This is a genomic window from Psychrobacter coccoides, assembly GCF_017498085.1.
Classification (GTDB): domain Bacteria; phylum Pseudomonadota; class Gammaproteobacteria; order Pseudomonadales; family Moraxellaceae; genus Psychrobacter; species Psychrobacter coccoides.
The window spans coordinates 1-54021 of record NZ_JAGBKM010000022.1 but is presented as its reverse complement, the minus strand read 5'-3'; the positions used below and the strand labels follow the sequence as shown (position 1 = coordinate 54021).

The following is a 54021-nucleotide window of genomic DNA, read 5'->3' as shown; positions in this document are numbered from 1 at the left end:
AATAAGAGGATGGAGGTGTGCTGAGTGTGGCACATGGCATGATAGAGATATCAATGCCGCTAAGAACATCCTTGCGGTCGGGCTTGACCGTCTAGTTGTAGGAATCCCCTCGGTTTAGCGAGGGGAGGAAGTCAAATAATGCTTTCAGTCATATTTGGCAGGTTCCAATGAGAGGGGAGTTTTGTAGTTCTTTGTGAAAAACTTATATTATCCGCTATAATAGTTAAGTTATATTAAAAAATAAAGTTAGCTAAAAATAGCTTGGGTGAAAATATGCTAGATAATTTACGTGGTATGGCTGTGTTTGCCAGTGTGGTAGGGCACGGGTCCTTCAGTGGGTCGGCTCGTGAGCTTGGGATTACCACCAGTGCAGTCAGCCAACAGATTCGATCATTGGAAAATGAGCTGGGTGTGGTGCTGCTGCATCGTTCTACACGTAAGCTCAGTTTGACCGAAGCGGGCGAAAGCTTTTATGAAGCGGCAAGAGATATGGTCAGCGCTGCTGAGCAAGGCCGGATCAAGGTCAATCAATTGCGTGATGAGTTGGCGGGCAGTCTGCGTATAGCCACTACCCCTGAGTTAGGGGTGCATCATATTTTACCCGCCTTATCCACATGGATGGCAGCACATAATGATTTAAGCATTACTTTTTTGGCAGACAATCATTATGTCGACTTGATTGATGAGCGCATCGATATCGCCATTCGTATGAGCCCAAGCATCGATGATTTGACATTAAGTAACCATCCGTTATCTGATGTGCGGCAAGTTCTGGTGGCCTCTCCTCAGTATTTGCGACATCACAAAAAGATTGAATCGCCTAAAGATTTAAATGAGCATCAGCTCATTTGTATCGATATCATGAAGGACGCCAGTCAGCTGGACTTTGTACAGACCGAAACAGGTAAAAAAACACGGCTAAAGATGTCATCACGCATTCACACCAATAATGTCTTTATGGCACTAACCTTGGCAAAAGAGGGTCATGGTGTGGTGAGAATGATGGAGATGGATGCCAAAAACGACCTAGCTAATGGTAATCTGGTCGAGGTATTAACCGGCTATCAGTTGCCAAGTTTTGTATTGTATGCGGTAACCTTAAACCGTGAGCAACAACCTGCTAAAGTCAGCCGTTGTTTGGAAGTACTCAAAAAATACTTTCATGCTGGCTAATGGTTCAGAAAAAAATGTAAAAGCTATGATGTATAAGTAAAGACCTCCAGTTTGAACTGGAGGTCTTTTACCTGTAGTAATGTCATGGCTACGCTATCTAGGTGCTGACAGCCATACCAAAAAACAGCAGGTATTTAAAATAAGGGAGTCAATAAGCTTAATAGGCGCTCAACCACTTGCTCGCTTTCATCACGTTGCATATTCAGTGGTGGTAATAAGCGTATGACATGGCCACCAGTAACGTTGATGATAAGCTGATGCTCATCACGTGCACGATCTACCAGTTGGCTGCAGTCTATTGATTCAGGCAGAGCGATACCTATCATCATTCCCGCCCCGCGGCTGCTCACGCCATGCTTTTGTAATTTATCCGTTATCCCGTCACGAATAAACTGACCCTCACTGACCGCGTTTTTCATGATGTCGCCATCAGACAGTACCTCATAGACACTATGAACCACACGACTGGCAAGCGGCGTACCACCATAAGTTGAGCCATGACTGCCAGCTCCAAACAAGCCATTAGCCCGTCCACGTACCATACAGGCGCCGACAGGAAAGCCATTTCCCAAACCTTTAGCAGTGGTCAATACATCAGGACGAGCGCTGCTATGCTGATAAGCAAAATATTTACCCGTGCGCCCGTTGCCCGTTTGTACCTCATCAAGCATAAAGAGCCAATCATGGGCATCGCACTCTGCTTGTAGTGCTTCCAAATAGGCAAATCCATTATCAGCAGTGTTTAGTCCACCCTCGCCCTGAATAGGCTCGACCAATAGGGCACAAATGTCTTCATGCTCGGCGGCAGCTTGCTGGATGGCGTCGATGTCCCCAAAGGGCACACGAATAAAATCATCGTCTAAAGTAAAGAAGCCTTCACGTGCTTTAGGGTTGGCGGTGGCTGATACTGATAGCAGCGTACGACCGTGAAAGGACTGTTCCATCACGATGACTTTAGGACGTTTAAAACCACACTGATGAGCGTATAAGCGAGCCATTTTTAGCGCCGCTTCATTGGCCTCAGCACCACTATTGGCAAAAAACACACTATCCATTTGAGCGGCCGTACAGAGAGCTTGGCCAGCACGCTCTTGCCAATCAATACCGAATAAATTACTGGTATGTACTAAAGTGGCGGCTTGCTGCTGAATCGCATCAGTCACTTGTGGGTGGCAATGTCCAAGACCGCATACGGCAATGCCTGTTAAAGCATCTAAATAGGGCGTATCCTCTTTGGTATATAACCAGCTGCCCAAGCCACGAGTAAAGCTAATCGGTTGGCGATTATAAGTGGGCATCAGATAAGTGGCTGACATACATAGCATCCTTAAGGTTGAGTAAAGAAAATACAGTTAAAATATTGTGTTATCAGATTATAGCTCATCAGAAAACGGAGTCGTTTCGGCAGGGACGCTATACTCTTCATTGGCCCAAGCGCCAAAGTCAATCAGCTTACAGCGCTCACTACAAAACGGCTTATATTTGTTGTCTTGCCACGCTGTGAGCGTGCCACAATGAGGGCAGGGGTATGTCTTTGGGGCAGGGTTTAAGTTAGATTCTGTCATAATAAAGTGGGGCTGTCCTAAAGGTTTGAGTACAATGATTAGGAGAAGTACTATCAATGAAGAAGAACCGTTATAATAGCATGCAGTCTTTAAAAGACAAATAAATGTCCCTACCAAAAGCTTATAGTGTGAGTCCTCAATAAAAAGAGTACAGCTATTATAACGTGCTACTGGTACAAATTTTCCTTGCTTACTGTGCGACTCCGTCACTCCAGAGGCTGCGAAAAATCCATCTCAGTAACGCTGCATCTATTTTATAGTGGCTTGACTATATAATACCTAAAGCATAATAGTGATATATAAAATAGCCTAAGCAAAAAAATTAAAGAAGTCCCAACTTACACATCACACAGAAATCAAAAAATAGAGTTTATCCATGAATCACCAGAACAACCTCTCTCATAATCATCTAAGAGCGTTTCAACCAGAAAAACTAACACCACCACGCAAATTTACTATTCCAGAAGCTTTACAAAGAGAAACCCTGAAACAACCTTTAATACTTGAGATTGGAGCAGGGAAGGGCAAGCATGCACTAAGCTTTGCGACAGAAAATCCTGATAAGCATTTAATTGCGATTGAGCGCACCCGTAATAAATTTGAAGCTTTTCATAGGCTTTTTACGCAGCAGTCTTTGGATAATTTAACGCCCGTGCATGCTGACGCCATTGCATGGGTCGTCCATGCCATTGCGCCCAACAGTTTAGCTGGTATATATATTTTGTATCCCAACCCTGAGCAGCATAATCCAAACCAACAATGGCTAAACATGCCATTCTTTGAATTTTTATTATCACGTTTGCAGCCAGAAGGGAAGATTATACTGGCCACAAACATAGAGGCTTATATTGATAATGCTGAGCAGCAGGCAGCAAAGGTTTGGCAGCTGCCTTATAGCCGCAATGTCGTAGCAAATGATAGTGACCGTACCCATTTTGAGGTCAAGTATTTGGCCCGGAACGAGAGGTGTTGGCAGTTGACAATGACAAAGCCTGAGGGTTATTTAACTAGATTTGATCATTGGCAAATGATAGATACCTTTTAAAATCTGTAACAATAATCTTAAGTCATACAGATAAAGATGCTTAATTTATCTACTATAAAATAGCCTAAGCAAATAAATAAATTCAAAATAAAACCGCTCCTAAAGAGCGGCAGAAAAATTTAGCAAATAACAATTAATTATAAATAAGGTTTTACCAATCTAGCAGAATCAGTATGAGCGTCAATCACCGTCAAAAATGTATAAGCACCAATAAACTTACGACTGATAAACATAAACTCTTTGGGAGGTAAATTAAATTCAAATGATTGCACCGCTTTAGTGGCACTTGCTGATATACGTGAATGTAGCTTACTGTTTGCCCAAATATAACGCTGCTGCTCATCCAAACAATCACTAGGAATATCGGGGTTGCTATCAGGGTCACTAAATGGTTCAGTAGCCAATAAAAACAAAGAAGCTATGTCAGATCTGACTTTACCGCTCATCGTCTCAAAAAATTCATAGCCTGTCATACTATTCATCATCGCTTTATGATCATGATGGTAGCCTGCACGCAATAAGTTGTGAGCGATCATTAATAAGTTTTCATCAAACTGACGGATAGCACCAAAATCTAACAATACTAACTTATCAAGTTCATTTTCATCATCACTGATACGTACCAAGTAGTTGCCAAAGTTGGGGTCAGTTTGCATTTCTCCCCAAACAAAGATTTCCTGCATCATAATTTCGATTGCTGCTTGTCCAATAGCATTTCGACGTTCGTGGGGCAGGGTCTGTAATGCATCTGAAGTCACCGGCACGCCAGACTCAAAAGTCATACAAAGTAAGCGCTTACTTGAATAGGTGCGGTTGATTTTAGGCACCACATAACGGGGGTCATCTTTTAGGCGTTCATAAAACCGTTCGGTCGTAGCAGCTTCAATTTTGTAATCCACCTCATGGTGCAGCAGGTCACGAATCTCTTCAAACCAAGCATCCAAAGCACGGGTTTGTGGCACGACATTACTTACCTTTAACAGACGCTTAAATAAGGCCAAGTCAGAGTCTATTGCTTCTGCCACGCCTGGGTATTGGATCTTTAATACAACTTCCTCACCTGTAGCAATAACTGTGGCACGATGGACTTGCGCAAGGGAGGCGGTCCCAATAGGGACAGGGTCGACTTTAAGTTCATTGAGCTTGTCTTTTAGAGTATGGCGCAGAGTTTGCTCAATCTTTGGCCAACTGAGTGTCGCTGTATCATCATTCAGCGTTTGTAATGCGCTAGTAATCTCAGGTGGCAATACATGCTCGCCATACAGCGCCAACATCTGACCAATTTTCACCACAGAGCCTTTTAGCTTGCCCAGCTCTTCTACGACATAATTTGCTTGTGCTTCCATAAACGCTTGATTGCGTTTGGCACGAGTGTTTTTGTCCAAAAAGATGCCTGACATGCTATTGCCTGCCCAGCGGCGGCCTATATTCAAAGAGGTTTTGGCGATAGACAACCGACGTTCGAACCCAGAGGTTTTTAGGTTATCAATCGATTGCTTGTTATTAGAAGGTTTAGAAGTATTGTGTGCCATAGATATAACCATTCATCAGTTGCAACTGATTTGCGGGTTAGAGACTAACAATACAAGTGGTCTGTAATGTTAGAATACAAAATCGTACTGACTGCTAGGTCATAGTACAGATGATTACAATGAAAACAAACAATACCTCAGTCTTTATTCTGACTGAGGTCTATCTATAGAGTGTATCAGAGAACACAGGACATTGTTTTGACAGAGTCTACTCTAAGCGTCCTTGCGAGTAATAGCATGATGCCCGATATCACGGCGGTATTGGGCGCCATCAAAGCCGATTGCAGCAGTAACGGTGAGTGCTGCCTGCTGGGCATCTGATATGGTGTCTGCCAGAGCAGTCACACATAATACGCGGCCACCGTTTGTGACAACTTCTTTATCCTCATCAGTTGTTATATCTGCTTTTTGATTGTCTAAAGCGGTATTATGGTTAAACGCCGTACCGGCATGAAACACTTTTATTGCTGAGTCATTAGCTTGATCTAATGCTGGTAATCCAGTAATAACATCGCCCTTAGATGATGTTTCTGGATAGCCTTTTGAGGCCATTACAATACCAAGAGCAGGGCGCTCATCCCATTTTGCTTGAGCGGGTAACGTGCCAGCCAAGCCCTGAGCAACCAAGTCTACCATCGATGACTGCAAGCGCATCAAAATAGGCTGAGTCTCAGGGTCACCAAAGCGGCAGTTGAATTCGATAACGTAAGGGTCACCAGCGTTATCAATCATCAGGCCTGCATACAAAAACCCAGTATAAGGATGACCGGCTGCATTCATGGCATCAACCACGGGCTGAATCACTTGTGTCATCACCTTGTCATGTACTTCTTGCGTGACAACTGGGGCAGGAGAATACGCACCCATACCGCCGGTATTGGGGCCAGTATCGCCTTCAAAAGCACGCTTATGGTCTTGACTGGTCGCCATCGGTAAGATGTTTTTGCCATCAATCATACAAATAAAGCTGGCTTCTTCTCCTTGAAGAAACTGCTCAATCACCACGCGGCTACCTGCATCCCCAAACTTATTGTCTGCCAGCATATCATCAACAGCTGCATAAGCTTGTTCGATCGTTTCGGCAACGATAACGCCTTTACCTGCAGCCAGTCCATCAGCTTTGATGACGATAGGGGCACCTTGCTCATCAATATAGGCTTTGGCGCTATCAACATCGGTAAAACCCTGATAAGCGGCGGTTGGAATGTTATGCTCAGCCATAAATTCTTTGGCAAAAGTCTTGGAGCCCTCTAACTGCGCACAATATGCCGTGGGTCCCCAAGCCTTGATGCCAGCCTTGCGACAAGCGTCGACAATACCTGTGACGAGTGGCGCTTCGGGTCCGACGATAACCATATCAATATTATTATTTTTGCAAAACTCAATAACAGCGTCATGTTCGTCATTATTGTCTTTCAAAACAACGTTTTGGCACTTTGGCTCCAAGGCTGTACCCGCATTGCCCGGCGCAACGTAGACATTATCGACTGCCTCATCTTTTGCACACTGCCATGCCAGCGCATGTTCGCGACCACCTGAGCCAATCACCAAAATATTCATCATACGTCTGCCCTTAGTATCTTGTCTTTAGTAGAAAATCGTCTTTATTAGGAAGTGTATTAAGCGGTTATGGTATCTCGCTTAAGCCCCATGTAATGCATTGCCGTATTCTAACAAAAAAACCGTAGCGATTGCCACGAGTATCCACTCTCAGAGGTTTAATCTTGATGTTTAGTGACCTTTATAAGAAGTCATCAGCTATTTTGTCAGATTACTCGCTCAGTTACTTGCTTGATGACTCGCTTATGTGTGCTGTCAGCAGTAACAAACATAAGGGTAAAAAAAGCTAATAAATGTTTGGTAATAGCGTACACTGTCCGGAACCGTCATTTTTATAATCACACTCTAGCAAAACTATACTGCTCTCTTGAATTGTCATGCGCTAAGGCTCGTCAATTCGGCTGAGTTGGCTTAAATAGTAACGGTTTAAGCGATGTTAGTGGTTTAGGCTCACGATTTTTTTATGAAATATAATTTTACACTTTAGCTATCACGACAGTTGCGTTACACTCTAAGTTAATGAACCAAAAGATAGGCAATAGGTTTACATTAAAATTAAAAATATAGCTATGGAGAGTGGTTTTCAGCGTAACTGAACACCAGGCTACTCAAGAAAAAACATACCGTTTAAAAAATCAATAACGACATAAGTATGGATGGGTAATAAACTTTAAAACAACACTTATCAAAAGGACTAAAGGTCATGTCTAACTTTCTTGGAGTCACGGAAGAACGTATCGGCCAAATCAGCGATATTGCTACTAATTATGTGCAAACAGAGCAATCATTGCTTGATAATTTTATTCACAGCTATTATGAGTTATTACATGATGAGGTGGCTTCTGCTATTGGCAATGCTGACTTAGCAGGGATGGCGCTTCATCACTTTACCTTGCTCAAAGCCTATGATGGCAGCAAACCTGAGTTGGCTATCTTTAACCCCATTGCTGAAGAGCATCACTTTCATAGCTCTCACAGTATCATTCAAATGGTGGCGTATGATCGTCCGTTTTTAGTCGATACCATGTTGATGAGCTTGGAGTCTGAGGGTATCGATGTCCATCGTATTTACAATACGATCGTCGATGTTGAGCATCATGAAGATGGTAGCCTCGCTAAGATTAATAGTGCACATGAAAGCGCCACCTCGCATATGTCATTGATTCATTGCGAGATCGCTTATCAAGATACTGAAAACTTAACAGCACTACATCAGATACTGTTAGATAAAGTCGATACGCTAGATACTGTGGTTGGTGACTGGAAGCAGATGCGTACACGTCTGACTGAAATAAAGGATGATTTAGCACAAAAGCCCTTGCCTGAGGTCTATTACTCGCAACAAGAGATACAGGCGTTTTTAGACTGGATATTAGATGATCACTTTATCTTTTTGGGATATCGGGAATATCGCTTAGACACGAGCAATGAAGGCAGCAAAGATGCCGATTTAAATCTATATGCTATCGGCAATAGTGGGCTTGGGTTATTACGGGGCTCGTCGGAAGACAAGCTCTCAGAAAGCTTTAGCAAGCTACCAAAAAACCTAAAACAGCTGCTCACTGAGCCACGGGTACTCATGCTCTCTAAATCGAGCCGTGTCTCGCCTGTACATCGCCCTGTTTATATGGACTTTTTGGGCATTCATGGGTTTGATGATGACGGTAACTTGGTTTGCGAATATCGTTTTATTGGTTTATTAACATCACAAGCTTATCAGCTGCGTGTACAGGAAATCCCTCTACTGCGTGAAAAAGCCAACAAAATCATGGCGATGGCCAAGCTACCAAGTGCAGGCCATGCTTATTATAAAATGATGCATATCATCAACACTCTGCCACGTGATGACTTGTTTCAAGCCAGCGTAGAAGAGCTGTACCCCATCGTTTCTGGTATCAGTCAGTTGCAGGATAAAAAAAGCCTGCGCTTATTTAGCCGTATTGACCATTATCAGCGTTTTGTCTCCTGTTTGGTCTATATCCCACGTGATAAGTTCAACACTGAGTTACGACTTAAAGTACAAAAAGTCCTAAAAGACGCTTACGGCGGTACTTCTTCTGGATTTACCACTGAGTTTAATGAATCTGATCACGCCCGCGTTCATATCCATGTGCGTACTGTGCCAGGTCAAATAAATGAGGTCGATACTGCCGCCCTTGAAACCAAGCTAACCGCACTGATGGAGTCGTGGTCTGATCATTATCAGCGCATGCTGCTTGACAATGTCGGTGAGCAACAAGCCAATACTCTAAAGCGTCAGTTTTTAGAGCACATTCCTGCCGCTTACAAGGAACGTTTTGATGCCCGTTCTGCTGTCGAAGACACCAAGCGTCTGGCAGCTTTGAGTGATGAGCAGTCGATGAATTGGCACTTGTATCGCTCTACGGGTGATGCTGGCAATATGTTGCATCTCAAGCTATACGGCCGTGAACAACCTGTCATACTGTCAAAAGTCCTGCCTATCCTTGAAGATTTTGGTGTATCCGTTATCTCTGCACAAACTTATGAGTTTGATTTACCACATCAACCGATTTGGATGCAAGAGTATGATCTTATTCTAGAAAACGTCGATACTGTCAATATGCAAGTGGTCGGTAATCAGTTTGAGGACAGCCTAAAGCAGATTTGGGCAGGACGAGTAGAAAGCGATCCTTTTAATGAGCTGATACTGACGACCGAGCTGGGTACTTATGATGTGGTCGTACTACGTGCACTATCGAGCTATATGCGTCAAGCACGAGCGCCGTTTTCTAGTAGTTACATTCAACAAACTGTGGTCAAGTACAGCGATATCAGTGTGGCGCTTAGCAATTTATTTGATGCCCGATTTAATCCAAAACACGGTGATGAGCGCTCACAGAAAATCGCTCAGATGCAAGAGGACATCACCACAGCGCTGACCAATGTAGACAGTTTGGACGAAGATCGTATCCTGCGTTGGTACTTAGATCTGATCAATGCCATAGTGCGTACCAACTTCTATCAAGTCGATGAGGCTGGCGAGCGTAAAGACCGTTTGTCATTTAAGTTTTTGGCGGCCGATATCCCCAATCTGCCCAAGCCCAAACCCATGTTTGAGATATTTGTCTACTCGCCGAGAGTAGAGGCGGTGCATTTGCGCGGTGGTAAAGTGGCCCGTGGGGGTCTGCGCTGGTCAGATCGTATGGAAGATTTTCGTACTGAGGTGCTCGGCTTGGTTAAAGCCCAAATGGTCAAAAACGCCGTCATCGTCCCCGTTGGTTCAAAAGGCGGTTTTATCGTTAAAACCAAAACCATGGCAGATGGTCGTGAGGCCTTTCAAGCGGAAGGGGTAGCCTGTTATCAAGCGTTTTTACGCGGCATGCTCGATGTCACCGACAATATCGTCGATGGAAAAATCGTCCCGCCAGCCAACACCGTACGCCATGACGAGGATGACCCGTACTTGGTGGTCGCCGCTGATAAAGGCACAGCAACATTTTCTGATATTGCCAATGCGCTATCTAGTGAATACAACTTTTGGTTAGACGATGCTTTTGCCTCAGGGGGTTCAGTAGGTTACGACCACAAAGCCATGGGTATCACTGCCCGAGGCGGCTGGGAGTCAGTCAAGCGTCACTTCCGTATGCGCGGCATGGATATCCAAAACCGTGATGACTTTACTGTGGTCGGTATCGGTGATATGAGCGGTGATGTCTTTGGTAATGGCATGCTCAGATCCACCCACACCAAACTGGTCGCTGCCTTTAACCACCTGCATATCTTTATTGATCCCAATCCAGATCCTGCTGCATCATTTGCAGAACGCAAGCGCTTATTTGAGATGCCACGCTCAACATGGGATGACTATGACAAATCACTCATCAGCCAAGGTGGCGGTGTATTCTCACGTCAAGATAAAGCAATCACCATCACCGCTGAGATGAAAGAGGTTTTCGCCATTGACGCAGATAGTTTGGCACCAAACGAGCTTATCAGCGCCTTACTAAAAGCACCGGTAGATCTCATCTGGAATGGAGGGATCGGTACCTATGTCAAAAGCGCTAATGAGAGTCATGCCGATGTCGGCGATCGTGCCAATGATGCTGTGCGAGTCGATGGTAAGGACCTGCGTACGGCCATCGTCGGTGAAGGGGGGAATCTCGGCTTCACCCAGCAAGGCCGTATCGAATATGCACAGACAGGTGGCCGCATCTATACCGATGCGATCGACAACTCAGGCGGTGTTAACTGCTCGGATCATGAAGTCAATATCAAAATATTGCTTGGTAAAGTCGTTGAGCAGGGTGATATGACGCTTAAACAGCGCAATGAGCTGCTGGAATCCATGACTGATACCGTAGCTGATTTGGTACTGCGTCAAAACTATCTGCAACCTCAAGCGCTGGAGCTGAGCCAAATACGGGCTACCGAAAACCTAAATAACCATCAACGCTTTATTCAGATGCTAGAAGATGAAGATAGGTTAGATCGTGCTATTGAATATTTGCCATCAGATGAAGAAATAAGTGAGCGTCAAAAGGCCGGCACTGGTCTGACCAATCCTGAGCTTGCCATCGTTATGGCATATGGCAAAATGTGGGTATATGACAATCTACTGTTGTCTGATTTGCCCGACGAGCCGTATTTTGTCAATGAACTGCGTAAATACTTCCCAGACGAGCTGGCGACACGGTTCTTTGACGAGATGACTGAGCACCGATTGCACCGTGAAATTATCAGCACTTATCTGACCAATAGTGTGGTCAATCGTCTGGGCATTGAATCGCTCTTCCGGCTCTACGAAGAAACCGATCAATCCATTGCGACTATCGTCCGTGGTTATGCCATCAGCCGTGATGTCTTTAATGTCGCCAAAGCTTGGAGTGTACTTGAAGCCTTGGATAACGAGGTTGATGCGACGCTACTATTAAAACTTGAGCTGCGTCTGCGAGATGCCCTAAAGCAAGGGGTGGTATGGTTTACTCATACCTTTGGTCAAGAGTTACAAGTCGCTGATATGATCAGTCGCTTTAGAGAGAGTGTGGAGAAACTAACCACCTCTGGCGGCTTTATCGAGCAGCAATTTGCTCAGTATTTGCAAGAAGATGCCAGCACTTTGATGCAAGATGGTCTGTCTGAGAGTGATGCGACGATGTTTGCGACACTGCCTTATCATGTCGATGCGCTTGATGCCGCCTTGCTTGCTGAGCAGTATGAGCGTCCTGTCGATGACATTGCGTCCTTGTACTTTGAGGCCTATCATGCTCTGCATCTTGACTGGATGATGGATCGTATCACCACTTTACCTCAGCAAGACTACTGGGATCGCCGTGCCCGTTTTGCGCTTGTCAATGAGCTGTCACGCAGTTTGCGTATGCTGATGGATAGTATACTGTCAAAGCCAAAGGCTGAGCAGGCGTTTAGTGAATGGCGCACACGTCATACCGATCAGTTGGCGGCGATTGAGGCTGAAATGGATAAGCTTGAAGCCATCGATGGTGAGATTGGCTTATCGACGTTGTCCGTGCTGATGAGCGAGTTGAGTAGTTTGGTGACTAAATAGGCTATTTGGTAAACGATTGACACAATAAATCCTGCTACCCTTTATCATTCTCTTATTATTTATAACATCATAAAAGAGTGATAAAGGGGAGGTCATGAGTACGCATATCTTTAGAACCATTAGAAACTCAGTCAAACACTGGTATATACCGCTTATCGTTGGGGTGATTCTCATTGGATTGGGGATTTATACTTTTGTTGCGCCAGAAGCGTCTTATTTAGCGCTGGCTTTATTATTTAGTCTCTCGTTTTTGCTTTCAGGCATATTTGAGATCCTGTTTTCTATCGCCAATAAAGACGTGTTAGACAACTGGGGCTGGACACTGGGCTTTGGTGTTTTGACCTTGGCCGTTGGTATATTGCTGTTCATCAATCCCGCCATCTCTATGATCACTTTGGCCTTTTATGTCGGGTTTTTAATTCTGTTTCGTTCTATTAGCGCCATCGGTTATGCCGTTGACTTTAAACGCTACGGTATCTCAGACTGGGGCGTGTTGATGCTGATTGGGGTGTTGGGATTAATATTCGCTTTTTTATTAATCTGGAATCCTATCCTCTCTGGCATGACGGTGCTTATTTGGACAGGTTTAGCCTTGATTACCAGTGGTGTTTTTAGTGTTTATTTTTCATTCAAACTCAAAAAGCTGAATGATCTGCCCAATAAAATCTCTGATAGACTGCGTAATCAGATAGAGTTGGTGCAACAAGAAGTTAATGAAGAGCTAAGAAGATAACCTGAAAACAGTCTTATGTTTTAAACCAAAGCCACCGCTAATCATTAGTGGTGGCTTTTTATTGGCTGACTATTCCCAGAATAAAATAAAGGTCATAAAATTAACACCTAACTGCTTAAATACATTGATAAGCGTAGGCTGTGGTTTTAGCCCAGCATTTCAACTCTGCAAAGTTTTAAGCTGGGCTAAAGCCACAGCTTACAAAGAGAGTTTCCCTAACAAAGATTACCAATCAAATAATAGTCAAAACCACACTTAATCTAAATCAATCAGACTGTTTAAACGTATCGTTTCGCCATTCTTTTCAACCCAAACCTCATCCCCGTCATCAGGATAACTGTTAAATTGTGGCGCCAACACCACGTCAGCTTTACTATTAACAAACCCAATCTTGCCAGCCTGTTTATAGGTATAGAGCTGATGGTATAACAGCTTACTAATAGGTGCGTCTGATGAGAGTCTCAGTTTGCCATGGGCATCAATAATTTGGGCGCTTTCGATATCGTCTTCAATATCCTCGCTCATGCCCTCGGCGCTACTGCCAGCGATCAAAGTACTGCGCAAAAATAATGGCACCTCATCATAGCTGTTAAACAACTCAATGTGTTGGTGGGTTGCCAGTGGAATGATGATGTCGTTATTTTGATCAATAAGTGCCGTTTTATCTTGTGAGCTGACTTGCAAGTATAGAGGCTTGCCAGTACAAGCGTTTAATGGGCGCATCGAATCGTACTGCGGCATCACTGCCCAATACCCTCTATCATCCAGCAGCCCTGTCAGTCCTTTATCATCAGTGATTGTAAAGAAGTCTTGATCATAATCAGGGTCGTAGTGTGCGTGTTCGATTTGAACATCTGCTAATGGATAAATCCAGTCACCATGACGATTGATGATACCTTGTTTGGTAGTATTGCTGGCATCGTCTGAGGTGTGAAGACTGACGATAAAGCTGGTGGCAATATCTGGCTCGATGTGAATCTCATCATACTTAAAAGGCACGATAATCTCGCCAGCAGCGTTTGCCACGCCATATTTACCTTGCTGTTTGGCCAGTAAATATGTGTCCATTACTATATAGGCATCGGTGAGACTATCTAAAACAACGTTGCCGTTTAGGTCTTGTAGCTGCTGCGACCCATCGGCTTGTTCAGTCAGCTTGCCTGCGAATGGGTCGTTATTGGCAATACGCTCAAAATAGCTATTGGGCAGATAGCCGGCACAGTTGATGGTGGCGTGAGCAGAAGTGAGCATACCGAAAGCGATCATAAAGGAAGCACACGCTGTTTTGAGGCTCATGCTTTTGATGGATAAGCGATCATCCTTGTTGGCTTGAGTTGGTCTTGCACTCATTTTAAAACCTACTATAAATTGCTGGTGTATGGCTTAATGGCCAAGATGATAGCAGCCTTGACCAGTGATTTGACTGAAGCCGCCTGAGAGTTTTTCGACCTTGATTTGCGTCAAGATACGATCCTTTAACGCCTGTACGTGGGAGATGATTCCGATCAATTTACCTTCTTGCTGTAAGTTGGTCAGCGTATCAAGCGCAATATCGAGCGAATCCTCATCAAGCGTACCAAAACCTTCATCCAAAAATAACGAATCGACACGGATATTATGACTGGCCATTTGTGACAATCCAAGTGCTAGTGCTAGGCTGATGATAAAGCCTTCGCCGCCGGAGAGGTTTTTGGTACTGCGAACCTCACCGCCTTGGTAGTTGTCAATGACATTCAGCTCAAGCGGGTTGCTGTCATCGTGAATCAGCAAATAACGGTCGCTCATTTTTTGCAATTGCGTATTGGCATGGCCAATCATGACTTCAAACGTTAGGCCTTGGGCAAAGGTGCGGTATTTTTTGCCATCAGCTGAGCCAATTAACGTATGTAGCTGTTGCCACACTTGCAGCTTTTGTCTTTGCTCATCAATGGCGATCAGCTGCGCTGCTTGTGCGCCTTTTTGCTGCTCGTTGTCTTTAAGCTTTTGATCAATGGCACCGATTTTTTGGTTTAACTCGTCGATATCTGTTTGTATCTGCTGATATTGGTCCGCAAGTGTGGTGCGGCTGTGCTGCGTCATAGGTGTTGCAAGACTTTGCGTCAGTGCTTGCTGCGTACTGTCCAGCTGCAGCTGAGCTTGATGCAGCGCAGTATCAATCGCTACTTTACGTTTATGTAGGGCGTCACGCTCCTCTTTGGGCAAGCGGGCTTTGACAAAAGCGGCTTCATCGACAAAATCGGACGCTGTGAGTAAGTCTGTAAAGATACTTTGCTGCGTGTTCAGGGTGGTCGTCGCCGACTGTAGCTCTGTTGCAAGCTGCTGCTCTCTACTCTTTAATTGTTCTAATGTCTGTTGTACGGTATCTAGCTGCCTTTGCGCTACTCTTTGCTTATCTTTAGCAGCATCGACAGCATTGCGTAATTTATTTTCTTCATCATCTGTATCTTTATCTGCAAAAATCTCTGTTCTATCTTGTTTTAATTGTTCGATAGCCTTGGTCTTATGAGCAATTAAGCGCTCTATCTCGTTGAGCGCTGTTTCTTCACTGTGCAGCTGTGCTTGCTTGGTTTCAATCTGCGCCGTCAGGCTACTTAAGGTGTTGGTCAGCTGCTGTCGGCTGTTTTTTTGCTCATTGAATTGTTGTTTTAACTGACTTAAAGCGCTGCGCTGTTGCCGCAGTTTTTCAATATGACGGTCATATGCTGCGCTGTCTATTACGGTTTGCTTATCAAAACTATGACCCAGCTGCGTAAGTGCGTCAGATAAGTCTGCCGTATTGAGCGCTGTGGTTAAGTATGCTTTATGTTGGTCCATGGGATACTTATTTACCAGGGCTGAAATGGTGCTCAGCAGAGGCGTTAATTCTGAGAAATTAGCAGTGATCTTATCTTTTATCCCATCAATTTTTTGTGAGTTAAGCTTAATATCAGTTGTCAGGTTGTTAATGTCATGACTGACCGCTTGTTGCTTTTTTTCATCAGCTTCAATAGCCGTACTGAGTTTTGTCGCAGTTTCAGTTAGGTTGTCATATTCGATTACTATGGTTTTAAGAGACTGTTTATGTTCAGTTAGATCGTGTTTGGCGGTATCTAATAAGGATAAGCTAGGCTCTAGGTTCGCAGTAGCCGTATCAATGTTATCGTTTATCTGCGTAAGTGGGTCGATAATTGCTGCGATTGTTTCAGAGTAGTCGTTCTTAGTCTCAAATAGCGAATGTAGGTCAGACTGGATATCCTCATGTAAGGTTTTAGATTGTTGCTGTAGAGGCGCTAGCTGTTGCTGCTGGTTATTTAGCGTCTGTTTTTTGGTGGCATATTCGATATTGTATGTCGATAACGCCTGCTCAAGGTTGTCAATCACAGTCTCTAGTTCAGCGATTTTTTGCTGGGTGTGTTGCGTCTTAGAGGGTTGGTGTTGGCTGGTATCCTGGTGACTGCGGTCTAATAATGGATGATGCTTGCCATAAGGATGTTCAGTGGCGCCGCAAAGCGGGCAGGGCGATCCATGTTCAAGCTCTGCGATGTAGTCTTCAAGCTTAGCGACCTTTTGTAGTAGACTCAGATGCTCTTGCTTTTCTTGCCGTTTGAGTTTGGCGTCTTGAATGTCTGATCGATGATCAGCAATGAGTTTTTCTAAGGTCGTTAACTCTTCATTGAGCGTCGGTAGTGAACGTTTGGTATTTTCGATTTGGCAGGCAAGATCGGACAGCTGCTGTAATTTAAAGCTGGCTTGGGCAATCTGAGCGTTGATTTGGTCGACTTGCTCCTGCTCAAAGCGCATACTCGCAAGCGATTGTGCTTCGATAAGTGCGGCTTGCTGCTGTTGTACGCCCGTAAGCTGCTCACGTTTATGCTTAATTAATAATTCATCTGCGGCTTGTCGCTTAGACAGCTTGTCAAAATGAGCTTGTAGCTGGCTGGTTTTTTCATCATGTGTCCGCTTATCTGCTGCCAAGCGAACATTGTCATCCAGCAGCGCCTTTAATCGGCCACAGCTGCTATCAAAGGTCGCCATATCGGTATCGAGGTCGTTTAGTGCTTGATTAGCGCTAAAGTACTTATCGATACTGCTAAGCTTGGCTTTCGCTTGTTGTTCGGTCTGATGGTGATTGGAAATCTCTTGGCGCAACTCTTCAATACTATGAACAAGCGCGTTTTTACGCTGCTGATCATCCGCCAAAGCAGTGCCATACTGCTGGATATCATTATCAAGCGCCCGTGCTTTTATGATGATAGGTAAGGTCGTTTGCAAATCGTTGGAGGTCTGCTCGGTAAGGCTATTGATGCTGTGTAAGCTGGCAGTCGCCTGCTGAAATGCTGCTTGTTTATTGGGAATAGTGTTAAGTAGCACTTGTTGCTCATCTGCGATCCGCTCTACCGTCTCTCGGCTATAGCCAAGCTTATGAAACTGGCTGTCAATCTCTAACGCTTTACTGGCCAGCTCCAAGCGCTTTGCCTCTGGAGTAAATTCTATCTGTGCATGCTGCGCTGCGGCAAAGTCTTTTTGATAACTCGCAAGGCTCTGCTGTAGCTGCTCAACCTGCTCCAGCCACTGCAGCTGCTCACTTACGGTTTTAAAGCGTTGGCGCTGCTTACTTTGTTGCTGGTTAAGCGCCTCAAGCTCTGCTGCCAATCGCTTTTCATCCTCAGGACTCAGTAAAGATAGGCTATCCACGCCTGCCTGTAGTTTGCCAAGCGTTTCTTTTTCAGTACGGTGTCTCTCATGGACATTGAGCGATATTTTGGCATAGATGGCAGTACCAGTGATTTTTTCTAATATCGCCGCTCTATCACCGATATCCGACTTCAAAAATGCGGCAAAACTGCCTTGAGCCAACATGATGGAGCGGGTGAATTGATTAAAATCCATACCGATAAGGTCTTGGATATAGGCGGATGTCTTGGACTTTTTTTCTTCTAAAATCTTGCCAGTTTTAACCTCACTGATCTCATGTTTGATCGGTAATAAATTGCCCTTGGCTTTTTTGTGCGCACGATGCTGGTACCAGTAGCATTGATAACGTGTAGAGTCGATCTCGATGATGACTTCTGCTGAGCATTCACCTGTACCTTGGGTCATGATCTCGTTGGTTGAGCCGGTAATGTCGCCCAGTCGTGGCGTTTGGCTATAGAGTGCTAAACAAATCGCATCTAAGATGGTGGTCTTGCCAGCGCCTGTTTGCCCAGTAATGGCAAAGATACCTTCATTCAAAAAAGCAGGATCACTAAAGTCAATGTGCCATTCGCCTTTTAGGGAGTTGAGGTTTTTTAGTCGCAGTTCAATCAGTCGCATGAGCAGGTCTTATTTTTAGATAGGTCTATAGAGTGGTTATCAAAATGATAGTAAAAAGCAATAAAGCAATGAGTAGCGAGTAGTTGACATGAGCGGCTGTTATTCCGCCTGAGTGTCTTCATGACGCAGGTTATATATGATTTGCTGATAGGCTTCTCGCAGGGCATTTTTTTGTTCATCTGCGACCTCGTTAAGAAGCAAACAGCGCTCAAATACCTCTTCCTCATCCAAGTCTTGTAGTGTCTCAGAGGTTTGCTGCTGGTTTAGCACTTTATTATAGGTACGGGTGTTTTTTATTTTTAGTACCTCACACGGCAACCCATCTACCATCGCTTGGATATGCTCACGTAACTCGCTGACCAGCTCGTCACCTGTGTAAATCACTTCGAGCCAAACAGACTCCGTGTCATCTAAAGACTGAGTAGTACTATCAATCGCCTGTTGGATAGACTGTAGATCACCTGAGACTTGTGCCAATCTTTGAAACGTGGGAATAGGCAAGGAAGCGATCTGCATCTGACATGATTTGTCAAAATGCAGTCGCTGAGGTATTGACGCAGCAGCTGAAGGAGAGGTTGTTTTTGAGTCAACATCATTTGAATTGAGGTCATCAACCTTGCGTTCTTGCTTTACATGGTGTTCGTCTACATTGCTTTTGTCGCGGCCCTCATTGTCTACTGAATCATCAAAGCCAAACAAATCATCCATAAAGCCACTCGTCTGATTGGCTACTTTTTTAGCCGCTTTTTCTACCGATGTTTCAATTGTGGCAACTGTACTCGTGATCTGAGGCACATTGCTTGCAATGGTATGAGCAGCGGTATTGTTTGATATTGGTTTTTTATCACTAAACTCGTTTTTTACTGCGCCAAACTGTATGAGCAACACTTGTTTTTGCTGGCGTGCCTCACCAAAACCCATCGCAATCGGCGAACCTGAATAGCGAATGCTCTCACGGCCGCCGACCCGCTGCGGCACATGCAAATGCCCAAGGGCGACATAATCAAAGCCCTCATCAAACATATCAGCAGAGATCTTGCCGAGTGAGCCGACATAAAGCTCACGTACGCCGTCGTCTTCGGTCGTCGTGCCGCCAGCTGCAAATAGATGACCTGTGGCAATGATCGGAATATGGCGTTGGTGGGATTTTATTAATTGAGCTTGCTTGGATTTAGCGATACTTGCCACGTCATCATAATGGGCGCGAATGCCTTTGATGACATTGGCGTCTTTGCTGTCCATCGACTCGCCAGCGCTGCTGCTACGGACATCACGATCACGCAGATAAGGCACAGCAGCGATAATGCAGTGCGGCGTGCCGTCCGTGTCATCTAATACCAAGACCTCATCGTTTAAATCCTCGCAAGCGGTGCCAATGACATGAACGTTTAAGAACTTAAGCACATAACTTGGTGCATCCAAAAAAGTCGGGGAGTCATGATTGCCTGCGACGATGACGATATGCTGGCAGCAGGAGCGTGAGACTCGCCCCAAAAACTCATAATACAGCGCCTGCGCTCGGTTGCTTGGGGTCATGGTGTCAAAGATGTCGCCGGCGACAATCAGTACATCTACGTGTTGCTCGCTAATGGCGGTTTCAAGCCAATCCAAAAACGCTGCAAACTCATCATAGCGCATACGACCATAGAGCCTGCGCCCCAAATGCCAATCGGAGGTATGTAAGATGGTGAGCGGGTTAGTAGGCAGGGATTTGGTATCGGCAGGTGTGAGCATAGTTAAGTTTAAGGGTATTTAATAGAAAGCTGTCATTCTAGCAAGAATTGTTGTGGTTTGCTTTGTACAAGCGCATAAAAAACCCTGCCAATAACATATTGGCAGGGCTATATTATAGTCCGTTCGAAATCAAGCAAACATTATCCAATCACCAACTGCTCTAAATCTTCTTCTTGCTGAGCAGCCAAATTAGCGATCATAGAGAGCGCATGGGCTTGCTGGTCTATCGGGTTTTTTGCATTTTGGTCCGTGATAGCTGTTCCTGCACGTAACCAGTTAGCTTCTGTATCGCCGGTATCTTTATTATGTTTGTTGTACCACGCCAAATCATCATGCAACGCCACCACATCCCCCATGATAAGTAAAGCGGGCGTGGGCAGCTGGTTTTGTTCTTGCAGCTCCACGATACTCTCAAGCGTACCGGTCAATACTTGCTGGTTGGGCATACTGGCATTAGAGACGATGGCAATCGGTGTCTCAGACGAGCGGCCAGCGTTTATCAAACCTGTCGTTAAACGTGCCAGTGAATGTAGGCCCATATAAAATACCACGGTTTCATTGGTATCAAGTAGGTTTTCAAACTTCTCATTGGGCGCACCCGCCTTTAAAAACCCAGTGACAAAGCGCACCGACTGCGAATGATCACGGTGCGTGAGTGGAATACCCGCATAGCTTGCGGCGGCATTGGCAGCGGTGATACCAGGCACGACTTGATAAGGAACCCCATGCGCCCGCAAGCTTTCAATCTCTTCGCCGCCACGCCCAAAGATAAAGGGATCGCCACCTTTTAAACGTACCACACGGCGACCTTGTTTGGCGCTATTGATGAGCAGCTCGTTGATGCCTAATTGCGCTACCGCATGGTTACTACGCTTTTTGCCGACAAACACTTTATCGGCATCACGGCGGCACAGATCCAATACTTGCGGAGAAACTAGGGCATCATAGTAGACAATATCTGCTTGCTGCATCAGACGCAGTGCCTTAAACGTCAAAAGCTCTGGATCACCGGGGCCTGCACCAACGATATAGACTTCACCAACAGCGTCTTGGGCTGATCGAGTCTGATTGATATTGTTATTTCGAATAGTAGTATGTTGAGTAGTCGTTAATTCATCTGTTGCTACAGGCGCAGTGGCCGATAGTGAACCTGTGCTGTGTCTCTTATTATGCTGGCTAGTCGTCGTGGCAGGACTATTAGCAGGGTTATGGGCATCAGGGTCAACGCTATGATTAGTACTGTTTTTAAGCGCTGCTACTGTATTGTCTAGATCTGCTTGTAGCTGTGCAGTGGCCTCACGCTCATTACCGGCAAACATCAGCTGACTGACCTGACCTTCAAAGGCACGCTCCCAAAACTGCCGACGGCCTGTCAGGGTTGGGATTTTACGTTTTACCTCGCTACGGAACTCACCAGCCAGCTTGGCCAGCTTGCCATAGCCTTGTGGAATGAGGGTCTCAAGACGTGCGCGCAGTAGACGTGCCAACACGGGCGCTTTGCCATTCGATGAGATGCCGATGACGATGGGATTACGATCGACGATAGCGGGGAAGATAAAGTCACATAAATGCGGGGTATCAACCACGTTTACCGGAATATTGATTGCGGTGGCGTCAGCGTGAATTTGATGATTGAGTGTCTCATCATCCGTGGCGGCGATAATGACTCGTGCACCTGTCATATAGGATTTATCATAATTTTTATAAATCAGCTCGTGCTTATCGTCTGATAGCAAGGCTTGTATCTCAGTGCTGATATCTGGCGCTAGGATGGTAATGGCAGCCCCAGCACGGCTAAGCAAATCTGCCTTACGCAGCGCCACATCGCCGCCGCCCACGATCAGTACCTTGCGGTCTTCTAGTTTAAAAAATAATGGAAAGGTGTTCATAGCATCACCAATTATGTATTCAATGTCGTAAAATATGCATCCATTATGAGGTATCACAGGCACACGCTCACCTAGTGAATTGGCATTAGCATAGTCGTTTTTGTCATGTTGATTGTGATTTTTGGTGGAATGTGGCATAGAGGAGGAGATAGTGTTAAGAGCGCTTACGACAAAAAGGCTCTCTTAAAAGTGTAAAAGAGCCTTTTAAACAGAGCTTTTTAAACGATGAGTTACGGTAACGCTTGATTATAACTGCGTGTGCAAGCCACACTCACGGTGCTCTTCTACTTTAGTCGGATCAAAGTAATCAAACTCATTTGGCAAATTATGCTCATCTAAATACACATCTAAATCGCTATCGGTTTTTTCAAATAGCGGCGCTACTTTTAGCACGCCGTCTTTTGATAGGCTAAGCACATCAAGTCCTTGACGAAATTCGGTCTGATCCTTGCGAATGGCATTGAACCAGACGTCAGGCTTTAGCTCATCGAGTGCACGGCGAAACGGCTCAAGTTTGACTTGCTCGGTGAACTTGTCGTGTTGCTCATCATTAACACCTGGGATACCATTCATCGTGACATCACGATGGGCAGCCGTCTGCTTAGGGATATAAGTAATGACATTGAGGTCTAAATCTTCGATCACCTTATTAGCAAAGCGGTAAGTGGCATCGGTGTTATAACCAGAGTCTACCCAGAGTACAGTGATATCAGGTTTTTGTTTGGCGACCAAATGCAAGATAGCAGACTCGTAAGGACGGAAATTGGTGGTGATGATTGGGTTTTTCGCTTGGGTTAGTGCCCACGCCACAATTTCTTCTGGTGATTTGCCTTTTAAGTCTTGATTGGCTTGGTCAATGTCTAGGTTTGGATGTAACTGGCTCATAACACGTTCCTTAAATGGGATGGAGGTAATAAAAATTTAGAGAAAACTTAATAAAGGATTCAAAAACTAAGCACCGGAAAACATTGGCAGTGCGGCGGCGTTACGACCGTCATAACTGCTAGCAAGCGCAGTAAATGCTTGAGAAATATCAAAGTCCGACTGTAAGTCGTGTTCACTGAGCACAAAGCTGTCGACGCCCACACGCAGTAAGTAAGCAATTTGATCACGGCCAAATGCGCCTGCAACACGAATCTCCCCTTGATAGCCGATTTGGCGCAGTGTTTGAGCGAAGCTAAAGCCACGACCATCCGCGAATTTGGGCACATGTATGACGATAAGCGTCTGCTTTGAGAGCAGCTCACTCAGTGCTGCCAGCGCCTCTGTGTCCGTATCAGCAGTCACCCATAGACCAGTACGGCTACTGTGCTCGACTATCAGCTCATACACTTCTTTCACCAACCCCGTTGCCAGTGCCCCTGAGCCGTCCAACAGATCGGCCAGCGGCACAAGCACATCAGGCTTTTCTTGTTTTTGTAGCAGCTCAAGTAGCGTCAGCTCTATCGAGGCGATACCATCTGGCAGCGTATCTGTGGCGAGAGCATGCCAGCTGTCTTGAGCGCTAATATCGACGCCGCTACTATCCAAGATATGATGATTAGCCATAGACCTTCTCCTTAAAGGGATCAATTCCGACACGCTCAACCAATTCGCCAAAGCTCTCGACATCATTGTCCGTGGTGGCTCGCAGCTCGACATAGACATCGACGATCTGTTGAATGGTATCTGCCACCGCTTCGGTAGGGACGGAGCGGCCCAGTATTTTGCCCAGCTTGGCATCGTTACTTGAATTGCCGCCAAGGCTGATTTGATACCAGTTTTCGCCTTTTTTATCGACGCCGAGGATTCCGATATCGCCAGTATGGTGGTGGGCACAGGCATTGATACAGCCCGACATATTGAGACGAATATCACCAAGATCGTAGAGGTAATCCAAATCGCTAAACTGCTTTTCGATTTGCTCAGCGATATTGTGGGTGGTGGCATTGGCCAGCGAGCAATAGTCCCAGCCTGGGCAGACGATCATATCGGTTAAGGTATTGATATTGGGACGCGCCAGATGTAGGTCAGTCAGCTTTTGCCATAGCTCATACAGCTGATTGGTTTGCACGTCAGCGAAGACCAGGTTTTGCTGATAGGTGCCACGCAGCTCGCCAAAGCTGTATTGGTCTGCAAGATCAGCGAGTGCGTCCATTTGGGTATGGGTGACATCACCTGATGGCACGTATTTACCATCGACGAGACCTGCCTTTAGGGAGATGACAATCGCTCGGTAGCCTGCAACTTTATGCGCCACCGTATTTTGGTTGTACCAATTGGCAAAGTCTTTATCCGCACTTAATTGCTGCTGCAAATCAGACTGCGCTTGTAGTGCATCAAACTCTTTATAATCAGGCTCACTAAAAAAACTGCTGGCATGCTCAAAGTTGGCATCTGTCAGCGTTAGTGGCCCGTCTTTGGTATGCGCTTCCCACTCGGCATCGACCAATTTGGCAAAGGCAGGGCCGCCCAAGGTATCGACCAAAATCTTGATGCGTGAGCGGTATTTACTGCCTTTATCACGGCGACCATGCAGGTTATAAACCCGTAAAATAGCATCCAAATAGCTCAGTAGATGCTGACGGGGCAAGAACTTATTGATGACTTTGCCAAGCACAGGAATACGACCAAGACCGCCGCCGACCAAGACTTCAAAGCCAATCTCACCATCTTCGTTTTTCTTGAGATGCAGACCAATGTCATGCACACGGGTGGCCGCACGATCATTTTCAGTGCCAATGACGGCAATCTTAAATTTACGCGGCAAAAAAGCAAACTCAGGATGAAAGGTTGACCACTGACGAATGATTTCGCAATACGGACGTGGGTCGGCAATCTCATTTTGATGAATACCAGCATAGGGGTCGGTGGTGGTATTGCGAATACAGTTGCCTGAGGTTTGGATAGAATGCATTTGTACTGAGGCCAGCTCTGCCAAAATATCTGGCACTTCTTCTAGCTTTGGCCAGTTCAGCTGCATATTGGTACGGGTGGTAAAGTGGCCGTAGCCTTTGTCGTATTTGCGGGTAATCTCAGCCAATTTGCGCAACTGGTAGCTGGCAAGCAACCCATAAGGAATGGCGATACGCAGCATAGGCGCATAGCGCTGGATATACAGACCGTTTTGTAGACGCAGCGGCAAGTACTGCTCCTCGGCAAGCTCGCCTGCCAAAAAGCGCTCGGTTTGGTCACGAAACTGGGCGACTCGTTCTTCTACCAAGGTTTGGTCAGCGTAATTATATTGATACATGACGTAATCTCAATTTTGTTTTAAACATAAATGCGGCGACGAAAATGATTTGCGTGTGTACTGTTTTTTTGTACTAAGTTGTGCGTACTAGGGCGTGTCTTTATTTCAAAAATGGTGATAAAAATGAGATAAATTGCGGACAAACAAGGAAAATAGCGCCGTTAATATCGGGATATTAACCAACTATTTGACGATGTTTGGCAAAATTTGGCCATTTTTAGCCCATTTAGATAACTATCGAGTGAATTGAAGACACGCCCTAAACTAAAAGGTGTCGCAAGGTCAATCATTGAATCATTGAGTGTCACATCATATAAGCTTGCCTCTATAAACATAAATTCCTTTAAGACATATCCATATCCAAAGTCAGCATAAATTTTCATAATCAAAGTTCGGTAGCCTATGCCTATTCGATTTATTCGCTGCTATAAGGTTAAAAACATGACATTTACTACTACGCCTAACCAAACATCAAAACTTGTGCCGCCACATGGCAGCAAAGATCTTAAGCCGTTATTGCTAAAAGGTGAGGCGCGCCATCACGCACTAAAACTTGCCAGCACCTTGCCGACGATTACCCTCAGCTCACGTGAGCGTGGCGATTTGATTATGCTCGGTATTGGCGGCTTTACCCCGCTAAATGGTTTTATGAATCAGGCCGACTGGCAAGGGGTGGTCGATGACATGCGTCTGCAAAGCGGCGACAATGCTGGCTTGTTTTGGCCAATCCCGATCACATTGTCCGCACCGAAGGCGACGGCTGATAGCTTGAGTCAAGGCGATAAAGTGGCACTGGTGGCAAAAGATGGCGAGATTATGGGCATCTTGACGGTAGAAGAGAGCTATACCATTGACAAAGCCCATGAGTGTCAGCAAGTCTTTACTACCACCGACAGCGAGCATCCGGGCGTGCAGCAAGTACTTAACCAAGGCGAGGTCAACATCGCAGGCAGTGTCGAGGTGTTGAGCGAGGGCGAGTTCCCAACCTTATATCCTGAGATTTATAAAACTCCAGCGGAGACTCGTGCCATCTTGGACGCCAAAGGCTGGAAAACGGTCGCCGCCTTCCAGACCCGTAATCCGATGCACCGCTCACACGAATACCTTGCCAAGATTGCTATCGAGATTTGCGATGGCGTGCTGATTCACTCTTTACTGGGTGCACTCAAGCCTGGCGACATCCCAGCTGAGGTACGCCAAGAGGCCATCAAAACCTTGATTGACAATTACTTTAAGCAAGATACCGTCATTCAGGCAGGCTATCCGCTCGATATGCGTTATGCTGGGCCCCGTGAGGCACTGCTGCACGCAGTGTTCCGTCAAAACTATGGTTGTAGCCATCTGATTGTCGGCCGTGATCACGCTGGTGTCGGTGATTATTATGGCGCCTTTGATGCGCAGACGATCTTTGAATATGTCGGCAAAGATGATTTGATCACGCAGCCACTCAAGATTGGCTGGACGTTTTGGTGTAATGCTTGTAGCGCCATGGCGTCCGATAAGACTTGCCCGCATGATGCCTCTGAGCACGTCAAAGTCTCAGGCACTAAACTGCGTAAGGCGCTATCAGAGGATCTCGAAGTCCCCGACAACTTCAGCCGTCCAGAAGTGCTTGAGATACTACGTAACTACTACGGTAGCATCGCTCGTGAAGAACGTGCTGAGATCAAACTCACGGGCGCATCTGCGGTATAGAGCAAAATTGATTTTTTGATAAACATCACTCATAAAAAAAGGTGGCAGAATATAAATCTGGCACCTTTTTTCTTATCTCATTTTATTATCTAAAATAGGCAATTAAAGCTATTAATTGAGCGCTAAATCACCCTCAAGCTTCTGATAGTCGCCAACGAGTGAAGCGCCACCCGAACAAAAATAATTCAGCGCGTACTTATCTTGGCTATCAATGGTCAACATCCCATCTTTAAACTGAAAAAACGCCGTGCTGTCATTGACCTTGGTTTGAAAAATCACACCGTGTGCTTTGTCTTGACCCATTAAGCTGGCGGTGCCGTCAAACTGACACGTTGGTTTTTTGATGTCGCTACGTGCACGTACCTTGATATCGATCTGCTCATTGCCCGCCGATCGTACCATCACGCCCACCCAGTCATAGCCTTGGCTGCGGTTTTCATAACCTGCATCGGCATAATCGCCAACTACTGCTTGCACCATAGGCGCAGCGGCTTGCTCAGGCTGAGTGATGGGCATGTTTGGCATGAGTGGTGTCACGTTGTTGCAAGCGCTTAAGCTCAGCATGGTCATGGCGGCTGTCGTCCCTGCTGCCAATACACGAGAAAAACGAGTCAAAGATGCGATCATTTAAGTACCTTTTAAGTGAGTAATAAGAGTGGGTAAAGATTTATCAAAGATAGTAGCGCTTAGCGACCAGCTCGTCTATAGCTCAAGCAATACCATAACTTGCTTAACAGTATCTGTTAATGCTTTTATTGTTTCTGTGCTCAGCTGTATTTTATAAACGCTTGATAAGGCTGGCTTTATCCTTTGGTTATTCCCTTTTGGCAATAACATACGCATATTCATCATTAAACATAATAAGATGGCGCTGTTAGCATACTTGCATTACCTAACAGCATCTTTGAGGAAAGTATGACATACGCCGCCCCATATCAACAAAAAAGTAAAACTCGCAGCGCTCTCAGCATTGCAGGCATAGCCTTGAGCTTAGGTCTGGCTGCCTGCAGCAATAATGATGCAGTCGACACCACCGCAAACGCTGATGATACGGCGGCTGCAGAAGGTCAAAACATCGAGCTACTCAACGTCTCTTATGACGTTGCCCGTAATTTTTATAAAGATTACAACCCGCTATTTGTAGAGCACTACCAAAGCGAGCACCCAAATAGCACCATCACCGTCAAACAGTCACATGGCGGCTCAAGTAAGCAAGCCTTGTCAGTGGCCAATGGTCTACAAGCCGACGTTGCCACTATGAACCAAGGCTCTGATATCGAGCTACTAGAAAAAGAGGGTTTGGTTGAGTCAGACTGGGAGAGCAAATTCCCTGATAATGCCGTGCCTTTTACCAGCACCATCGTGTTTTTGGTACGTAAAGACAATCCAAAAGGCATCAGTGACTGGGAAGATTTGACTCAAGACGGTCTTGAGATCGTTATGGCCAATCCAAAAGTCACGGGCAATGGTCGCTATGCCTTCTTAGGCGCTTATGGTTATGGTCTGCATGCGTTTAATAACGAAGAGGCACCAGCCAAAAAATACGTAAAAGAGATGCTCAAAAACGTCAAAGTCTACGAAAACGGTGGCCGTGCAGCAACCACAACCTTTGTGCAGCGCGGTATTGGCGATGTATTAGTAACCTTTGAAAACGAAGCCAACTTGGCGGCGACTGATTTTGGTGCCGGTCAAGTGGATATCGTCTATCCAAAATACTCGATCAAGTCAGAAAGCCCTGTGGCCATTGTAAAAGCCGTCACGGACAAAAAAGGCACCACTGATGCAGCAAAAGCCTACTTGGACTATTTGTGGAGCGAGCCGGCCCAGCAATTGGCTGCTGATTTATATCTGCGTCCAAGCGTACAAAGCGTACTCGATAAAAACAGTGACAAACTGCCACCAGTTGAGACTTTCCGTCCAAATGATGCTTTTGGCTCATGGGATGAGATCATGAGCACTTACTTTAGTGACAATGGCGTCTTTGATCAATTAGCGATCAATGCACCGCAGTAAACAGTAAGCACTGCATTAAACAATAAGCAGCGCAGTACCTAGAGCGTTACTCTAGCGCAAGAGAAGCCGTGGTAAACAAAAAAGGACATGGTCATCTACACCATGTCCTTTATACCGTAAGCTCAGCTGACCTAGCATCATCATCATTAAGTAGATTGCTCAATATTTTGTTACGTACCATTCGTTAGGCAATAGGACATCACTATGAGTGCAACCGCTTCATCCGCCCACAAAGCCCCTGCCAAAAAAGGCTGGCTGACCCGTATGCGTCAGCGCAACGTGCTGCCAGGGTTTGGGCTGAGCATGGGTATCACGGTTTTTAGCTTATCGCTACTGGTGGTACTGCCGTTTGCCATGATGGCCTATACCACGACGCAAATGGGCTGGACGGGATTTTGGCAGGCCATCAGCCAACCACAGGTGACGTCTGCGATCAAGCTGAGCTTATGGATGGCGTTTGCAGCGATGCTGACCAATATGGTGTTTGGTACCTTGGTCGCTTGGGTACTGGTGCGTTATGAGTTTTGGGGCAAATCCTTAATCAATGCCTTGGTGGATCTGCCGTTTGCACTACCGACGGCGGTGACGGGTATCTCGCTTGCTACCCTGTATGCGCCCAACGGCCTAATCGGTCAATGGTTTGCCAAGTTTGATATTCAAGTGGCCTTTACGCCTTTAGGTATTTGGCTGGCTTTGGTGGTGGTGAGCTTTCCGTTCATCGTGCGGGCGGTGCAGCCAGTACTCGCTGAGCTGTCGGTTGAGTTTGAAGAGGCGGCGGCGGTACTGGGCGCCAATCGCTTGACCACGTTTCGCAAAGTGATCTTGCCTGAGATGATGCCAGCCTTACTGATGGGGGCTGGGATGATGTTTGCCCGTGCGACAGGTGAGTACGGCTCGGTGATTTTTATCGCCGGCAACATCCCGATGGAAACTGAGATTTTGCCGCTGATTATCATCAGTAAGCTCGAGCAGTTCGATGTTGGGGGCGCATCAGCCGTGGCACTATTTATGTTGTTGATTTCGTTTACCATCTTATTGACCATCAATATCGTACAGTGGAAACTGTCTCGCCGCGTAGGAGCTCGCTGATATGCAGATATCCAATAGCTATGATTACCAAAGCAACCCTGCGACCAAAGACACGCCGTGGATACGTCGCACCTTTATCACCATTGCTGTGCTGTTTATGGTGGTGATGCTGGTCGTGCCGCTACTTGCGGTGTTTTATGAAGCCTTTAAAAACGGCTGGCAGCTGTATATTGCTTCCTTGGTCGATCCTGAGGCCTTACAAGCGATTAAGCTGACCTTGATCACTGCGGGCATCGTGTTACCGATCAATATGGTGATGGGAATTGCGATTGCTTGGCTGGTGACACGTTATCAGTTTAAAGGTAAGCAGCTGGTCACCACCTTGCTTGATTTACCATTTTCGGTATCGCCTGTGGTCGCAGGCCTCATGTTTGTGTTGTTATTTGGTCTCAACTCTACTGTGGGCGGCTGGCTTGAGAGTATGGGTTTTCAGGTGATATATGCGGTGCCAGGTATTGTGTTAGCGACATTATTTGTCACCTTCCCATTTGTGGCACGTGAGCTGATACCGCTGATGCAGACGCAAGGCGATAGTGAGGAGCAAGCGGCGCTGACATTGGGCGCGAGTGGTTGGCAGACTTTTTGGCATGTGACGCTGCCCAATATCAAATGGGCGCTGCTTTATGGTTTGATTTTGACCAATGCCCGAGCGATGGGCGAGTTTGGAGCAGTCAGTGTAGTGTCCGGTCATATTCGCGGTGAGACCAATACCATGCCACTACTGGTCGAGATTGCTTATAACGATTATAACTTTACCGCTGCTTTTGCGCTATCAAGCCTGCTTGCGGCACTAGCACTGGTGACACTACTGATTCAGCAGGTCATGACCAAATTACAAGCGCGTAAATTTGCCAAGTCGGCACGGATTGAAAACATTCCTAAGCTTGAAGTTGGTACTACAGTGGACTTAAGCGAGGCTGGCACGACCGATCACAACAAAACGGACCGTACAGACGATACGGGTAGTGGTCTAAAAAGAGCCATGTCCAATAACCGTTAATGCCTGTGTCTAAGCGATAGCCTCAGTTTTGGGGTGATGACCATCACACAATATAGAATAAGAGAATGACATATATGAGTATCGAGATAAGAGGCGTTAATAAAACCTTTGGTGACTTTACTGCCTTAGACAATATCAATATCACTGTACCGACTGGCAAACTAACCACTTTGCTTGGGCCGTCAGGCTGCGGTAAGACCACCTTGCTACGCATCATCGCCGGTCTTGAGTATGCAGATTCAGGGCAGATATTATTTGACGACTTGGATGTGACCAACACCCCAGTACAAAAGCGTCATATCGGCTTTATGTTTCAGCACTATGCATTGTTTCGCCATAAAAACATCGCTGATAATGTGGCATTTGGCCTGACGTTATTACCAAAAAACAAGCGTCCTAGCAAAGCCGATATCAATAAGCGTGTAAATGAGCTATTAGAGTTGGTGCAGTTGCCCCAAGTAGCCAACGCCTATCCGCATCAGCTCTCTGGTGGACAGCGTCAGCGTATAGCACTGGCACGTGCCTTGGCAGTCAAGCCCAAGTTATTATTGCTTGATGAACCATTTGGCGCACTCGATGCCAAGGTACGTAAAGAGCTGCGCACGTGGCTAAAAAACATCCACCACGAGCTGGGTATCACCAGCATCATGGTCACTCATGACCAAGAAGAGGCAAGGGCGGTGTCTGATGAGATCGTGGTGATGAACCAAGGACGAGTAGAGCAGGTAGGTACCTCAGAGGCGCTGATACACCAACCGGCCAATGCTTTTGTCAGCGATTTTTTAGATTTGGCTTAATTGGATACAGCGAACACGCCAATGCCTGAACACCGGTTGGTGCATAAGCTATACAACGCCATAAAAAGGACCTATAACTTATCATAGGTCTTTTTTATGCCATAACGTACAGTCTTAAACTTACATCTCTTCAGCGAGGTGCTTGTAGTCTAAAGCATGATAAGTGGTTTCTAGGATACTCAAACACCACTCAGGTAGATTGTCTGCCATTTCGTACCACATCCATGTGCCATCACGTACACAATTGAGAATTCCAAGTTTTCTGAGGTGATTCAGATGGCGAGATATGGTTGGCTGCGGCTGATCGAGAATTTCGACCAGTTCACCCACACAGCGAGCCTCTTTTTGAAAGAGGATGTGAAATAGTTTAAGACGCGTCGGGTCAGAGAGTACTTTAAATAAATCCAGTGGTTCTATGGTGATATTGTTAGACATAAGACTTTCCATATAGTGATGAGGTCTGATAAAACCTCTATGACTAGTGAGCCCTCATTTGCGATTAGATGACTTTACACCATCATAAATAAGACAGGAGAAAAGGTTTCACAAATATAGTGACTGATCTTTAGCAAATAAAGAGGGTTGAATCTATATATGCATAGCAATAAATATACCAACTTTAATGTCTTTAGTAATATTTATTTAAATGATTTTATATAATAAATAACCATTTGTCTGCATAATAGCACCTTTTGTCTCATCTAGAAAAGTCTATTACATTAAACCACTGTAAGATTTAGTATTCGCTTACATGAATACAAAAATATTAACATTTTATTGAGTGGTCTATCGCAGACAAATAACGGTTAAAAGTTATTGCAAATAATAATAGTTATCGTTATCATGAATATATCAATGATTGACATGATACTTTTAACAGCGTAATTGATCGTCTGATAGGCGGCTTTGTCATGTTTATGATCATAAATACTGTCCCATCTTACGGAGTGAGACTATGCATGTATGTATCTGCAATAATGTAAATGATAAACAAATCAAGACAGCGATTGCCTCAGGTGTTGACACCCTAGAGGGGTTAAAACAAACGCTTGATGTGGCCACATGCTGCGGCTGCTGCGAGCCAATGGTCAATGATTACCTAGATGAGCACCACGCCAAAATTGATGCACTGGCGTATGCAGTATAAAGACCGTTAGCTTAGATGCTCTAGATATTGGCTGATTGTGACTTTCAATTGGCCTTTTTTAGTGGGTTTTGGTGCATAACGTCACAAACTGGAGCATCTCAATATGCTACTATGTCTATCTTAGGGCATAAGATGCCTCATCGACTCTAATCGTTACGGATTAGTTTGCCAATAGCATATTATTGGTATGCAACTTTTCAATACCAATGACAAAATAAGCATAGGAGTATAACTAATGACAGGCAGTCAGAAGGTTCTAGATTATTTAAATTTTCTGTTAGGTGGAGAGCTTGCGGCTCGTGACCAGTATTTTATTCATTCAGAGATGTATGCTGAGTGGCATTACGGCAAGTTATTTGATCGTATCAATCATGAGATGGAAGACGAGACCTTGCATGCTCAGGCTATTATTCGCCGTATTTTGATGCTCGGCGGCACGCCTAAGATGAGTGTCAATGACATCAAGGTCGGGAGCAGTGTTCCTGAAATGCTGCAATTTGATTTGGATTTAGAGTATCAGGTACAGCAAGATTTAAAAGAGGGAATTGCGCTTTGTGAAGAAGAGCACGACTATGTCACCCGTGACATACTGGTCGAACAGCTCAAAGACACTGAAGAGGATCATGCGCATTGGCTTGAGCAACAACTGCGCCTTATCGATATGATTGGCCTGCCCAATTATCTGCAAAGCCAAATGGGTGAAATCAGCCCAAATCTTGCTTAAGGTGATATACGATAGAATCACCTTAAGCGAAAAGTAACATATTAATATTTGGCTAAAATAACCAGAGATAAGGAGAGAGGTCATGAAAGGAGATAAAGAGGTTATCGCAGCATTAAATAAAGTACTGGGCCAGTCGCTGATTGCGATCAACCAGTATTTTTTGCATGCTCGTATCGCTCGTCATTGGGGTTTAGAAGTACTTAATGACTCACTGTATAAGCAGTCTATTGCTGAGATGAAATGGTCTGATGATCTGATTGCCCGTATTTTATTGTTAGGTGGTCTACCAAACCTACAAGAGCTGGGTAAAGTGTTGGTGGGCGAGGATGTGCCAGAGGTCATTGACTGTAATCTGCGTCTAGAAAAACAAAAATTTGCTATCATTACTGACGCCATTACTTTGTGTGAGAGCAAACGTGATTACGTGTCTCGTCAGTTGCTCACCACCTTAAAAGACGGCAATGAAGAGTATCAAGACTGGCTTGAGACTCAAGAAGACCTGATCGCAAGCATTGGGATAGAGCGTTATACCCAATCACAAATAAATGATGATACCCCTTAAGATAGAGATGGGGGCAATCAGCCATTTTTGGTGACTTAGATGAGCATGCCAGCCTATGTTTGGGTTTATATCCAAAAACAGGCTGGCATGTCTGTTTTTATGGTGAGGTTTTATCATCAAGGTGTCTTGGATTAATATAAGCCTCGACCATCTTCAGGTTTTAGGCGCAAGAAATACAGTCCTGAGAGGATGGTTAAGATACCAAGCACCCAGTAAGTGGTTTGAAACGCCGCTAAAGTATCAAGCTCAAAACGCTCTCGCAGTAAGTTAAGGACAGCGGCACCAAAGGCGATACCAAAGCTGATAGCCAGCTGTTGGTTGACCGCCATCAGACTATTGCCACTACTGGTTTGGGTGCCTTCTAAATCACCAATAGTAATCGTATTCATAGCGCTAAACTGCATGGAGTTACAAGCGCCCATGACTACTAGCAAAGGGATAAACCATAGCCAGTTGCTAGGATCATTAAACTGGGCCAATAAGATGATTAGTATACCAATCAGCGACGTATTGAGTACCAACACTTTACGATAGCTAAAACGCTGGATAATTTTACTGACCCAAGGCTTGATACCGATAGCCCCTATAGCGATAGGAGCGAGCAGCCATCCGGCTTTGGAAGGTGAATACTCAAACACCACTTGTAGTAATAATGGCAATAAAAAAGGCACAGCGCTAATACCTAGGCGAGTAAATAAATTGCCGGTGATGCCGATACGAAAAGTACGGATATTAAATAAGCTTAACGGAAAAAGCGGCGTGGTTTTGCGCTTGGCATGTACCACATAGGCGCTCAACAAAACGCTAGCAGCTATCGCCAGTATCAGCCCATACAGACCACGCCCAACCTGTGAGCCCAGCTCAACAGCGAGAGTAAAGCCGCAAGCTGCCGCCGCAAACAGTCCAAAGCCTAGCCAATCTAAGCGCTTGGTGTCTTCAAACAACGCAGGTACCAGGGTTTTTCCCATAAAGTAGCCCAGTATGCCCATCGGAATATTGATTAAAAATATCCAGTGCCAGCTGGTGTATTGGACGATATAGCCACCCAGTACTGGCCCTACGAGCGGCGCGACCAAGGCTGGAATAACGGCAAAGTTCATTACAGTCAGTAGCTGATTGCGTGGATAAGACTTGACCAGTATGAGGCGAGCAACAGGTGTCATCATGGCACCGCCGATGCCTTGTATCACCCGTGAACCTATCAAAAAGTCTAAAGTCGGTGAGGCGGCACAAAGCAAAGAGCCGACAGAAAATATCACGATTGCGGTCAAAAAAATGCGGCGTGTGCCATACTTGTCCGCCAAAAAGCCACTGATCGGTATAAAGATGGCCAACGTCAGGGCATAACTGATCACCGCCCATTGCATTTTTAGCGGCGACTCACCAAGTGCTTGCGCCATTTGCGGTAGTGAGGTGTTTAAAATAGTGGCATCTAATATTTGCATAAAAAGAGCCACGGCCAGTACATAGGGGAGATATTTACTTTGCGTGTCTGTGAGCGTCACCATATGTACATCACCATAAAGCAGATAGAAACTGCCGAGAACGTTACGTTCTGCTGCGCAATTAAAAAACGTCAATCATAACGTGATTCACTTAGATTAGAAACCACTACATTAATTACATGAGGGACTTTGAGAAAGGAACAACTCTTCATTATAGTAAGACCATAAGAGACATCTAAGAATGATGCGACTCTTGGATAGAAAATGACCGCTTCAATATAAAACTATCAGCCTAAACGGTCAAACATTCAACACCCCCTAAAATAACCCCTAAAATAACAAAGGATCATTTATGAGTACCCCCAACACGCCAGACAATAACCACCAAACCACCTATACACCGCCGAAGGTATGGAGCAATGACAAAGAAAACGGCGGCAAGTTTGCCAGTACCAATAGCCCGACTGCCGGTGCTCGTCATGAGCAATCCCTCCCTGTAGGAGATGCGCCGCTTCAGCTGTACTCACTTAACACCCCAAATGGCATAAAAATAAACATCCTGTTAGAGGAGTTGGCTGAGCTTGGTCTCCAAGGTGCCAAGTACGATGCCTATAAGATTGATATCTCTGAGGGCGATCAGTTTGGGTCAGACTTTGTAGCGATCAATCCCAATTCAAAGATTCCAGCATTGGTGGATTATACCGATAAGTCTGCGCCGATAAGTATCTTTGAGTCTGGCGCAATTGCATTATACCTTGCCGAAAAGTTTGAAAAATTTGTACCGTTAGAGCAAGGGCGGGCACGGGCTGAATGCTTGTCTTGGTTGATGTGGCAAATGGGCAGTGCGCCTTATTTGGGTGGCGGCTTTGGGCATTTTTACGCCTATGCTCCAGAGCCGATGGAATACCCCATCAATCGCTTCACCATGGAAACCAAACGTCAGCTTGATGTTTTGGACAGACACCTAGCAAGCAACGACTACCTGTGTGGCAATGGTGACAGTGCCTATAATATTGCTGATATGGTCATTTGGGCTTGGTATGGTCGACTCGTACTTGGTGAGTTGTATGATGCGGCTGAGTTTTTACAAGTGGATGATTATACTCATGTGCAACGTTGGGCAAAAAATATCGCCAATAGAGCAGCGGTAAAAAGAGCCTTAACGCTAGAGTTGTCACCTATTAGCTAGATCAGCCTTTGCGACGGTTTATTTCAAACAATCGTCGATGGTGTGAATCGATACAAGACCAGTAGGCAAGCTGCTTATTGGTCTTGTTGGCCTTTATAGGATCAGATAGCTATACAGTATTCGACTAAAGTTGTTTGATTATATGTTTACACAATGATACATTATCATAATGTATTGAATATCAATAGGTTGGCCTGTTGGTTTTTATATTGACGCTGTGAGACAAAATAAATTAATGAATAATATCATCCCTACTAGCGCCTTAAAATACGGCCTGATACTGCCAGTAATCATGGCCAGCACCGCTTTTAGTACAATGAGCAATGCGGCTATGCCTGCTGTAGAAATGACCCATCATGATTGGCAGGTCGTCTGTGACAATACACGCACTTGTCGGCTGGCAGGTTACCAATCTGTAGATGAGAGTACGTTGCCCGTATCGGTGCTTTTTACCCGCCGTGCTGGTAATAACGCTAGTGTCACTGGCCGTGTCAAAATAGGCACTGCTAAGCAAAGCTCAACCAAGGCACTGTTGCAATTGGGCAGACGCCATCGTATCTCGCTGGTCATCGATGGTAAAAACCTGGGAGAAACCAAGCCTTTTTTGACAGCAGCGGGAGATGCCGAGCTGACAGCCGCTCAAGTCGCAGCACTGCTTGATGCGCTAAAAAAGCCAAGCAAAGTCGAATTTGTACTGCGTAACACTCGCTGGCAGTTGTCCGATAAAGGGGCAGCGGCCGTGATGTTAAAAGCTGATGAGGTGCAAGGACGAGTAGGGACACCAAGTGCTTTTATAAAAAGTGCTTTTATAAAAAAAAGTGCCCCAACCAAGTCTAATAACAGCGTGTTACCAGCAAAGCCATCGCCACAATTGCAGCTGGTCATTCCAAATGCCGGCACATCAGCCCGTAATAAAAAATTCAGTCTACAAGCCTCACAGCTTACTGAACTGGTGAAGGGCACTATACAAGACATGCAGGACTCTTGCCCAAAACTAACCGATGGCTCACCTTGGCGCACCAATCGCCTAAACGCCACCCAAGTTCTGATTCAACACAGCTGCTGGCTCAGCGCCTACAATTCAGGAACAGGCATGTGGGTGATCAATGACCGCTCACCATATGACCCAGTGCTAGTAACCACCAATGCCACAGAGTATGCGGCAGGCAAGATAAGCTCAATCCAAAAAGGCCGAGGGCTTGGTGACTGCTTGTCTAGAAAAGACTGGGTTTGGACAGGCCAGCGCTTTGTAAAAAGCTATGAGGGCACCACGGGGCTTTGTCGTATGGTGGAGATTGGCGGCGCTTGGCAGCTGCCTACCTTTGTATCAGAAGTCAAAAGCATATAAGCTATTAATCGCCACCATCGTCAGGGTTGCTTGTCAGGATAAAAAAAGCCCTTGATATTGATATAATTAACCCGCTTTATAAGTGGTTTTGGCGATGGTTGAAAATAAAACGATAAACATGGATTTACTGTGCTATAATACGTCCCCCACGTTAGCAGTGACTCACGTGGATTATGAGATTGATAACATCGCCTGCGATTTTGGGTCTAGGATGACCGTAAGTAATTGTTGCCGATGATTTTGTGTACTTAAATAACACGTCATTAATGTCGTTATTTTTGACTCATACCTTATCTACTAGCTTATTGGACTAGATTGGTTGTTGTTTGCCTTTATCTGCTTTGGACAAAGCGTTGATAATTGGTTTAATAACAAGCAAGGATAAGACACTCGGCACTACCACCAAAATACGTCAGACAACATATCTACCTTAAATAAAAGCCAGAGCGTTAATGCGCTTGGCTTATAATCGTTGATGATTTATATCGTGCGATTATTATATGATTAAGGGGGATGCGATGAACGGTTATCAGTGGTAGGCATCAAGTTTGCTGAATGTGCAGCAACTTATACTTACCAAGGATACTCATGACTGACATCTTGTCTACTATCGCCGCTGAAAACGGCATCATCGAAAACGCAAACACCGAAAGCAACAGCACTGACTCTCAAGCGGCGACTACTGACGCAGCTGAAGAAAACCAAGTCACTTTTAAAGACCTCAATATCGCCAAGCCTATTCTTAGCGCTCTAGACCGTGTTGGTTATAGCAACCCAACGCCTATCCAAGCACAAGCCATTCCTTTTGCTCTGCAAGGCCGTGACCTTTTATTATCAGCGCAAACCGGTAGTGGTAAAACGGCTGCATTTGTTATTCCAGTACTCGACCGTCTAAGCCGTGCGACCAGTTTTGATAAACTAACCAAAGCGCTTATCCTCACGCCAACTCGTGAGCTTGCTCAGCAAGTACATGACAGCGTGCGCACGTACTCTAAAGACATGCGTGGTATTTTTTGTGTGCCATTGGTCGGCGGTGCACCTTACAACGGTCAAATCACTGCTCTACGTAAAGGCGTACAAGTCATCGTGGCCACGCCAGGCCGTCTACTTGACCATATCAAAGCTGGCCGTGTCGATCTGTCGCACCTAGAAGTGTTGGTGCTTGATGAAGCAGACCGTATGCTCGACATGGGCTTTGCTGATGACATCAATGACATCTTAAAAGCGGCGCCAACAGATCGTCAAACCATCATGTGTTCAGCCACTTGGGACGGCCCTGTCGGCAAGATCGCAGCCAGCTTTACCAAAAACCCTGAGCGTGTCTCTATCAAAGTTGAGTCAGCTCATATCGAAGAAAAAGTGTATTACTGTGATGACTTTGACCACAAAAACAGATTGCTTGACAAGATTGTTTGTCAGCAAGAAATGGATCAAATCATCATCTTTGCGGCGACCAAGCGCAGCACCGAAAAACTTGCAAAGCAGCTACAAGAAGCTGGTCATAGAGCGAGCTTTTTACATGGCGACTTGCCACAAAGCAAGCGTAACCGTATCGTGCAAGACTTACGTAAGGGCAAATGTAAAATCCTAGTCGCCACTGACGTCGCTGCCCGTGGTCTTGATGTACCAGCCATCTCGCACGTGATTAACTACGACTTACCACGTCAAACCGAAGACTACGTCCACCGTATTGGCCGCTGTGGCCGTGCGGGTCGTACTGGTATTGCTATCAGCTTATGCAGTATGGACGATCGCCCACAACTAAACGCTATCAACCGCTATTTAGATCGTAAGATGGAAGTCTGTGTCATCGAAGGTATGGAGCCAAAGAAAACCTACGTACCAAGTGAGAACAAGGGTAAGGGACGTGGTCGTGGCCGCGGACGCTCAGGTGGTGGTCAAGGCCGTGGACGTTCAAACGATCGTAGAGCGACGGGTCAACGTGCCAGCAATGACAGTGGCTATCAAGGCCAAGGGGCAGGCAAGTCACGTGACTCATCAGGCAAGCCAAAAGATCGTTTTGGTGGTAAACCATATCAAGGCAAACGCAGTGGCCCAAGCCGTGGTGATGGCACTAGCGCCCCACGAGGTGACCGTGCTGCGACAGGTCGTGGTCGTCCAAGTGGTAGCCAAGGTCGCCCAGCAAATCGCTCAGATCGCCGTGGCGGCCGTCCAACAGGTGGTAGCCGAGGCAAAAACTCATAAGACTACCCTATGTTGTGACTAAATCAGTCGTATAAAAACAGCAGCAAAAGCCAGATACTTTGAGTATCTGGCTTTTTTGTGCATACTCATTTTATGCTATGGTCAAGAAATTTTAAAACCGCTATAAGCAGCGGCGCTGGGTTAGGGCTAGTAGAATAAAGCAATACTTGCTTGCGTGACTTTTTTGCCTTGTCTATACTGAGCTACTTTATAATTTGCTACGATCGGAGCTTATAGATGCCCGCCACCTCAAGTTTAGCAATCGATAGCCTGCCGTTAGCCTTTGGTATTATCATGGCCATTATCGGTTTGGTGTTTTATACCCAAGGATTGCCCGGTAAGTTTTGGCGGCGTTTTTATGCCGTACTGCCTGGCATTGTCCTATGCTGCTTTATACCTGCAACGCTTAACAGCTTAGGGGTGTTTGCAGACGGTGTGGGCTCGCAGATTTATGGCTTTACTGCCACGTATCTATTGCCAGCCAGCTTGCTACTGATGACCCTGTCGATGGATGTGCCCAAGATATTGGGGTTGGGCTGGAAAGCCATTGCCATGTTTTTTGCCGCCAGTATCGCCATTATCATCAGTGGTCCGATCAGCTTAGGTATCGCCAAATGGGTGTCGCCCAGTATGTTTAGCGATGACACCTTATGGCGTGGGTTTTCGGCCGTGGCGGGCAGCTGGATTGGTGGTGCGGCCAACCAAGCGGCAATGAAGGAGCTGTTTGGGGTCAGTGATGACTTGTTTGGCATGATGATCCTGGTCGATACCACCAACGCCTCGCTATGGCTGCTCGCGATACTTATCATGGCCAAACACAGTGATAAAATTGATAAATTGTTAAAAGCTGATAGTAGCAGTATCGACAAAGTTATCACCGCCGTTGAGAGCTATGAGCGCCACCATGCACGGCCTGCGACTTTAAATGACCTCATGGTGATGTTTGGTTTATGCTTTGCCATGGTAGGCGTGGCGCACTTTTTGGGCGGGCAAATTGCAGGGTTTTTTGCGCCTTATAGCTGGGCGGTGCAGTACAGCTTTGCCAGTAGCTTCTTTTGGATGGTGGTCATCATTACCATCATAGGGGTGATCTTCTCTTTTACCAAAATTCGCCGGCTTGATCATGTAGGCGCCTCCAAAATCGGTACGGTATTTATTTTTGTACTGATTGCGGCCATTGGCATGCAAATCAATCTAGCCGGTATTGTCTCGCAGTGGCGACTGCTCCTTATCGGCCTGCTATGGATGAGTATTCACGTCGTCATTATCTTTGCTGTCGCAAGGCTCATTCGTGCGCCGTTTTTCTTTTTGGCCGTGGGCTCTAATGCCAATACGGGCGGCGCGTCCTCAGCCCCGATTGTCGCTACCGCCTTTCATCCATCACTCGCACCAGTTGGGGTGTTTTTGGGTATTCTTGGCTATGCAGTCGGTACCTTTGGCGGCTATATCAGTACGCAAATGATGCGGCTGGTGGTGGGCTAAGGTTAAAAATTCCTCTGAGCTGTCAATCTCAATTGAAAAGAGCGTGCTAAGATATTTTCTTAGCACGCTCTTTTTATGTCATTTAAGTATAAAGTTATCGTTTTGTCTTTCTATGCTATGAATACGTAAGCCTAGCTCTAGCCTACAGCCAAGGTGTGTTAACCTCTTGTGAATCAAGTCTTATAATAATAATGAGTTAAGAGGAAAGACTGCGGTATGGCCAAGTACAATAACACAATCTCGCGCGACCCTTATAGCCCTCCCAATCATCAACGAAGCAAGCAACCAAACAGCCACGTGCAAGTCCGAGGCGCGCGCGTTCATAACCTCAAGAATATCGATGTCGATTTGCCGCGTGATGCGCTGGTGGTGTTTACTGGGATATCAGGCTCAGGGAAGTCGTCACTGGCGTTTGGTACTTTGTTTGCTGAGTCGCAGCGGCGCTATTTAGATTCGGTAGCGCCTTATGCTCGCCGTCTGATCGATCAAGTGGAGGAGCCTGATGTCGATGCGATAGAAGGCTTGCCACCAGCGGTCGCTTTGCAGCAGCAGCGCGGAACGCCTTCAGTGCGCTCATCGGTGGCAAGCGTCACCACCATCTCTAACGCCCTACGGATGCTGTATTCGCGGGCAGGGGAGTATCCGGCCGGTCAAGATATGCTCTATGCCGATGCCTTCTCGCCCAATACGCCAGAGGGGGCATGCCCGATGTGCTCGGGTATTGGCCGAGTGTTTGATGTGACCGAAGAGTTGATGGTGCCTGATGGTAGCAAGTCCATTCGTGAGCGGGCGATTGCGTCGTGGCCCGGCGCATGGCAAGGACAAAACCTGAGCCGTATATTGACCACGCTTGGCTATGATATCGATACGCCGTGGCACAAATTGCCCAAAAAGTCTCGCGATTGGATCTTATATACTGATGAGACGCCAACGGTGCCCGTCTACCCTGAATACAACCTTGAGCAAACGCGTGCTGCGATTGAAAAAGGTGAAAAGCCCAACTATATGGGCACATATATCAGCGCAAAAAACTTTATCTTAAATGCCTTTACCACCACGCAAAGTCCACGGGTCAAGAAGCGTGTCTCACAGTTTATGCAAATCTCCGTATGCCCAGAGTGCCACGGTAAAAAACTCAAAAAAGAATCGCTATCGGTGACGTTTGCGGGGCTAGATATAGGCGAGCTATCGCAACTTACCCTAACCGATTTGGCGCTTGCGCTGCAAAAAACAGCACATACAAAAATCAAAGATGATACCCCCAACCGTGAAAAAGCCATCGTCGCACAGCGTATTGCTAGCGATATATTAGCGCGTGTTGAGGCATTGACAAGACTGGGCTTGGGTTACTTGTCGCTTGAGCGCACCACGCCGACATTGTCGCCAGGGGAGTTGCAGCGTCTTAGATTAGCCACACAAATACGCTCGCAGCTGTTTGGGGTGGTGTATGTGCTTGATGAGCCCTCCGCTGGTCTGCATCCCGCTGACACGCAAGCACTGCTGGGCGCATTGGATGAGCTCATCGCCGCTGGCAATTCAGTGCTTGTCGTCGAGCATGATGTGAGCGTCATTCGTCATGCCGATTGGGTGGTCGATGTCGGGCCGCAGGCGGGCACGCATGGCGGCGAGATTGTCTATAGCGGCCCTGTAGAGGGTTTGCGTCAGGTCACTGAATCAACAACCGCACAATATCTTTTTACCGATAAAGAGACGGCGCACAAACAACCGCTTAGAAAACCTAGCGCTTGGTTACAGCTTGCTGATATAGAGCGCAATAATATCCAAGGGTTAAGTATTGCGTTTCCGCTAGGGGTGATGACCTGTGTGACAGGCGTATCGGGATCAGGAAAATCAAGTTTGGTCAGTCAGGCGCTAGTTGAGTTAGTCAATGAAGCCTTAGGGAAAGAAGTGGTTACCCAAGCTGCAACTGATGAAGCGGATTTGTTAGATCAGGAGATCGAGATGGTCATTAAAGGCCAAATCATTGCTGGCATGGACAAGGTCAGCCGCCTTATTGATATCAATCAAAAAGCCATTGGCCGTACGCCACGCTCAAACCTTGCCACCTATACAGGGCTGTTTGACGATGTCCGTAAATTATTTGCGGCAACGGCAGAGGCCAAAGCGCGCGGTTATGATGCAGGCCGTTTTTCATTTAACACACCAAAGGGTCGTTGCCCCAACTGTGAAGGGCTGGGGTTTGTTAGTGTCGAGCTGCTATTTTTGCCGAGTGTTTATGCGCCTTGCCAAGTTTGTCACGGTCAGCGCTATGACAATGACACGCTGGCGATTACTTACCGAGATAAAAACATCGCTGAAGTGCTGGATCTCACGGTAGAATCTGCTTATGCGTTTTTTGATGGAGAAGCCTCGATATTACCTGCTTTAGATGCTCTCTTGCAAGTTGGTCTTGGCTACTTGCGGCTGGGGCAGCCAGCGACTGAACTGTCGGGCGGCGAGGCGCAGCGTATCAAGCTTGCCACCGAGCTACAACGTACCCAGCGTGGCGATACGCTTTATATCCTTGATGAGCCGACCACTGGCCTACATCCTGCCGATGTGTCGATGCTGATGGCGCAATTGGAGGCGCTCGTCGAGGCGGGCAATACCGTCATTATGGTTGAGCACGATATGCAAGTGGCCAGCAATAGCGACTGGATTATCGATATTGGCCCAGGGGCAGGGGATGCAGGCGGGCAAGTCGTTGCTCAAGGCACACCTAGGGATGTGGCAACATCAAAGACCAGCAACACTGCGCCATTTTTATTAAGGTAATGTTAGGGCGTGTTGTCATCATTGCACATCGTTTAACGTTAAGGAACAACCATGTTTAGCATGATAAAAGACTGGCGTGAGCAGCGCATATTAGATAATAGTGAATTTACCACGGCTGATTGGCGGCAAGCTGCCAAGCGCATTGTCATACTCGACAGACTTAGCGAGGAGGATTTGACTCGTCTGTTTGAGCTGGCGACGTTATTCTTAGATGAAAAGTCGATTACCGGTGCGCAGGGCTTTGAGATTACCGATAAAGTCAGACTGTCTATTGCCTTGCAAGCCTGCCTACCGATTCTAAATCTAGGACTTGAATGGTACAAAGGCTGGTCGTCTATTATCATCTATCCTGGTTCATACAAAAGCCAGGCTAAAACGGTCGATGAGTTTGGTATTGTCCATGAGGGCAGTCAACATCGTAGCGGAGAGGCATGGCTGCGTGGGCCTGTGATACTGTCATGGAAGGATGCCAAACACTCAGGAGAGCGTGACGGTCATAATGTCGTCATTCATGAGTTTGTGCATAAGCTCGATATGTTGAATGGTAGCGCCAACGGATTTCCGCCCATGCACCCCGATATGGATCCGGCGCGCTGGACGGAAATTATGAGCCGTGACTTTGAAGACTTTCAAAAGCATCGCAAGTCAGGACTGGATCGTTATGGTGCGACCAATCCAGCGGAGTTTTTTGCGGTGCTTAGCGAGGTGTTTTTTGAGACCCCGCAAAAGCTAATCGACGCTTATCCTGATATTTATGACATTATGGTGAAGTTTTTTCAGCAAACGCCATTGTAATCACAGTAATTCGAATCGACTATCGTAATAGTAAATAAAAAAGGCAGTGCATCACACACGATGCACTGCTTTTTTTATTTTAGCTTTTTTTATTGTTTTAAACTCAATGCTGGCAGGCATAAGAAGCAAACAAATTTAGGGTTTTATAGACACAGTTGTGCACTCACAGTCAAAAACCCTGCACTGTCAGCCAATCTATTTGCTAAAAACCCCGCTATAGTAAAAAAGCTTAGTCATTAGGATAGATGACAGCCAGACAAAGAATGAGGTTTTTTTCAGTGTTATAGGCCAAATTGGCCGTGCACAGCCGTTCATCTCTTTTATTACTTATCAGACAGGGAGTCTCACATGAGCCACGCTCACACTTCAATTGATCCTATTACCTTGTCCGTCGTACGTGGTGCCTTAGAGACGGCACAGCGTGAGATGACAACCACCTTAGAAAAAACCGCCCGCTCCAGTGTCTTTAACTTAGCTCACGATTACAGCAATGCGTTGTTTGATCATCTGCCTGAGATGATTTTGCAGGGGCAGGATATTCCTATTCATCTAGGCTCGCTTATGCCCGCCATGAAAGCCGTTGCCGAGTATTATGGTGATGACATCCACGAAGGCGATGTCATTTATCACAACGATCCGGTGATGATGGGCAGTCATATTTTAGACTGCTGTATGTACAAGCCGGTATTTTATCAAGGCGAGTTGGTGTTTTGGACGGTGTGTAAAGGTCACGTCACGGATATCGGCGGCCCAGTGCCTGCAGGCTACAACCCAGATGCCAAGGAAATCTATGCTGAAGGCTTACGTATCCCACCCATCAAAATCTGGGAAAAGGGCGTCAAACGTCATGATGTCATCAATTTAATTCACAGCAATATGCGCTCTCGCCGCAACCAAGAAGGCGATCTCAATGCCCAGTTTGGCGCTTGTGCGGTCGGTGAGCGTAACATGATTGCGCTGTTAGACAAGTATGGCGTAGAGACCGTACGGGCGGCGATTGAAGAGCTAAAAAACATGGCTGATACCCATATGCGCTCATTGATCTCCTCTATCCCAGATGGTCAGTATCATGGCGAAGCGGTATTGGAAGATTCAGGACATGGCTTGGGCGACTTGACCATCAGTGCTGATATTGAGATTACAGACAGCGATGTACATATTAAGATTACCAGCCCGCCGCAAGTGCCTTACTTTATTAACTCTTACGCAGGCAACTCGATGTCTGGTGTGCTGCTGGGGCTGATGATGTTTGCGCAAGTAGATCCGCCGTACAACGAAGGGTTGTACCGCTGTGTCACGGTGGACTTGGGCGAGCATGGCACGCTGTGTAATGCCAAAGAGCCAGCCCCACATGTCAACTGTACCACCACGCCGATGGAAACCTTGACCGATGCGGTGCGTATGGCATTTGAGGATGCTGCCCCAGATCGGGTGATTGCTTCTTGGGGTCATGCCTCTGGCATCAATATCTCAGGTATCGACCCAAAGACGGGCGAGCAGTATGTGACCATGATTCTGGCGTCGATCATCTCTGGTGCGGGTGCTACTCAGCAAATGGATGGATGGCATGCTTGTGGCCCCTTGTGCTGTTTCGGTGCGTTAAGCTCAGGTGATATCGAACTACTCGAGTACCAGTATCCGATCTTGATCCATAAATATGGTCTGGCAGAAGACAGTGGCGGCGCAGGCGAGTATCGCGGCGGCTGTGGTACGGTATGGGAAGTTGAGCCATTGGGTCATGAGATGACAGTGGTGGCATTCGGTGAAGGCCGTGAGCATCCGACGATGGGTGCGGCAGGCGCTGAGCAAATCTCACCTGAGCTAAAGGTGGGACGCTTGGAGATTATCCATAAAGATGGCGTCACGGACTTGTATAAACAAAACACTGTAAAAGAGATAACACCTGGGCAGCGTGCCCGAAACACCAACCCTGGCGGTGGTGGCTACGGTAGCTCGTTTGTTCGACCTATCCCAGCCGTACTAAAAGATGTACAAGAAAGAATCATCTCAGTGGCAGCGGCCAAGACCGAGTACGGTGTGGTAATCGACCCACAAACGCTGGCAGTCAATGAAGCCGAGACTGAGGCGCTGCGTCGTCAGCTGACCGCATAGCGCTAAATGGACAAATGACATTACGACACTGAACTGATAATAAATAATTTGAGTTAAGGATGACTTATGAAAAATGATTTTCGAATTGGCGTCGATGCTGGCGGGACGTTTACTGACTTTGTACTGGCCGAAAAAACAGGCGATGTACATTTATTTAAGGCGCCATCCACGCCTGAAGATGGCACCTTGGCCATCGCCAATGGACTGCAGCAAATTGCCGACCAGTTTGACCGTCCTATTGAGGATATTATCCAAGCCTGCGATCTATGTATCAACGGTACCACTGTGGCGCTCAACGCCTTGATTCAGATGAAAGGGGTAAAAGTCGGGCTGCTATGCACCGCAGGCCACGAAGACAGTGTCGAGATTCGCTTAGGGCATAAGGAAGAAGGGCATCGCTATGATGCCAGTTACCCGCCAGCACCACAAATCGCTACCCGTGATCGTCGCTTTCCGATTCGTGGCCGTATCTTAGCCGATGGTACCGAGCATGAGCCGCTAAATGAGCAAGACATCCTCGATGCGATCAAAGTATTGAAAGAAAAAGACATACAAGCGGTGGCGATCTCTTTTGTCTGGTCTATTCGCAATACCCAGCATGAGCAGCGCGCAAAGCAGCTGATCGAGCAGCATATGCCAGACGTATTTGTCTGCTGTGGCAGCGATGTCTATCCGCAGATCAAAGAATACACCCGTACTTCAACGACGCTAGTCAATGCTTATCTAAGCCCTGTTATGGCCTCGTATGTCCATAAGATTGATGATTATTTCAAGGCGTTAGGCGCAGAGCAGCCCGTTCGTTATTTTCAATCCAATGGCGGGCTTGCGGTTGGCGAGATTATGCGTGAGCGGGCAGTCAATGCCATCAACTCAGGGCCAGCGTCAGCGCCGCAAGCGGGATTATATATCGCCAGTCCGTTTGGTATTGATGACATTATTACCGTCGATATGGGCGGTACCTCTTTTGATATCACCATGGCAAAGTCAGGCCGCACCAGCCTCAACCGTGATATAGACTTTTTGCGCAATCGCATTGGCGTGCCGATGATTCATGTCGAGACCTTGGGCGCAGGCGGTGGCTCCATTGGGCATGTCAATACTTTTGGTATGCTTGAGGTCGGCCCTCAAAGTGCGGGCGCAACCCCTGGGCCGGCGTGTTATGGCAAAGGCGGGGAGCAGCCGACGGTGACTGATGCCAACTTGGTATTGGGTTATCTACAGCCCAATGCAGTGTTAGGCGGTAGTGTCACCTTGGATAAAGACAAAGCGGTGCAAGCGGTACAAACCCACATCGCTGATCCACTGAAGATTGATCTGGCGCATGCCGCCTTTGGTATCAGTGCCATCGTCAACCAAAACATGTCCAATGCCATTCGCCGTATTACCATTGAAAAGGGCTATGACCCTCGTGACTTTGCCCTTGTCTGTGCAGGCGGCGCAGGTGGTATGCATATTATTGCGCTGGCCGAGGAGATGGGTATTGGTACTATCTTAATTCCTAAGATTGCGTCATGCCTGTGCGCCTTTGGTCAGATTATCTCCGATATCAAGTATAACTACTTGGCGACGCAGATGATGATTTTAGCGCCAGAGGCAAATCTTCAAGAGCTAAATGCTACTTTGCAAGGTCTTGAAGAAGAAGGCGTGCAAAAGCTACTAGAAGATGGCTTTACCGATGAAGACATCTCTATTGAGCGTACCATGGAGATGCGCTACGTTGGTCAGGTGCACGAGTGTAACGTACTGATACCAAACGGCAAGCTTGATGCTGAGAGCGTGCAGACTATCTTAGAGTCATTTCATCAGCGTCACAAGGAGCTGTATACCTATGATGAGCGTGATAGTAAAGTCGAGCTGGTGAATATCGAAGTGGCGGTGATTGGTAAGATTAGTAAGCCACAGCTACCAACGCTTGCGCCGCAGCAAGGTGACATCAGCCAAGCTCAGATTGACAGTCGTGAGATGCTGTTTGATCAGTCTTATGACTGGATCGATACGCCTATCTATGATGGTGAGCAGTTCGGAGCTGGCGCTGTGGTCACTGGCCCTGCGCTTATCCAAGAACCAACCACGACTTTGGTCATTAAGGACGGCTGGCAAGCCCAGCTGCACGAAACAGGTACTTATAAACTTACCCGTGCTGCATAAAACATAAGACTGACTTTCTTTTAGCGTTCTTTTAGCATTAGTAAGGGCATCAGGTATTGAACCCAGTTCAAGACTTGATGCCTTTTTGGCTTTATTTATAATATAAAATAGGATCCTTCATTATTAGCTGCTAGGATAGCAGTACAGTTGTATACTAAATATTGAGTGTTCAAGGATGAATGCAAACCGTAAACCAGATAACCTTTCACGTCAGCATGAGCATACCGACCCAGTCTCATCGCGTCTGAATCCTCTTGCAAGCACGTTTGATGCCGATATAGCGCCTTCTTTATTGCCCATGCTCTCTACGTCAGCAGATAGCACCTCTCAAGCGCAGACGAGCCTAAATGCCTTTGACTGGAAGCGCACCATTAATGACACCTATTTTGATCTAAACGTAAGCTTTCGACAGCCCAATAAGTTTTTGGGATTTTTGCAGCATGCTAAGCTGCTCGATATCGGTGTCTCGCATTATCATGCCAATACCGTACACTATGATCGTGGTGCTCAAAGTGCTGATTACGATGACAGTATTTTAATCACGTTTCCGCTGACAGGCGATGTGCGCTTTATTCAAAAAAATCGCTCACTGAGCGCCAAACCAGGCCAGTTTTTTATTGAGCTGTCCAACTTACCTTATGAATTTTATCATCTGCATGAAGCATCACTGTATGTGATCAAAGTCCCGTTAGCCTTGTTAAGAGCGCAGTCGGGCACCATTGAGCGGCAGTTTGCCCGCAGCTTGTCTATCGATGAAGGTGCAGGCAGGTTACTGGTGTTTCAGATGAAGCAAATTTTGACGCTAATTCATCATCAAAAGCTGGCTGATTTGGAGATAAAAATACTAGAGCAGCAGCTGCTAAACCTGATTGTCTTGACATTAAGCGCACCCAAAGAGGTGATGATGAGTGAGATGTCAGCGATACAGTCTATACATCTCAAACGTATCGAGAATTATGTAAACTTAAATTTAGCAAACCCTGATTTGAGCCCAAAAACCGTCGCTGCTGCTTGTCATATCTCTGTTAGATACCTGCACAAACTCTTTGCTAGTCTGCCTTATAGCTTTTCGGAGTGGGTCAAGATGCTGCGTTTAAAGCAGGCCAATCATATTTTAAAGTCAAAGAGCTATGTCACCATTGAGGAGGTCGCTCATAGAGTCGGCTATGGCGATCAAAGTTACTTTTCTCGCATCTATAAACAGTATTTTGGTTATCCGCCTCGAGATACGCCCAACACGGGATAACAAGGTGTTGTTAATGTGATGTGACACACTTAAAACCGAATCATAATATAGTCAGTTCGAAATAAAATCGATACGCTCACATGAACGTGCAACTGGTACAAATTTTCCTTGCTTGCTGTGTCTACGCTGACAGATACTGCGCAAAATTCATACCAGCTGCACTGTATCTGTTTTAAAGTGAATTAACTATACAAGTTTTAAATATCTACAAATGTGAATATATAGCTAAAGTTATAGCAAAAAAGGGCAGGGCGTCATAATTGAGCGTCAACATCCTACTGTTTTAGCCACTATCTGCATATAAATGCACTAAATCGTCCACTGGTCAGTGATAACGGCTACCAGATAACGCTTACCTTGATAGTCATCAAACACCAAGCGCAATGCCCGCCAGTCTAAACCGCTGTACTCATCACTACCTTTATAGTAAAACTCAACGACATCAGAGTTTTGATATATTTTATTTAGGTTATTGATGCTATTGCCACTTTTTTGAAACTCATTGATGCTAAGGGTAGCGTCATTAAAGGTTTTGGCCTTTACCCAAGTGTCTAGGTACTCTGGTAGCGGTATGATTAATGGCTCACCAGTGCCGTCACGTTCACCCCAAGTAAAGCGGATTTTGGACTGCTGCAAATACTGAGCATACTGTTCACGGCTAAAGACCTTATCGGATTCAGGGCGCACATAAGCATACATGGAGAAACGTACACCACGGGTAGGATGAATGTCTTTGGTGATTCTGGCATAGTCGTTATTGGCAAGTGCACGCTGGATGCGTAACGCTTGCTGTTTGAGCGTTTGCTGGCTCATATCAGATATGATAGTAGATGATGAATGGCCGCTTTGATGATTGGGAATGGCCGTATTGGACTCAGCAGAAAACTGACAGCCTGTCATGATAAATATAGATGATAAGCATGCAGCAATAGATTGCTTTCTTAACAAGGACTTAGAGGTGCTAGGACGAGATAACGGCATCATAAAAATATCCTTACCTTGATTGAGATGAATCACATAGTGATGAAAGTAGAAGAAAATCCTCAGATAAATAAAAACGTACTGAAAAATTATTTAAATATCAATACTAAAATACCAAACATTAGGAAGGAGTTTTGTAATATTTGGTTTAAAGAATACCTTCAAGTCCGTTGGTTTGTTTTCGCATAATGTATATTATGTTAAATAGACTGTATTAGAGTGCAGCTCAGTCTATTACTTAACTTATGATTCTTGAATAACTCTTAGAACTCATCAATCTATCATAATTCCTATTATCACTAAATAATATGGCTCTGCCCTTGATAGATAAATAATTTGGATAGATTCGTAAAAATAACTTTGTGGCGTTTTCACAGCAGCGTCACCGCTTGATTTGATAATGCTGCTCTAGTATTTAAGGCAGTGCTTATTTTGTTCTAGGCTTAGTCGATTTTTTAACCCTCAAGCGATAACATATTCATAATCAGCTTAATCAGCGTTTCTTTCTGATTGGGATCCGACTCTGCTACCAGCAAGGTTAAAGCCGCAAGTCCGGTATTATTGATGACCATATCGCCCTCATTATTGAGCAACCGACCATTACGGTGCAAAAAATCAACGAACAAAAAAGCGCCGCTGCGCTTATTACCATCGGTGAAAGGATGATTTTTGACCATAAAATACAATAAGTGCGCCGCTTTACTTTCAATCGTTGGATACGCAGGTTCGCCAAATACCGTTTGCTGCAAGTTAGCTAGCACACTGTCCAAACCGTCACCGCGAGGTCTAGCAAATAACTCAGTGGCTTCACCACGAGATATCAGCTGAGCCTTTAGATCATTTAATGCTGTCATGGCCTCGTGAGTGGTTGGCAAGACGCCACCCGCCTGCCCTGCTGGATCGTCCAATAAACCTTCATCATAGCGCTGTAGCCATAAAAAGGTTTGTGTATAACGGCTGATAATTTCGATCAGTCCGCGCCCTTCATCCGTCTTTAATTCAGGACTTTGGGCGGTTTTTTTAATTAAAGCCAGTGCTTGTTGTAATTCACTAGAGTTTTTATCAAACCTTTGTTTGTTTAGCGTGTAACCTTGCACTAGATATTCACGCAGACGCTGAGTGGCCCAACGTCTAAATTGCACGCCTTGCGGTGATTTAATCCGGTAGCCTACTGAAATAACGACATCTAAATCGTAAAACGCTACTGGGCGATCAGAATTTGCAATATGCATTTTTTGCATATTGCTTTTTTCAGACACTTCTTCATCTTTTAGGGCATTAGCAATATGGCGTGAAATAACAGACTGGTCACGGCCAAATAAGTCAGTCATTTGTGCTTGCGATAGCCAAACGGTTTCCTGCTCAAAAAGCACATCTACTCGTGCTTGCCCATCAGCTGCTTGGTAGATCTCTATCTTTGCTTGATTATCATCTGTATTACTGTTATCTATGCGATCGTTAGTTGTCATTGATATTCCTTTAAAGATAAGGCTCTATGAGTTAGGATTGTTTTGAGCTCTTAATAAACATTCTAACCACACAGTATCATTTTTAAATTCAGTCAGCACCATGACATATAAAAAAAGACCACAACGCTAAGCTGTAGTCTTTTTAACATCAACATAAACTATTAAAAAAATGGGTGGTGTTCTAAAAAGTATGCTGGCATCAAACGTAGCCATAATTGACATAAAAGAACACCAGATCAAATACTTTAAAGTGATTATCAAGCTTTTTCGAGAAGCAACAGGTTCTTCTAACGGCTCGACGTAATCGGTGTCTAAGGCGGCAGTTATTACCTTCTATGCCTACGGTATGTTGTTTGCCAACCTGCTTGTTATTTGGCTTAAAGGCAGTTATAAAGCTGTCCCAGTTGTCCATGCTAATAGAGTAATAGCTGACTTTTAGTTGCTTAAGACGTGCTCTTAGCTTCTTAGCCGTTTTTAAGTCGCGTTTACCCCAGACATAAGCGACAATTTCATTAGTAGC

38 protein-coding genes and 1 pseudogene are annotated in these 54021 nt (G+C 45.9%); 22 read left to right on the top strand and 17 right to left on the bottom strand.

The window, feature by feature from the left end:
• A partial coding sequence (locus tag J3492_RS11125; protein WP_207992126.1) for a zinc ribbon domain-containing protein occupies positions 1-118 on the top strand: 118 nt, incomplete at its 5' end.
• A 155-nt stretch (positions 119-273) separates the two neighbouring features.
• Complete coding sequence (locus J3492_RS11120; RefSeq protein ID WP_207992124.1) at positions 274-1173, top strand: LysR family transcriptional regulator; 900 nt, start codon at positions 274-276, stop codon at positions 1171-1173.
• 134 nt (positions 1174-1307) lie between these two features.
• Here the strand turns inward: J3492_RS11120 and J3492_RS11115 are convergent, their stop codons facing one another.
• Positions 1308-2489 (bottom strand): aspartate aminotransferase family protein, encoded by a 1182-nt coding sequence (locus tag J3492_RS11115; protein WP_207992123.1) that lies wholly within the window; start codon positions 2487-2489, stop codon positions 1308-1310.
• 57 nt (positions 2490-2546) lie between these two features.
• Positions 2547-2738 carry a DNA gyrase inhibitor YacG gene (locus J3492_RS11110; protein ID WP_207992122.1) on the bottom strand — a complete coding sequence of 64 codons (192 nt, stop codon included), beginning with the start codon at positions 2736-2738 and terminating at the stop codon, positions 2547-2549.
• 376 nt (positions 2739-3114) lie between these two features.
• Between J3492_RS11110 and J3492_RS11105 the strand changes: the two genes are divergently transcribed.
• Entirely contained in the window at positions 3115-3783 is a 669-nt protein-coding gene (locus tag J3492_RS11105) for a DUF938 domain-containing protein (protein WP_207992121.1), read from the top strand.
• Between the two features lie 137 nt (positions 3784-3920).
• Here the strand turns inward: J3492_RS11105 and J3492_RS11100 are convergent, their stop codons facing one another.
• Entirely contained in the window at positions 3921-5315 is a 1395-nt protein-coding gene (locus tag J3492_RS11100; RefSeq protein WP_207992120.1) for an ABC1 kinase family protein, read from the bottom strand.
• 213 nt (positions 5316-5528) lie between these two features.
• Positions 5529-6875 (bottom strand): phosphoribosylamine--glycine ligase, encoded by a 1347-nt coding sequence (gene purD, locus J3492_RS11095; protein WP_207992125.1) that lies wholly within the window; start codon positions 6873-6875, stop codon positions 5529-5531.
• Between the two features lie 703 nt (positions 6876-7578).
• On the opposite strand from purD, the gene J3492_RS11090 reads away from it, so the two are divergent.
• Complete coding sequence (locus tag J3492_RS11090; protein WP_207992119.1) at positions 7579-12399, top strand: NAD-glutamate dehydrogenase; 4821 nt, start codon at positions 7579-7581, stop codon at positions 12397-12399.
• A gap of 94 nt (positions 12400-12493) precedes the next feature.
• Positions 12494-13132, top strand: coding sequence for an HdeD family acid-resistance protein (locus J3492_RS11085; RefSeq protein ID WP_207992118.1), 639 nt, complete (start codon positions 12494-12496; stop codon positions 13130-13132).
• Positions 13133-13387: 255 nt separating this feature from the next.
• Here the strand turns inward: J3492_RS11085 and J3492_RS11080 are convergent, their stop codons facing one another.
• The 7 genes from J3492_RS11080 to J3492_RS11050 all read right to left on the bottom strand — a co-directional run bounded on the left by J3492_RS11080 (position 13388) and on the right by J3492_RS11050 (position 25279).
• Positions 13388-14482: a WG repeat-containing protein gene (locus J3492_RS11080; RefSeq protein WP_207992117.1), complete on the bottom strand. Its 1095-nt coding sequence runs from the start codon at positions 14480-14482 to the stop codon at positions 13388-13390.
• 33 nt (positions 14483-14515) lie between these two features.
• On the bottom strand, positions 14516-18424 hold the full coding sequence (locus tag J3492_RS11075) for an SbcC/MukB-like Walker B domain-containing protein (protein WP_207992116.1): 3909 nt from the start codon (positions 18422-18424) through the stop codon (positions 14516-14518).
• Positions 18425-18523: 99 nt separating this feature from the next.
• On the bottom strand, positions 18524-20158 hold the full coding sequence (locus J3492_RS11070; protein WP_207992115.1) for an exonuclease SbcCD subunit D C-terminal domain-containing protein: 1635 nt from the start codon (positions 20156-20158) through the stop codon (positions 18524-18526).
• 140 nt (positions 20159-20298) lie between these two features.
• A complete protein-coding gene (cobA, locus tag J3492_RS11065; RefSeq protein ID WP_207992114.1) occupies positions 20299-22047 on the bottom strand; it encodes a uroporphyrinogen-III C-methyltransferase in 1749 nt (582 codons plus the stop codon).
• Between the two features lie 246 nt (positions 22048-22293).
• Entirely contained in the window at positions 22294-22932 is a 639-nt protein-coding gene (locus tag J3492_RS11060; protein ID WP_207992113.1) for a phosphoadenosine phosphosulfate reductase domain-containing protein, read from the bottom strand.
• Positions 22933-22998: 66 nt separating this feature from the next.
• A complete protein-coding gene (locus J3492_RS11055; RefSeq protein WP_207992112.1) occupies positions 22999-23595 on the bottom strand; it encodes a DUF934 domain-containing protein in 597 nt (198 codons plus the stop codon).
• Positions 23588-25279: a nitrite/sulfite reductase gene (locus J3492_RS11050; protein WP_207992111.1), complete on the bottom strand. Its 1692-nt coding sequence runs from the start codon at positions 25277-25279 to the stop codon at positions 23588-23590. Before J3492_RS11050 ends, J3492_RS11055 begins: the two co-directional genes overlap by 8 nt.
• Before the next feature lie 441 nt (positions 25280-25720).
• On the opposite strand from J3492_RS11050, the gene sat reads away from it, so the two are divergent.
• A complete protein-coding gene (sat, locus tag J3492_RS11045; protein ID WP_207992110.1) occupies positions 25721-26974 on the top strand; it encodes a sulfate adenylyltransferase in 1254 nt (417 codons plus the stop codon).
• Positions 26975-27085: 111 nt separating this feature from the next.
• Here sat and J3492_RS11040 read toward each other — a convergent pair whose 3' ends face one another.
• Complete coding sequence (locus J3492_RS11040; protein ID WP_207992109.1) at positions 27086-27601, bottom strand: hypothetical protein; 516 nt, start codon at positions 27599-27601, stop codon at positions 27086-27088.
• A 288-nt stretch (positions 27602-27889) separates the two neighbouring features.
• Here J3492_RS11040 and J3492_RS11035 point away from each other — a divergent pair, with 288 nt between their 5' ends.
• The 4 genes and pseudogenes from J3492_RS11035 to J3492_RS11020 form a co-directional block, all read left to right on the top strand.
• On the top strand, positions 27890-28987 hold the full coding sequence (locus tag J3492_RS11035) for a sulfate ABC transporter substrate-binding protein (protein ID WP_207992108.1): 1098 nt from the start codon (positions 27890-27892) through the stop codon (positions 28985-28987).
• Positions 28988-29191: 204 nt separating this feature from the next.
• Positions 29192-30076 carry a sulfate ABC transporter permease subunit CysT gene (gene cysT / locus J3492_RS11030; protein ID WP_207992107.1) on the top strand — a complete coding sequence of 295 codons (885 nt, stop codon included), beginning with the start codon at positions 29192-29194 and terminating at the stop codon, positions 30074-30076.
• A 1-nt stretch (position 30077) separates the two neighbouring features.
• Positions 30078-31076 carry a sulfate ABC transporter permease subunit CysW gene (gene cysW / locus J3492_RS11025; RefSeq protein WP_243453231.1) on the top strand — a complete coding sequence of 333 codons (999 nt, stop codon included), beginning with the start codon at positions 30078-30080 and terminating at the stop codon, positions 31074-31076.
• Between the two features lie 74 nt (positions 31077-31150).
• Positions 31151-31870, top strand: a pseudogene (locus tag J3492_RS11020) (sulfate/molybdate ABC transporter ATP-binding protein); the annotation flags it as partial.
• A 123-nt stretch (positions 31871-31993) separates the two neighbouring features.
• Here the strand turns inward: J3492_RS11020 and J3492_RS11015 are convergent.
• Positions 31994-32308, bottom strand: a complete 315-nt coding sequence (locus J3492_RS11015) for an ArsR/SmtB family transcription factor (RefSeq protein WP_243453230.1) — start codon at positions 32306-32308, stop codon at positions 31994-31996.
• 520 nt (positions 32309-32828) lie between these two features.
• Between J3492_RS11015 and J3492_RS11010 the strand changes: the two genes are divergently transcribed.
• The 3 genes from J3492_RS11010 to bfr (J3492_RS11000) all read left to right on the top strand — a co-directional run bounded on the left by J3492_RS11010 (position 32829) and on the right by bfr (J3492_RS11000) (position 34306).
• Positions 32829-33020, top strand: coding sequence for a (2Fe-2S)-binding protein (locus J3492_RS11010; RefSeq protein ID WP_207992104.1), 192 nt, complete (start codon positions 32829-32831; stop codon positions 33018-33020).
• Positions 33021-33255: 235 nt separating this feature from the next.
• Positions 33256-33744, top strand: a complete 489-nt coding sequence (gene bfr, locus J3492_RS11005; protein WP_207992103.1) for a bacterioferritin — start codon at positions 33256-33258, stop codon at positions 33742-33744.
• 82 nt (positions 33745-33826) lie between these two features.
• The gene (bfr, locus tag J3492_RS11000; RefSeq protein ID WP_207992102.1) at positions 33827-34306 is read left to right on the top strand and encodes a bacterioferritin; all 480 of its coding nucleotides are present in this window, start codon (positions 33827-33829) and stop codon (positions 34304-34306) included.
• 131 nt (positions 34307-34437) lie between these two features.
• Here the strand turns inward: bfr (J3492_RS11000) and J3492_RS10995 are convergent, their stop codons facing one another.
• Positions 34438-35814 carry a DHA2 family efflux MFS transporter permease subunit gene (locus J3492_RS10995; RefSeq protein ID WP_207992101.1) on the bottom strand — a complete coding sequence of 459 codons (1377 nt, stop codon included), beginning with the start codon at positions 35812-35814 and terminating at the stop codon, positions 34438-34440.
• 289 nt (positions 35815-36103) lie between these two features.
• On the opposite strand from J3492_RS10995, the gene yghU reads away from it, so the two are divergent.
• The 9 genes from yghU to J3492_RS10950 all read left to right on the top strand — a co-directional run bounded on the left by yghU (position 36104) and on the right by J3492_RS10950 (position 51051).
• Positions 36104-36940 (top strand): glutathione-dependent disulfide-bond oxidoreductase, encoded by an 837-nt coding sequence (gene yghU / locus J3492_RS10990; RefSeq protein ID WP_207992100.1) that lies wholly within the window; start codon positions 36104-36106, stop codon positions 36938-36940.
• A 235-nt stretch (positions 36941-37175) separates the two neighbouring features.
• Complete coding sequence (locus J3492_RS10985; protein ID WP_207992099.1) at positions 37176-38288, top strand: DUF1176 domain-containing protein; 1113 nt, start codon at positions 37176-37178, stop codon at positions 38286-38288.
• A gap of 588 nt (positions 38289-38876) precedes the next feature.
• Positions 38877-40493, top strand: coding sequence for a DEAD/DEAH box helicase CsdA (gene csdA / locus J3492_RS10980; protein ID WP_207992098.1), 1617 nt, complete (start codon positions 38877-38879; stop codon positions 40491-40493).
• Between the two features lie 237 nt (positions 40494-40730).
• Positions 40731-41975 (top strand): DUF819 family protein, encoded by a 1245-nt coding sequence (locus J3492_RS10975; RefSeq protein ID WP_207992097.1) that lies wholly within the window; start codon positions 40731-40733, stop codon positions 41973-41975.
• Between the two features lie 216 nt (positions 41976-42191).
• Entirely contained in the window at positions 42192-44750 is a 2559-nt protein-coding gene (uvrA, locus tag J3492_RS10970) for an excinuclease ABC subunit UvrA (RefSeq protein ID WP_207992096.1), read from the top strand.
• A 51-nt stretch (positions 44751-44801) separates the two neighbouring features.
• Positions 44802-45545: a M90 family metallopeptidase gene (locus J3492_RS10965; protein ID WP_207992095.1), complete on the top strand. Its 744-nt coding sequence runs from the start codon at positions 44802-44804 to the stop codon at positions 45543-45545.
• A 348-nt stretch (positions 45546-45893) separates the two neighbouring features.
• The gene (capB, locus tag J3492_RS10960; RefSeq protein WP_207992094.1) at positions 45894-47657 is read left to right on the top strand and encodes a caprolactamase subunit beta; all 1764 of its coding nucleotides are present in this window, start codon (positions 45894-45896) and stop codon (positions 47655-47657) included.
• 66 nt (positions 47658-47723) lie between these two features.
• Complete coding sequence (gene capA / locus J3492_RS10955; protein WP_207992093.1) at positions 47724-49805, top strand: caprolactamase subunit alpha; 2082 nt, start codon at positions 47724-47726, stop codon at positions 49803-49805.
• 175 nt (positions 49806-49980) lie between these two features.
• Entirely contained in the window at positions 49981-51051 is a 1071-nt protein-coding gene (locus tag J3492_RS10950) for an AraC family transcriptional regulator (protein WP_207992092.1), read from the top strand.
• A gap of 309 nt (positions 51052-51360) precedes the next feature.
• Here J3492_RS10950 and J3492_RS10945 read toward each other — a convergent pair whose 3' ends face one another.
• From J3492_RS10945 to J3492_RS10935, 3 genes are all read right to left on the bottom strand, one after another.
• Entirely contained in the window at positions 51361-52035 is a 675-nt protein-coding gene (locus J3492_RS10945; protein WP_207992091.1) for a hypothetical protein, read from the bottom strand.
• Positions 52036-52487: 452 nt separating this feature from the next.
• On the bottom strand, positions 52488-53501 hold the full coding sequence (locus J3492_RS10940) for a virulence RhuM family protein/type II toxin-antitoxin system death-on-curing family toxin (protein ID WP_207992090.1): 1014 nt from the start codon (positions 53499-53501) through the stop codon (positions 52488-52490).
• A gap of 199 nt (positions 53502-53700) precedes the next feature.
• On the bottom strand, positions 53701-54021 hold a 321-nt coding region (locus tag J3492_RS10935), incomplete at its 5' end, for an IS1 family transposase (protein ID WP_207990131.1).

Excerpts from the sequence above, each read along its gene's own strand:
- bfr (WP_207992102.1), top strand. The coding sequence starts at position 33,827 with ATGAAAGGAGATAAAGAGGTTATCGCAGCATTAAATAAAGTACTGGGC.
- J3492_RS11060 (WP_207992113.1), bottom strand. The coding sequence starts at position 22,932 with ATGAGCCAGTTACATCCAAACCTAGACATTGACCAAGCCAATCAAGAC.
- capA (WP_207992093.1), top strand. The coding sequence starts at position 47,724 with ATGAAAAATGATTTTCGAATTGGCGTCGATGCTGGCGGGACGTTTACT.
- J3492_RS11100 (WP_207992120.1), bottom strand. The coding sequence starts at position 5,315 with ATGGCACACAATACTTCTAAACCTTCTAATAACAAGCAATCGATTGAT.
- purD (WP_207992125.1), bottom strand. The coding sequence starts at position 6,875 with ATGAATATTTTGGTGATTGGCTCAGGTGGTCGCGAACATGCGCTGGCA.
- cobA (WP_207992114.1), bottom strand. The coding sequence starts at position 22,047 with ATGAACACCTTTCCATTATTTTTTAAACTAGAAGACCGCAAGGTACTG.
- J3492_RS11015 (WP_243453230.1), bottom strand. The coding sequence starts at position 32,308 with ATGTCTAACAATATCACCATAGAACCACTGGATTTATTTAAAGTACTC.
- J3492_RS11120 (WP_207992124.1), top strand. The coding sequence starts at position 274 with ATGCTAGATAATTTACGTGGTATGGCTGTGTTTGCCAGTGTGGTAGGG.
- yghU (WP_207992100.1), top strand. The coding sequence starts at position 36,104 with ATGAGTACCCCCAACACGCCAGACAATAACCACCAAACCACCTATACA.
- uvrA (WP_207992096.1), top strand. The coding sequence starts at position 42,192 with ATGGCCAAGTACAATAACACAATCTCGCGCGACCCTTATAGCCCTCCC.
- J3492_RS11070 (WP_207992115.1), bottom strand. The coding sequence starts at position 20,158 with ATGCTCACACCTGCCGATACCAAATCCCTGCCTACTAACCCGCTCACC.
- csdA (WP_207992098.1), top strand. The coding sequence starts at position 38,877 with ATGACTGACATCTTGTCTACTATCGCCGCTGAAAACGGCATCATCGAA.
- J3492_RS11040 (WP_207992109.1), bottom strand. The coding sequence starts at position 27,601 with ATGATCGCATCTTTGACTCGTTTTTCTCGTGTATTGGCAGCAGGGACG.
- J3492_RS11105 (WP_207992121.1), top strand. The coding sequence starts at position 3,115 with ATGAATCACCAGAACAACCTCTCTCATAATCATCTAAGAGCGTTTCAA.
- J3492_RS10965 (WP_207992095.1), top strand. The coding sequence starts at position 44,802 with ATGTTTAGCATGATAAAAGACTGGCGTGAGCAGCGCATATTAGATAAT.
- J3492_RS11110 (WP_207992122.1), bottom strand. The coding sequence starts at position 2,738 with ATGACAGAATCTAACTTAAACCCTGCCCCAAAGACATACCCCTGCCCT.
- J3492_RS11085 (WP_207992118.1), top strand. The coding sequence starts at position 12,494 with ATGAGTACGCATATCTTTAGAACCATTAGAAACTCAGTCAAACACTGG.
- J3492_RS10945 (WP_207992091.1), bottom strand. The coding sequence starts at position 52,035 with ATGATGCCGTTATCTCGTCCTAGCACCTCTAAGTCCTTGTTAAGAAAG.
- J3492_RS10940 (WP_207992090.1), bottom strand. The coding sequence starts at position 53,501 with ATGACAACTAACGATCGCATAGATAACAGTAATACAGATGATAATCAA.
- J3492_RS11050 (WP_207992111.1), bottom strand. The coding sequence starts at position 25,279 with ATGTATCAATATAATTACGCTGACCAAACCTTGGTAGAAGAACGAGTC.
- J3492_RS11035 (WP_207992108.1), top strand. The coding sequence starts at position 27,890 with ATGACATACGCCGCCCCATATCAACAAAAAAGTAAAACTCGCAGCGCT.
- capB (WP_207992094.1), top strand. The coding sequence starts at position 45,894 with ATGAGCCACGCTCACACTTCAATTGATCCTATTACCTTGTCCGTCGTA.
- J3492_RS10975 (WP_207992097.1), top strand. The coding sequence starts at position 40,731 with ATGCCCGCCACCTCAAGTTTAGCAATCGATAGCCTGCCGTTAGCCTTT.
- J3492_RS11080 (WP_207992117.1), bottom strand. The coding sequence starts at position 14,482 with ATGAGTGCAAGACCAACTCAAGCCAACAAGGATGATCGCTTATCCATC.
- cysW (WP_243453231.1), top strand. The coding sequence starts at position 30,078 with ATGCAGATATCCAATAGCTATGATTACCAAAGCAACCCTGCGACCAAA.
- sat (WP_207992110.1), top strand. The coding sequence starts at position 25,721 with ATGACATTTACTACTACGCCTAACCAAACATCAAAACTTGTGCCGCCA.
- cysT (WP_207992107.1), top strand. The coding sequence starts at position 29,192 with ATGAGTGCAACCGCTTCATCCGCCCACAAAGCCCCTGCCAAAAAAGGC.
- J3492_RS11055 (WP_207992112.1), bottom strand. The coding sequence starts at position 23,595 with ATGGCTAATCATCATATCTTGGATAGTAGCGGCGTCGATATTAGCGCT.
- J3492_RS10985 (WP_207992099.1), top strand. The coding sequence starts at position 37,176 with ATGAATAATATCATCCCTACTAGCGCCTTAAAATACGGCCTGATACTG.
- J3492_RS10950 (WP_207992092.1), top strand. The coding sequence starts at position 49,981 with ATGAATGCAAACCGTAAACCAGATAACCTTTCACGTCAGCATGAGCAT.
- J3492_RS11075 (WP_207992116.1), bottom strand. The coding sequence starts at position 18,424 with ATGCGACTGATTGAACTGCGACTAAAAAACCTCAACTCCCTAAAAGGC.
- J3492_RS11010 (WP_207992104.1), top strand. The coding sequence starts at position 32,829 with ATGCATGTATGTATCTGCAATAATGTAAATGATAAACAAATCAAGACA.
- J3492_RS10995 (WP_207992101.1), bottom strand. The coding sequence starts at position 35,814 with ATGGTGACGCTCACAGACACGCAAAGTAAATATCTCCCCTATGTACTG.
- J3492_RS11090 (WP_207992119.1), top strand. The coding sequence starts at position 7,579 with ATGTCTAACTTTCTTGGAGTCACGGAAGAACGTATCGGCCAAATCAGC.
- J3492_RS11115 (WP_207992123.1), bottom strand. The coding sequence starts at position 2,489 with ATGTCAGCCACTTATCTGATGCCCACTTATAATCGCCAACCGATTAGC.
- bfr (WP_207992103.1), top strand. The coding sequence starts at position 33,256 with ATGACAGGCAGTCAGAAGGTTCTAGATTATTTAAATTTTCTGTTAGGT.